A 56198-nucleotide genomic window follows, 5' to 3' on the forward strand; every position below is an offset into this window, starting at 1 on the left:
CACGTGCCGAGAAGTGGTCAAGATTCGCGTGCCGTTGACAGCGCCATTACTCAGCGGCGGAGCTGCTCACGGCAAGCTCGCGGACAAACCCGGGCGGACGGGTACCGCGCTGCCGAACAGATCGAGCCTCTGATGGTCGCCCCATACTCGCCTTCGCAGCGTGTGGCTAGGTGGGCACGCTTATGGCGAGGAGGGCGATGTCATCGGTCGGAGGAGGATCGAACTTGCCTATCAGCTCGGTGAGGTTGCTGATCAGCTGACCTGCGTTTTTACCGGGACGGCTGACCACGAACGCGTGAAGGCCGTCTTCGCCGAAGAAGGCGCCGTCCGGGCGGGCTTCGGTGAGGCCGTCGGTGTAGAGCAGTAGCGTGTGCCCGGGCTCAAGGCGCAGACTGCAGGTGCTGAAGCGCGCTTCGGGTAGCGCACCGACCAGCATCCCGCCGTCGGGTCCCAGCTCATCGACGGCGGCGCCATCCCGTTCTGGGCGGAGCCGCAAGGCAGGTGGGTGTCCGCCGCTCGCCAGGGTGACGTGGAATCCGCCGCCGGTTACACCGGTGAGGGTCCCGAACAGAACGGTGCAGAACTTCGAGTTGTGACTGTCCATCAGCAATGCGGTGTTGAGCTCGGCAAGTCCGGCGACAAGGTCGGATTCATGGAGCGCCGCGGCGCGCAACGTGTAACGGATCAGCGAGGTGACCGCGGCAGCGGAAGCGCCGTGTCCGGCGACATCGCCGAGGAAGAAACCCCAGCGGCCATCGCCGAGGGGGAACACGTCGTAGAAGTCGCCGATGACTTGCCGTGGGGAGGCGGCGTGGTAGTGACAGGCCAGCTCCAAGCCGGGGACGTGCGGCAAGGTAGGGGGTAGCAGGGTGCGCTGCAGGGTTGCCGCGAAGTGATCGATGAGCTCGGCGTCGCGCTGAATCTGCTCCCGCATCTGCCGTTCGCGCCGCAGCGTGGACAACGTGGACAGGCGCAGCTCCAGTTCGTCCATCACCACGGCGGCCAGGTCGCGCAGTGTGGCCACGTCGGCCTCGCTGAGCTGGCGGGGGCGGGTGTCTAGCACGTTGAGCGTGCCCAGTCGGTGACCATCAGCGGTTGTGAGGGGGACACCGGCGTAGGACCGGATGCCCAGCTCGCCGTGCACCAGTGGGTTGGCTGCGGTGCGTGGATCGGTGAGGGCGTCAGGTACCACATGCGGTCGGTCATGAAGGATCGCTGAGGCGCAGAGCCCCGGGTCTCGTCCGACCTGTGTCACACCTTCCAGCCCGTGGGTGGCTTTGAACCAGATCCGATCGGAATCGACGATGCTTACGGTGGCGATCGGCGCGTTCAGCATCCGCGCCGCTAGCGCCGCGATCCGGTCGAACGCCCCGTCCGGTGGCGTGTCCAGGATGTCGTAGCGGGCAAGCGCCCCCAACCGCGCCTGCTCGACCGCCTCAGAATCGGCAGGTGCGGGGTTGGAGAAGGGTCGAGTCGTCATCTTTCTCCGTATACCAGGAAGTACGTCCAGTTACTCAGTGCCCGGAGCGAGAACACACCTGTCACGGTCGGGCATATGTCCACCGGCAACCAGGCGCAGATTGGTCCGGCTCGTCGTCAAGGTCGTCATCCCCAGAGGCTGCGTACTCGACCTTCCTCCACGGTAGCCGACATCCATCGACCGGCAGGCCTCACGGACCGCACGAGTAGGGGCCTCGCGCCGTTGCGCAATAGGGCATCATCGCGCTCATGGAGTCGTCCGAGCCGTCTGAGAGTCATTCCGTCACCGTGGCAGTGGAAGAACACGGTTCCGCGATCGTGTTGGGGGTAGCGGGCGAGCTCGACCTACTGACCGCACCGAAATTGCAGGACGAGCTGACCCGGGCGTTGGATCAGCGGCCCCAGACGCTGGTGATCGACCTCTCCAAGGTCGAATTCATGGGCTCGGCGGGCCTGTCCGTCCTGGTCGTTGCCCACAGGACCGCTGGTGAACACACCAAGCTACGGCTGGTCGCCCATGGAAACGCCACGTTCCGGCCTCTGCGGTTGACTGGCCTGGATCAGGCGATCCCCGTCTACCGATCGAGTGACGAAGCGCTCAACGCCGAGTGACCGGACGACATCAGCGGCCAACGAATTGATTGCGCATGCGGAGGGTAATCGAAAGGTATGGAGGAAGCTCACCGCGCGACTAAGAGCGGACAGGGGGACCGCAATCATGGTGGCTCCGCTGGCAGCGCTCAGAGTGACACCGACCTGCACTTCTCGTCTGTCCCCGCCGACGCTGCGCACTTGCCTGCCCTACGGCACGCTCTGGCGGATTGGGCGCATCGCTGCGGCATGAGCGGGGACCAGGTCGGCGCGCTGACCCTAGCCACCTACGAAGCCCTGGCCAATGCCGCCATCCATGCCTATCTGGACGACACGGGCACCTTCGACTTGCTTGCGCGCTACCTACCCGATCGAGATCGGGTCGAGGTCACAGTGACCGACTACGGTCGGTGGCGACCGCCGCCCGATGATCCCGGCCCATTCTCTGGCCGCGGAATACCCTTGATCCAGGCCCTGGCCGAGCACGTCGACATCACACGTAGCACACAAGGCACTACCGTGCGCATGCACTGGAACCTTGGTCTACAAACCGGTACGGCCAAGAACAGCGTTGACGGCGAAGAAGACCCGGCCATCGACCGTAGGGGGCTGTCCCGGGCAGCCGCATTCTCGTCCTACTGAGTCCTGTTTCGACCACCGTCCTCTCAGACAGGCGACCTTCGCGGAACGGTCGGCAGCCGTGACCGCTCGTGTGTCTACCCGCCGAACTCGCACGGCAGCGTCTTGGCACACCGTTCGAAGTTCTTCGCAGCTCCGTGTCGTCGATCGCGGGGTCTGCGCGCGTCATGGTCGCCCGCCGAAGTCCTCCCTCTAGGTGCGCACCACCGCTCCGTCTCCGGACGCCCCCACCGGAGGTGCGCGGTCGTCGGCTCCCGGCCGCACCCCCCTCGGCCGGGAGCCGGCGGCCACAAGCTCAGGCATCAGCCGCGCCGCACCGGACGTTTCCGGCGTCGCGTACTCCCGAGAGCTGCACGTAGGCCGCTGTACGGCTAGCGATACGCTGCGGACCGACATCGCGCGCTACCGCCCTGTGCTACCAGAAGAGGACTGTCTCGGTGAAAATCGCTGTCATCGCCCTCGGGAAGATCGGCCTTCCGCTCGCCGTCCAGTTCGCCTCGAAGGGCCACGAGGTCGTCGGTGTCGACGTGAACGCCGAGCTCGTCGGCCAGATCAACCGCGCGATCGAGCCGTTCCCCGGTGAGGCCCACCTGCAGGAGAAGCTCAGCGAGCTCGTCCCCGCCGGTGCGCTGCGCGCGACCACCGACTACGCGGACGCGGTCCCCGGAGCCGACGCGGTGGTGCTGGTCGTGCCGCTGTTCGTGGACGACGAGGCCCGGCCCGACTTCGGCTGGATGGACGCCGCCACCGAGGAGCTGGGCCGCCACCTGACCGCGGGCACCCTGGTCTCCTACGAGACCACGCTCCCGGTCGGCACCACGCGCAACCGGTGGAAGCCGATGCTGGAGAAGGGCTCCGGACTGGTCGAGGGCACCGAATTCCACCTGGTGTTCTCCCCGGAGCGGGTGCTCACCGGCCGGGTTTTCGAGGACCTGCGCAAGTACCCCAAGCTCATCGGGGGGCTCTCCGCCGCGGGCGCCGCACGCGCCACCGAGTTCTACGAGTCCGTGCTCGACTTCGACGAGCGGCCCGATCTGGTCCGCCCGAACGGCGTCTGGGACCTCGGCTCGGCCGAGGCCAGCGAGCTGGCCAAGCTCGCCGAGACGACCTACCGCGACGTCAACATCGGCCTGGCCAACCAGTTCGCGCGCTACGCCGCGACCGCGGGAATCGACGTCTACCAGGTCATCGAGGCGTCCAACTCGCAGCCCTACAGCCACATCCACCAGCCGGGCATCGCCGTCGGCGGCCACTGCATCCCGGTCTACCCGCGGCTCTACCTCTGGAACGATCCCGAGGCGAGCGTCGTGCGCGCGGCCAGGGATGCCAACGCGGCCATGCCCGACTACACCATCGGGCTGCTCGAAGGCGCGCACGGCGACCTGACCGGCGCCAGCGTGGTCGTGCTCGGCGCCGCCTACCGCGGCGGCGTGAAGGAGACCGCGTTCTCCGGGGTGTTCGCCGCGGTGGCCGCCCTGCGCGCCCGTGGCGCGACGGCGCTGGTGCACGACCCGATGTTCACCGACGAGGAACTGCGGGCGCTCGGCTTCGAGCCGTACCACCTCGGCGACAAGGTGGACGCCGCCGTGGTGCAGGCCAACCACGGTGAGTACGCCGCGCTGGGGCCAGACGACCTGCCGGGCATCAGCACGTTCGTCGACGGCAGGCGGGTCAGCTCCCCCGAGAACTGGCCCGGTGTCACCTACCGGGTCATCGGCAAGGCCTGAACGAGACGGAGCGGACGAGAGACATGTCGTTCATCGCTGACGGAGCCGAGGTCGCACCGACCGCGAAGCTCGGTGCGGGCACCAAGGTCTGGCAGCTCGCGCAGGTGCGCGAGAACGCCACGCTCGGCGCGAGCTGCATCGTCGGCCGCGGCGCCTACATCGGGACCGGCGTGCATGTCGGGGACAACTGCAAGATCCAGAACGACGCGCTCGTCTACGAGCCGGCCGAGCTCGCCGCGGGCGTGTTCATCGGGCCCGCGGTGGTGCTGACGAACGACACCTACCCCAGGGCGGTCAACCCGGACGGAACGCTGAAGAACGCGTCGGACTGGGAGCCCGTCGGCGTGACCATCGCGGAGGGGGCCGCGATCGGGGCCCGCGCGGTGTGTGTCGCGCCGGTCCGGATCGGCGCCTGGGCGACCGTGGCCGCCGGAGCCGTGGTGACCAAGGACGTGCCCGATTTCGCCCTGGTGGCGGGGGTTCCCGCGCGCCGGGTCGGCTGGGTCGGCAAGGCCGGGGCACCGCTGCGCGAGGAGGAAGGGCGCTGGGTGTGCCCCATCTCCGGGGCCATCTACACCGAAGTCGACGGAAGGCTCACCGAGTCCGCCGCGGCGAGCTGAGCGGCCTCAGCCCGGCAGCAGGTCGCCCACCACGGTCCGGGTCACCGCGCGGTCCTCGGCCGAGTTCAGCACCTTGGCCGCCTTGTCGGAGTTCTGCTTGAGGGCGCGCACCTGGTCCTCGTCCAGTGCGGCGAGGGTGTCCCGCATGGCCGCGGCAGACGCGTCCGCCGCGATCGCGCCGAGCTCGTGCTCCGAGATCAGCCGGTCGGTCTCCGGGGCCGAGCTGAACACCACCGCCAGCCTTGCCTGCACGAAGTCGAAGATCTTGTTGGGCAGCATGAGCCGGTGGTTCGGGGTGAGCGGCGGCAGGCTGAAGATTCCCACGTCGTACCGGTTCAGCGTGGGCACCAGCTCGTCCGGGGTGACCGGCGGATGCAGCGTGATCCGCGGGTCGTCGCCGATCAGCGCGCGGACCCCGGCGAGGTACCTGCCGCCGTCCCGGCCCGGCACCAGGTACAGGTCGAGGGTGAACTTCGGGTCCAGGCCGTGTACCGCCTCGATCAGTGCCTCGATGTTGCGGCCGGGTACCGCGCCCCCGCTGTGCACCAGCCGGATGCGGCCATCCGTGACCTCGCCCGGCTCCAGCTCGCGGAACGGGCCCGCGTTGCGCACGGTGTGCGTGCGCACGCCGAACCGCTGCTGGTAGAGCTCGCCGATCGAGTCGTTCACCACGGTGGCACCTGCCATCTTCGGCAGGTACTTGCGGCACTGGTGGGTCATGAACGGCTTCACCAGCAATCGCCACGACCGCACGTGGGCACGTTCCTCCGGCGCCCACTCGTGCAGGTCCGCGACCACCGGCGCGCCGTGGGCGACCCGGTGGCCGAGCGCCATCGCGCGCGCCTCGTTCGCCACCACGACGTCGAACCTCCGGTCCCCGATCAGGTCCTGCGCCGCGCGTACTGCGGGTCCCATGAACTCGACCCGGTCGAAGCGGCGGAGTGCGAGGAGCGCGACCCCGGCGGGGGTCTGCGGCAGCGAGGGCAGGTCGGCGTCGATCTCCAGGTGCTCGGTAGCGGCCTTCGGCTTGTCGCCGTAGCCGACGGTGGTCACCTCGCCGAGTTCGGCTAGCACGTCCAGCTGGCGAAGCACTCGCGAGTCGCCGTTGATATCCGAGAAGGATATGCAGAGAATCCGTGCACCACGCTCACCACCGGCCATGGCGGCGCAGTCTAGCGGCGCCCGGCCGATCAGTAGGATCGCCCGTGTGATGCCCCTCGACCCCGGCCACGCCCGACCGCTCGCGAGGGCGTCGTGAGCGGAGCGCCCACCGTCGGTGCCGGCCCGGCGCAGCCCTCGGTCCTGCATGTCAACGACGCGGCGTTCACCGCCCGGCGAATGATTGCCGAGGCCGGTCGCCGTGGCTACACGTGGCGCTATCTGCCGAAGGCCGCTCCGGATCAGGAGTGGCGCGGCCTGACCGGCCGCGCTCGCCGCGCCGTCATCGGCGCCGCCTGGGTGGCCCGGTTGTGGCTGCAGGCCCGCCGCCACGACATCGTGCACGTCCACTCGGCATCGACGCTCGCGCATTCCCGCTTCGGCGCGCCCCGCTTCGTCGTGCACTGCCACGGCACCGACGTGCGCACCGCGCAGTACGACCCGCCCCGGTCGGCCGGTATCCGTGCCGGTCTCCGCGACGCGGAGGCTGTCTTCTACTCCACACCCGATCTCGCCGAGCACGTCCTGCCGCACCGCGCGGACGCGGTGTACCTCCCGGTCCCCATCGATGTCGACGACGTCGAGAAATGGTCCCCGGCACCGGGGCGGCCGCAGGTCGTCTTCGCCTCCCGGTGGAGCCCGGACAAGGACAGCGCCACGCAACTCGCGCTCGCCCGCGACCTCGTGGCCGCGGTCGGCGACCGGGCCGACGTCGTCGGCCTGGCATGGGGCCCGCAGGCGGACGAGGCCGCCGAGCTGGGAGTCCGCCTGGTGCCGCGCGGCGACCACGCGGCATACCTGAGGCTGCTGGCCGGAGCCCATGTCGTCGTCGGCCAGGCCGCGGGGATCCTCGCCGCGAGCGAGCTGGAGGCGCTCGCCGCCGGTAGCCCGCTCGTCGTTCCCGTCCCGCTCCCGCTGTACTCCGCTTCGCCGCCGCCGGTGCTCGGTGGCAGCGTCACCGAAGCGGCGGACGCCGTCACGGCGTTGCTCGACGGTTCACAGCCGCACGACCCGGACGTCGCCCGGAGGTGGGCCCGCGAGGAGCACGGGGTCGAGCGGGCCGTCGACACTGTCGCCCGGGTGCACCGGGACGTCATGGCGGCACGTCGGTGAGTTCACCCGAGACCAGGGGCGCACTCGCGCGGATGCTCAACCCGGTCCGGCTCGACGACCCTGCCCGGACCTCGCTGGCCCGTGGCGGGGTCCTCAGCACGGTGGGCCTGCTCGCGCAGGGAATCCTGCGCTTCGCCACGGCCTTCCTCGTCGGTCACATCGCGGGCAGGTCCGAGCTCGGCATCGTGGCCTCGGCCATCGCCACCGCCACGATCCTCGCCCTGCTCTGGCCGACGACGACGGGCAGCGCGGCGTCGAAGTTCCTGGCCAGGGCGCGGGGGACCGGCGACTCCGAGCAGATCCGGGCGACCGCCGCGCACCTGCGGCTGCGCACCATCGAGACCGCCGTCGTCCTCGCACTGGTGAGCATGCCGGTCTGGGTGCTCATCGACCGCGGCTCGTGGCCGGGTGCGGTGAGCGTGGCCGCCCTGACCCTCGCCTACTCCGGCTACAGCTTCACCCGTGGCGTGCAGTTCGGTGCAGGTCAGGTGCCGCGCGCGATCGCGTGGGACATCACCAGCGTCGTTCTCGGTCTCGCCGGGCTGGTCGTCCTGCTGGTCACCGGTGTGCGCGGCCCCGCGCTCGTCCTGCCCCTCGTCCTCGCGTACGGCCTCTACACGCTGGCCGGCTGGCCCTACGCGGCGAAGGGGCGCCCCGACCGCGCGCGGCGCCGGGAGCTGGACGGCTTCGTGGCGCTCGGCGCGGTGGGCTCGCTCGCGAGCACCGGTTTCCTGCAGCTCTCCCAGATCTCGGCCAAGCTGGCGGAGGGCGATGCGGCCGCGGGCCAGTACGCCGCGGCCCTCAACCTGGCGACGCCGGCGTCGATGCTCGCGGCGTCCTTGAGCCTCGTCCTGCTGCCGTCGATGGCCGAGGCGTGGGGGCGCGCCGACCACGCCGCCTTCCACGCCCAGACCGACCGCGCCACACGGGCGCTCGCCGTCATCATGGTCGCGATATTCGGGTCGATCATCGTGTGCAGCCGACTGCTCGTCGATGTCATCTGGGGAGCCCCGTTCGCCGCGGCCCGGAACATCCTGCCGGTGCTCGTCGTGGCGGTGCTCGCGACGAATCTGGGTGTGGCGTGCGTCAACGCGCTGACGGCGCGTTCGCAGCGGGGCATGGTGGTGGCCACCGGATCCAGCCTCCTCGGAATGGCGATCGGAGCCACGATGTGGCTGTTCGTCGCCCCCCGGATGGGCATCGAGGGCGTCGCGCTCGGATACCTGTGCGGCACGGTGGTCATCGCCGCGATCCCCGTTGGCATCGTCTGGCGTAAGGACGGCCACGAGTGGGGCCTGCTGTTCGGCAAGGTCGCCCTCGGCCTGGCCGTGGTGGGCGGCACAGCACTGACCCAGCGCCTCACGGAGCTGCCGGTCCTGCTCGACCCGGCCCTCGCCCTGGCGTTTCTCGCGTTGTGGTGGCTGCTGAACCGCGGGGACATCGCGAGGCTCCCCGTTCCCGGTTTCTTGCGGCGTCGCTGATCGAGCCGACCCCCGCCGAGGTGCGCGGAGAGCTGCAATAAGGTTAGGCCGACATTTCCCCGAACGACATCGAGGATATCGCGTGAGCAAGGGGTTCATACCGGCGGCGAAACCGATCGTCGGTCAGGGGGAACGCGACGCCGTCGACGCCGTGCTGCGCTCCGGCATGCTGGCGCAGGGCGCCGAGGTGGCCGCGTTCGAGCAGGAGTTCACCCAGGTACTGCTGGACGGCAGGGCGGCCGTGGCGGTCAACTCGGGCACCGCGGGCCTGCATCTCGGGCTGCTCGCGGCCGGAGTCGGTCCCGGCGACGAGGTGATCGTGCCCTCGTTCACGTTCGCCGCCACGGCGAACGCGGTGGCGCTGACCGGAGCCACCCCGGTCTTCGCCGATATCGAGCCGCGGCACTACTGCCTCGATCCCGGTCATGTGTCGGGGCTGATCACCGAGCGCACCAAGGCAATCATGCCGGTACACCTCTACGGGCACCCGGCGAACATGCCGGCGCTGCGGGAGCTGGCCGAGCGCCACGGGCTGGCCCTGTACGAGGACGCCGCGCAGGCCCACGGCGCCGCCCTCGACGGCACGCCGGCCGGCGCCTTCGGCACCTTCGCCATGTTCAGCCTCTACCCGACCAAGAACATGACCTCCGGCGAGGGCGGCATCGTCGCCACCGCCGACGCCGAGGTGGAGCGGACCCTGCGCCTGCTGCGCAACCAGGGCATGCAGCGCCAGTACGAGAACGAGATCGTCGGCTTCAACGCGCGGATGACCGACCTGCACGCGGCGATCGGCCGGGTGCAGCTGGCCAGGCTCGGCGAGTGGACGAGGATCCGCCAGGCCAACGCCCGCTTCTTCGACCGCAACCTCGACGGCGTCGGGGTGCCCGCGGTGGCCGACGGAGCCGTGCACGTCTACCACCAGTACACGATCACGGTGGCCGACGACCGGGACCGGTTCGTCGCCGCGTTGAAGGAGGAGCACCAGATCGGCGCCGGCGTGTACTACCCGATCCCGAACCACCGGCTGCCCTCGTTCGCCCGTACCGACGATCTGCCGAACACCGAGCAGGCGGCCCGCACGGTGCTGTCGCTGCCGGTGCATCCATCATTGGACGACGAGGACCGCGAGCGCATCGTGACCGCGGTCAACACCTTGGCGAAGGCGGGTGCGTGAGCGTGGCGGAGCTGCGAGTGGGCCTGATCGGCCTCGGCATGATGGGCCGCCACCACGCACGGGTGATCCGCGAGGTCGACGGGTTGATGCTGGCCGCGGTCGCCGACGCCGCCGGTGACCCGCACGGGATCGCCGACGGCATGCCGGTGCTCGGCGGCGTGCGGGAGCTGATCGACGAGGGCATCGACATGGCGGTCTGCGCGGTGCCGACCGGCATGCACGAGGAGGTCGGTCTCGCGCTCGCCGAGGCGGGGGTGCACACGCTGATCGAGAAGCCCATCGCGCACAGCGTCGAGGCAGGCACCAGGCTCGTCGAGGCATTCGCGGTGAACGGCGTGGTCGGCGCTGTCGGCCACATCGAACGGTACAACCCGGCGTTGCAGTCGCTGCGCGAACGGATGGCCGCGGGTGAGCTCGGCGAGATCTACCAGATCGCCACCCGCAGGCAGGGTCCGTTCCCGGCGCGGATCGCCGACGTCGGCGTGGTCAAGGACCTGGCGACCCACGACATCGACCTGACCGCCTGGCTGGCGCAGTCCGAGTACGCCAGAGTGAGCGCGCAGGTCACCACCCGCTCGGGGCGGCCGCACGAGGACATGGTCGCCGCGACCGGCAGGCTCGCCAACGGCATAATCACCAACCACCTGGTGAACTGGCTGTCCCCGATGAAGGAACGGGTCACCGTCGTGACCGGCGAGAAGGGTGCGTTCGTCGCGGACACGCTCGCCGCGGACCTCACGTTCTACGCGAACGGCGTGATCACCACCGAGTGGGACTCGGTGGCGAACTTCCGCGGCGTTTCCGAGGGCAACGTGACCCGGTTCGCGTTGCAGAAGCGGGAGCCGCTGCGCGTCGAGCACGAGCGGTTCCGCGACGCGGTGCTGGGTTCCGCGAACGACGTCGTGACGATGCAGGAGGGGTTGAACACGCTGCGTACGGCGGAGCAGTTGCTCTCTTCGTCGACGGCAGGGGCCGCCGTATGAAAGTCGTGCTCGTCACCAGGTTGTTCGCGCCCGAGGTGGCGGCCGCGGCCTTCCGGCTCAAGGCACTCGCCGACGGACTGGCCGCGGCGGGGCACCAGGTCACCGTACTGACCACCACACCACCGAAGACCGCGCAGCCGCAGGAGTTCGGCGACTACTCGGTGCACCGCTGGCCGGTGCTGCGGGACAAGGGCGGCAACGTGCGGGGCTACGTGCAGTACGCCAGCTTCGACGCGCCCCTGGTGGCGCGACTGCTGCTGCGGTCGGCGGACGTGGTGGTCTCCGAACCGCCGCCGAGCACCGGTGTGGTCACCGCCATGGTGTGCCTGCTCAAGCGCACCCCGTTCTACTACTACGCCGCCGACATCTGGTCCGACGCGCTGGCCGCCATCGACGCGCCCAAGGTCGTCACCGGGATCATGCGGGCGCTGGAGCGGTTCGCGCTGCGCCGGGCCCGCGGGGTGATCGCGGTCTCCGAGGGGGTCGCCGAGCGGGTTCGCGCGCTCGGGGTTGCCCCGGAGCGGGTCGAGGTCGTGGCGAACGGCGTGGACACCGGCACGTTCCGGCCGGTCTCCGGCCCTCCGGTGCCGGAGGACGTGCCCTACTTCGCCTACACCGGAACGATGTCGGAGTGGCAGGGCTCGGACATCTTCGTCCGGGCGCTGCCGATCGTGCTGCGGAAGCATCCGAAGGTGCGGTTGCGGTTCTTCGGCCAGGGAGCGGCCGAGTCGTCGCTACGGGAGCTCGCCGCCGAGCTCGCCCCGGACAACGTGGAGTTCGGCGGCGTCGTGCCACCGCCGGAGGCCGCACGCTGGCTCAGCGGGGCGACCGGCGCGCTGGTGAGCATCGTGCCGGGGCAGGGGTACGACTTCGCGAAGCCCACGAAGATCTACGCCGCCGCCGCGTGTGGCACCCCGGTGCTGTTCGCGGGTGTCGGTGCCAGCTCGGAGCTCATTCGGGAGAAATCGCTCGGCCTCGTCGCCGAGTACACGCCGGAGTCGGTCGCGGAACGGATGATCGAGCTGCTGGACGGCTACGCCCGCGACGACGCGCACCTGGTGAACTGGGTGCAGGACAACGCGTCGCTGGCGACCACCGGCAGGCTCGCGGCTCGGTGGATCACCGCGGATCTGCGCCGGTAGCCGGTCAGCCGCGCTCGGCCAGTGCCCGCACGGCGGTCTCCGCGGCCCTGCCCTCGCCGTAGGGACTCGTGTCGGTCGCCGCGGGCCGGGGCCGTTCCACGATGCCCGGTAGCGCGGTGAAGTCCTTGTCCAGCAACACGTTCCAGCCAAGGTCGACCGTCTCCACCCACTCGGTCTCCGGTCGCAGCGTGGTGCACGGGACGCGCAGCAGGAACGCTTCCTTCTGCAGCCCACCGGAGTCGGTGATGACACCCGCGCTCTGCGCCACCGCGTTGACCAGTTGCGGGTAGCCGACAGGTTCGGACACGACGATCGAGCCCGTGCCTAGTTCGATGCCGTGCCGCTCCGCCACGTTCCGCAGCCGGGGATGGGCCAGCAGCACGACGGGCTTGCCGACCTTGGCGATGCTCTCGACGATGGCGCGCAACCGCGCCGGGTCGTCGGTGTTGTCCGGCCGGTGCAGGGTGGCGACGTAGAACTCGCCCGGCTCGACCGGCGCGCTCAGCGCGAGCGGGTTACCGGCCACCTCGTCGCGCACCCGGTACAGCACGTCGGTCATCACGTCACCGACCAGCACGGCGCGCTCGGCGAGCCCTTCGCAGGCGAGATGGTCCATCGCCACCTGGGTCGGCGCGAGCAGCAGGTCGGCGGCGTGGTCGGTGAGCACCCGATTGTGTTCCTCGGGCATCCGCCGGTTGAACGAGCGCAGCCCGGCCTCGAGGTGCGCGATCGGGAAGTGCAGCTTCACCGCGGCGAGCGCGGCGGCGAGTGTGGAGTTGGTGTCGCCGTACACCAGCACCCAGTCCGGGACCGTCTCGGTGATGATCCGCTCCAGGCCGGCCAGCATGGCGCCGGTCTGCTCGCCGTGCGTGCCTGAGCCGACCCCGAGGTTGAAGTCCGGTTGCGGGATGCCGAGATCGGCGAAGAACGCGTCGCTCATGTTGTGGTCGTAGTGCTGACCGGTGTGCGCGATCAGATGCTCCGCGTCGCCGGGCATCGCCTTCGCGATGGGCGCGAGCTTGACGAACTGCGGACGCGCGCCGACCACACTGAGGATTCGCATGGGCCCGGAGTCTATCGGCGGGGCCGGCAGGCGTTGATGCGGTACAGCGACCCGGCCGTGCCCTCCCGGTCGACCAGTTCCAGGGCGGGGTTGCTCGCCAGCGTGGCGAGGCCGCGGTGGTACTCGTCCCGGTCCATGTAGTAGCCGCCGCCGAAGTCGAGCACGTAGTAGCTGTCGAACTCGCGGATGAGTGAGCAGATCCGCGGGTCGGTACCGATCCTGTGCAGGTCGTCCATCAGCTTCTGCACCTCGGGCGGGTACGTCTTGCGCAACCGCGGCGTCAGGGTGAGGCGGTCGCCGACGGCGTAGGCGAACGCGGTACCCGTCCACGGGTTCGCGATGATGGTCTCGCCCGGCAGCACGTGCTCGTCGAGGCGGCTCAGCAGGGCACGCTCCGCGGGCGAAAGCAGCGGCGCCTCGCTGTCCGCCCGGTAGTTGTCCGTCCCGCGATCCACCGCGAAGTGGACCGAGCTGTACTGCCCGGCCACTCCCAGCACGATGGCCCCGGCCAGGGCGACCGCGGCGACCGCGGGGGTCGTCCGCGACGCGGGCCGGAGCCAGGACAGTGCCCGGAACCGCCTGCTGAGCGCGCCCCGCCATGAGGTGAACAGCCAGGTCGCCGCGATCGCCGCGACCACGACGATGATCGGCGGGAGCTGCGCGGCCAGGCGGAACGAGTCGTTGTACCAGACACCGGCGACGAAGGTCCGGAACGGGCTGTCGGGCAGCGCGGACACGATGACGAACATGCTCGCGGCGAGCAGGTAGATGCCGACCACCCAGAGCCTGATCTGCCTGCGGGCGACCAGGACGATCGCGACGAGGGTCAGCACGAGCACCACCCAGGTCGGACCCTGCTTGATGAACCCGGCGGCCAGCACCTGTCCCATCGCCTGCGGCATGGTCTGGAACGGCAGCCACGCCGACGCCTCGGCGCTCGGGCGGATCCGGGACCACACCACCAGCGCCACGGCCAGGTAGACGATCAGTAGCCCGACCAGGAGCCAGTAGCGGGCGGCAACCGCGCGCCGGGACACCAGGACGCGCCGGTACCGGACGAGCGCGACGACGAAGATGGGCACCGCGAACACCAGCAGGGCCAGGAACGTGCTCGGATGGGCGAGGGCCAGTCCCGGGATCGTCGCCGCCAGCACGACGGCCGCGATCCAGCCCGGGGTGCCGTCGCGTGCCCCGACGCCTGCCAGCATCGCGAGCAGGCCGATCGCGGCGGGCAGCAGCGCGAGCGCCAGGAAGTACGGGTACAGCACCCCGAAGTCGAGGATCAGGTACGGGAAAGCTCCGAAGGCCGCGGAAAGGGCGCCCGCGAACAGCACCGGCACCAGCCGGGTGCCGGTGACCCTCGTCGTCAGGAAGATCGCCGAAATGGGCCAGACCAGTGCGCCGACGACCAGGGTGACCGCGTTGACCGCCGCGGGGATCGACGTGTCGGTCAGCTGCACGACAAGGCTGACCAGGTCGTGCCAGGCCGCGGGATAGGGCGATGTCTGGGTCTCGGTGCCGGACAGTCCGCCCACGGTGAGCGAGGAGCCGGATCCGGTGTCGAGGATGCGGCGGACCGTGTTGAGGTGAAAGACGTTGTCCCACGTCTGGGAGATGTTCTCCGGGTGGCCGATCATCCGGGTCAGCCCGCGGGTCAGCAGCACCGCGGGAACCAGCACCGCACCGAGATAGGCGAGCAGGGTCCACCGCGACCGCAGCGGCCTGGACACCCGCTCGCGGATGCCGAGCGCCGCGGGAGCGAGCTTGCGCAGCAGCAGGCCGGGCAGTGCGAGCAGGACCGCCGCGGCCAGCACGGGCCACACGCTCCACTGGACGCCGAGCGGCGGCGCGAACACCGCCGTCACCGCGAGCAGGCCGATCGATACCGGGGCGGCCGTGCCGACGGCGACGAGTCCCCGCACAGCCCAGCACCGGAGCACCAGGTAGCCGGGCAGGAAGACGATCGCGGCCGCGCACAGCAGGGCAGGCGAGAGCTGCCACCAACTCATCGTGCTCCTCGGGGTACGCGCGTCCTCGGCCGGCTTGAGCCAGTGGCTCGGAAACCGCAGGAAGATTAGCGAACCACCCGCGGACCCGACCGGGTGCGTCGCTCAGGCCGGGCGTTCCGCGCCGATCCTCGGGAACGGGCGAGTCGAGAAAAGTACCTCCACCGGCACCTCGAAGTACTCCGCCATCCGCAGGGCGAGGTGCAGGCTCGGGCTGTACTCGCCGCGCTCGAGGTAGCCGACCGTCTGGTAGTGCACGCCCAGCGCCTCGGCGAGCTGCCTGCGGGAGACCCCACGTTCCGCCCGCAGCACGGCGATGCGGTTGTAGATCGTCTCGCCCATCAGCTGATCCTCCGCAGCGCCTTCTCGCGGCGCGCGGCCACGCTCGATCCGGCCTCCCTGCGTGCCATCCGGCGCAGCACGATCGGCGCGACGATCAGTCCGAGCGCGGCCCACACACCGAGCACGCCCACGGTCTCCAGATGCCGCCAGGACTCGCCGATCTCGGCGGCGGCCAGCCCTCCGGGCAGCAACGCCGAACGCATCCCCAGGCCGAGCCAGTAGATCGGGAACACCTGCGCGAGCCCCTGCAGCCATTCCGGGAAGTTCGTGACCGGGTAGAAGATCCCGGAGATCGCGATGAGCCCCATGATCGGCAGCACGACCAACCCCAGGTTGCGCGGGTTGGCGGACAGCGAACCGAAGACCGCACCGATCGGCATGGTCGCCGCCAGCCCGAGCAGGAGCACCCAACCCAGGGTGAGCCAGCCTCCCACGCTCGTGGTCACCAGGCCGTCGAAGAGGAACAGTCCCGGTACCAGCACGAGCAGGACGCTGGCCAGCACCATTCCGGAGACGCCGACGACCTTGCCCACGAGGTAGCCGAGCATGCCGCCCGGCACCGCCTTCGCCCGCAGCAGGGTCCCGTCCTCCCGCTCCACCGTCAGTTGCTGGGCGGCGTTCACCAGCCCGCCGAACGCGACGTTCATGCCGAGCACACTCGGCAGCACCATCGCGCCGAGGGAGAAGTCCGTGCCGGGGACCGAGGCGCCGCGTAGGAACGTCATGACGACCAGCAGTAGCACGGCCGGGAACAGGTAGGCCCACAGGTCCTGCGCATTGGTGAAGGTCTGGCGCAGCTCGATGCCGCCGCGAGTCAGGCCGCGGCGCGCGGCGAGGACGTTCGTGTTCATCGGGACACCACCTCGAAGGAGCGGGCCGCCGCGTCACCGCGGCCGGACTCGAACTCACGTACCAGTGCCATGTAGGTGTCCTCCAGCGACGCACGCCGCACCTCCAGATCGGAGATCGCCGCACCGTGCTGGGCGAACAGCTCGCGCACGAACGTCGTGGCGTCGGAGGTCGAGTGGACGAACCGCTCGCCGTCGCGCGTCCACCGCACCTCGGCCTCGGTGGACATCCGCCGCGACAGCGCGTCGGCGGAACCGTCGGCGATGATCGATCCACCGGCGAGGATCAGGATGCGGTCGGCCAGCTTCTCCGCCTCGTCCAGGTCGTGCGTGGTGAGCAGGATCGTCGTCTCGTCGAGGTCGGAGAGCCGGTGCACGAGGTCGTGGAACTCGCGGCGCGCGTGCGGGTCGAAACCGGCCGTCGGTTCGTCGAGGAACAGCAGCTCGGGCCTGCCGACGATGCCGATCGCGACGTCGAGCCTGCGCCGCTGGCCGCCCGAGAGCCTGCTGAGCTTCTTGTCCGCGTGCTCGGTCAGTCCGACCGCGGCGATGAGCTCGTCGACGTCCCACGGCCTCGGTGTGCTCTCCGTCGAGTACGGCGTGTAGTAGGAGCCGAGGTGCCGCAACAGCTCCCGTACGCGCCACTTCCCGTGGTCGCGCCAGGACTGCAACACCACGCCCAGCCGGGCGCGCCATGCCTCCGCGCCCCTCGCCGGGTCGACGCCGAGCACCTCGACCGCACCCGCCGATCGCATGCGGAAGCCCTCGAGGATCTCGATGGTCGTCGTCTTTCCGGCCCCGTTGGGCCCGAGCAACGCCAGCACCTCACCGCGGTACGCCTGGAAGTCGACCCTGTCGAGCACGTCCACCTGCCCGTACCGCATCCGCAGGCCACGAACGTCGAGCACGACGTCCGGGCCCGGGCGGGCCCCGCGCGCGGGAACGCTCAGTTCGCTCACCGACATGAAATCCCTGCTATCCGATATGTTCATCAATCGATAGCAGACATACTACATAGAAAAGCAGGCTTGCGCGCACTGGTCTCAGGGCCAGAGGCGTTCGGTACGCCAGCGGTCGGTACGGGAGTAGCGCAGCCGGACGTGCCTGCGGTCGTGGGCGGCCTGCCAGAACTCCACCGAGTCCGCCGCCAGCCGGTAGCGCGTCCAGCCGTCCGGCACCAGGGCCGGGTCCGCGGCGAGCCGCTGTTCGGCCCGGCGCGCGGCGTCCTCCAGTTCACGCTCGTCCGCCAGCACGGCCGACTGGCCGCCGATGAACGCCTCCACCTTCGACGCGGGCGGGCGCTCGCGGAAGTCCGCGGCCGAGGCCTCGGCACCGAGCGGGGTCACGGCCCCGCGCACTCGAACCTGCCTGCCGCGGTGCGGCCAGAAGAACGTCAGCGCTGCGCGGGCAACCCTGGCCAGCTCGACGCCTTTCGGGCTGTGTGCGCTGCTCGCGAAGTACCAGCCTGCGGCGTCGACCGCCTTCAGGATCAGCACACGCGCGTCCGGGAAGCCAGACTCGTCCACTGTGGACAGCGTCATGGCGTGCGGGGCGAGGCCCTGCTCGCCCGCGTCGTGCAGCCACTCCAGGAAGAGCTCGTGGGGTTGCCGCGGCGCCGCGGCCGGGTCGAAGCGGGGGAGTTCGCCGGGAAAGGACGGCCAGCCACGAAGGGAGTTCACGCCGGAACCGTACTGCCGCGGGCCACGGCGCGGGCCCTGCGCGAGGTCTGGTTCACTCTCCGACTTATGCGACGACTCGTTCTGCTCGGCGCGGTCGCCACCGCGCTGCTGGCCGGCTGCTCGGGAACCGGCGCCGGCGAATCCACCGAATCCACGCCGCCCCCGGCGCCCGGAAGCAGCGCTGCGGCGCCGTTGCCCGCCGCTCCCGAGCCGACCGAGGACGGGCCCTGTCCCTATCTCGACGATGCGTTCGTCTCGCGGTCGAACGGTCAGCAGGTGTCGGAGGTGCGGACGTCGGCCGACGAACCGCATCCGGCCTGCTTCTTCTACCGGCCGGACGGCGAGGTCCAGCTCACCGTCCGTGTCTACACCGGTGACCCGGCCGTGGCGACCGGACTCGTCGACGAGGCCGCGCCGGTCGACTCGTCGAACCCGACCGAGCAACCCCCTGGCTGGCGGGGCGGCTACGAGTCGTCCGACGACGGTGCGGTGTACGCCGTGGCCAAGGACGGCAACGCGGTGATCGTGACGACGAACCAGCAACAGAGCGTGAAGGCTCGCACGGTCGCCACGCAGGCGATCTCCACGCTCGGGATCTGAGTGTGACGACAAGATGCCACTGCGTGCAGGCAAAGTTGATCTTGTATTACCCTGACCGGCACGCGCAGGCACGAAGGAACCGGCGCGCCTTCCGGTGTAACCCGATCAGTGGTGTGCCGGAGTTGCGAACGACCCCCTGCGAACCAGCACCGTTGATCTCGAAGTGACGAAGGATTGGAATCCGTGGCTGACACCCTGAAGGAAATCCTGCTCGACTCCAGCCGGCGCCCGGCGGTCGTGACAGACCTGCAGACCCTGGTGGACGAGGAGGTCGCAGAGAAGAGCGGCGTCTCCGGCACCGTCATCAAGACCGGCTACGCAGCCGTCAAGAAGATCAAGCCGGGCATCATCGGTTCCGCCGTGGACAGCCTGCTCGACGACTTCTCCGCCGCCCTTGAGCCCATCTACGCGGACTTCAAGGCCAGCGGGGCGGCCGACTTCGGCTCGTACCTGCCGACGCGCGCCGATGAGGCGTCGGACGCGCTGCTCGGTGTCACCGACGCTCGTGCCGAGAAGAGCAGCCGCGACAGCATCAAGAAGGTCTACAACAAGCTTCGCCCGTACGGGAAGAAGAACGTCGAGGAGGCACTGCCCCGCCTCGGCAAGCTGATCGACAAGCACGCCGCCGCCTGAGCGGAGTCGAATTAGGCGAGGGCCACCTTCGGTGCGGACACGCACCGAAGGTGGCCCTCGCCGTCGCGGCGGGAAGAGCTAGCTCTTCTTCTCCGTGCCGGACTTGCTGGTGGACTGCTGCCCGTTGCCGGTGCTGCTCTGCTTCGCACCCGACTGCTTCGCCTGACCGGACTGCTTCGACTCCGACCCCGCCTGGGACGAGCTCGCCGCCTCGGCGGGCTTGCTCTGCGTGGACTGGGCCGGTCCGGGCTTCTGAGCATCCGTGCTACGGGGCGGTGCCGGCGCGATCGGCGGCTCCGCCTTCGGCCGCGTGGCATAGGCGATACCGGCGAGCAGCGCGCCGAAGCCGAGCAGCCACGGCCACTTCCGGCGCTTGGTCTTCTCACCCTTGGCGGCGACCTTTGCCTCGGCCATCGCGGCCTTGAACTCCTTCTTGGCGTGCTTGAAGTCGCGCTTGGCCTTCCGCTTGGACTGCCCGGCGGACTTCGCCGCCTTGATGGCGGCCTTGCGGGCCTTGCGGCCCGGTGCTCGCAGCTCCTCCCTGCGCTCTTCGGCGAGCTTGCGAGCGTGTGTAGTGCCCTTGGCGAGTTCCTTGCGCCGCTGCGCCGCCTGGCGGGCCAGTTGCTTGCGGGTCCGGCGCGAGTTCTTCGCGAACTCCTTCCGTGCGCCCTCGGTGCTCTCGGCGAATCGGTGCTGGCTGACCTGAGCGGCCTGCGCGGCCGCATCGGCGCCCGCCCTGCCTACTTCGAGAGCGCGTTTACGCAGGTCACGCGAGCCGGTCTGGTTCGACTCCCCCGCTTTGTTGGCGGCCCGAGTCATGGCCTTCACCTCGTCAATCGTCTGTTCTTCCACTTGTAACCCCCTCCCTATCCTGCCCCTTTCCGGCCGATCTCGCTGCAGATGGCACGATGAGTCGCGTGACTGAGAGCAGCGGAACCCCCACCGGAACCAGTGTGAAGGCCACCCTGCACACGAATCGGGGGAATATTCATCTCAATCTCTTCCCTGATCACGCGCCGAAAACGGTGGCGAATTTCGTGGGCCTCGCCGAGGGCGCGAAGGAGTACACGCAGCCGAACGCCAAGGGCGAGAAGTCGGGTCCGTTCTACGACGGTTCGATCTTCCATCGCGTGATCGACGGGTTCATGATCCAGGGCGGCGACCCGACCGGTACGGGCCGCGGTGGCCCGGGTTACCGGTTCGGCGACGAGTTCCACCCGGAGCTGCAGTTCAACCGGCCGTACCTGCTCGCGATGGCGAACGCCGGTCCGGGCACCAACGGTTCGCAGTTCTTCATCTCGGTCGCGCCGACCACGCACCTCAACTTCAAGCACACGATCTTCGGCGAGGTCGCCGACGAGGAGTCGCGCAACGTGGTCGACACGATCGCGCGGACCGCGACGGGGCCTGCCGACAAGCCGCTCGAGGACGTGGTGGTCGAGCACGTCAGCATCGAGCGGGACTGAGCCACCGGGAAGCCGGTAGGTTGGAAGCATCGTGAGCCAACCGCCCTATCCCCCTCAGTACGGGCAGTCGCACCAGCAGGAGGCGTTGCCCGGCTGCTGGTGGCATCCGGATCGGCAGACCGGTCTGCGCTGCACGCGCTGCGAACGGCCTGCCTGCCCGGACTGCCTTCGGGAGGCGTCGGTCGGGCACCAGTGCATCGACTGTGTGCAGTCCGCACGGCAGCAGCAGCAGGCCGCCGCGACGCAGTACCGGCGGGCCGGCTACGGCGCACGGACCGTGGCAGGCGCGCGGATGTCGCAGCGCCCGATCGTGGTGCCCGCGCTGATCGCGATCAACGTCCTGGTGTACCTGTTCACCGCCGCGCAGGCACAGGACCCGATGCGCAACGACGACTCGGCGGTGTTCACCGAAGGGGTGCTCTGGCCGGTCGGGATCGTGGTGCAGGACGAGTGGTGGCGCCTGCTCACCTCCGGCTTCCTGCACTACGGCCTGCTCCACCTCGCGATGAACATGTTCGCGCTCTGGATCCTCGGCCGGGATCTGGAGGCCCTGCTCGGCAAGGTCAGGTTCCTGGGCCTCTACCTGGTGTCCCTGCTGGGCGGCTCGACCGCCGTCTTCGCGTTCGGCGACATCCAGACGGGCACCGCGGGCGCGTCCGGTGCCGTCTACGGGCTGCTCGGTGCACTCCTCGTCGCCGTGCTGCGGCTGCGGCTCAACCCCACCGGCGCCATCGGCATCATCGTGCTGAACCTCATCATCACGGTGACCATCCCGAACATCTCGCTGCTGGGCCATCTCGGCGGGCTGGTGATCGGCGCGCTGGTGATGGTGGCGATGGTCTACGCCCCGGAGAAGCGGCGCACCGCCTACCAGGCGGGCACGCTCGCGCTGCTGGCGGTCGCACTGCTCGGCCTCGTCCTCTACCGGGACGCACAGCTCGCCGAGCTGATCTGCGGCTCGCAGGGAGTGGCCTGCTAGTCGTGAGTGCCCACCCGAGTTGGAACTCGACTCCGCACTCACGAGGTGCGCAGCGCGGTGAGGGCGTCGTGCACGTCCCGCGGGTCGGCGCCGAGCTCGATCCAGCCGAGGACGACCAGCTCGTCCGACTCCACCTCGAGCACGGTGACGTCCCGGCCGAACCGGCGCGTCGTCGCCAGCCGTAGCCGCACCTCGGACCAGTCCAGCCGCCGCGTGCCGCCGAGCGTGCGAACGCGGACGCCCCACGCGTCGGCGGCGAGCCTGGGCCGCACCAGGGTGCCGTGCGCGGCCACGACGGTCGCCGCGAGCGCGGCCACGCCGAACAGCACGGCGCCCGGGCGGTCGCCGGAGAGTCCGGTTGTGACGGCGCTGGTGGCGGCGATCGCCGCGATCAGCCAGCCGATCGTCACCAAACCGATATGCGGCGCCCACCGCGCGCCTGAGCTATCCACAGGTGTTATCCACAGTGGGGATTAGTCACACCGTTGTAGTTCGATTCCGCCGTTCGGCCCATCACCGCCAGCGCATCGTCATCAGCAGGCCGGAGATCATCAGGGCGAACCCGATCGCGAAGTTCCAGTTGCCGAGTTCGAGCATGAACGGGATCTTGTCGCCCGCGAGATAGTTCACGACGAGCCAGAGCAGGCCGAGTAGCATCAGCCCGAACATCACACCCTTGTAGATCGGATGCGACGGGCCCGCCGCACGTACCTTCACCGGGGTGCGGCGATCGGTCGGCGGGGTGTAGGCCGTCTTCTTACGGACCTTGGACTTGGGCATGAGAGTCCTCGCGTGCTGTCGGGCATATCCGCGGCGGTGCGCAACCGCCGCCTACTGAACACGTTAACGTAATCGAGCGGCCGCTAGAACCGGGGAGCGAGCGCCGCGCCAAAGCTTGGATCGGGAAACGAGCACGGCAGGTGCTCGAGAGGAGCTCGCTTGTCGAGGTACGAGGAGCCGGAGACCCGGGAGATTCCCGTCCCCGGCTTCGCCCGCAGACCGGGCGGCCCGCAGCGGCGGCCCCAGGCACAGCCACCGCGAGACGCGTCCGGCCGGCCTCGCCGGCCGCAGGGCCCGCCACGGCAGCCACCGGCCAAACCGCCGGTGAGACCGCCCGAGCCGCCGCGCTCCGGCGGTGGCGCGGGACGGGCGGCCGTGCGCACGTTCGGCGAAGTTCTCATCACCCTCGGGGTGGTCGTGCTGCTGTTCGTGGTCTACGAGCTGTATGTGACGAACCTGATGTCGGCGCAGCTGCAACGGGAGGCCAGCGCGGCCCTCGACGAGCGGTGGTCGCAGGAACGCGAGCTGCACGCCGACCTCGCCGACGGCACGGCGTTCGCCCGGATCTACATCCCGTCGTTCGGCGCGGACTGGGGATTCACCGTTCAGCAGGGGGTGGACGGCGCGGCACTGGAGGTTGGCCCAGGGCACTACAAGGAGACGGCGATGCCCGGGGAACCGGGCAACTTCGGGGTCGCCGGGCACCGGGTCGGCAAGGGTGCGCCGTTCAACGACCTCGACCTGCTGAACTCCTGTGACGCCATCGTCATCGAGACGGTGGACAGCTTCTTCGTGTACCGGGTGCTGCCGATGTCCGGCGAGGTGGCCGGCTGGGCGCAAGGCAAGGCCCGCGACCCGCGCTGCGCCAACGTCGCCCCGCTGCAGGACGAGCAGGGCGCCTACGACGAGACGTTCGGCCGGGTCATCGTCACGCCCGACCGGGGCGACGCGGTGGCTCCGGTGCCGTACAAGCCGGAGAGCACCCTGCCCCCGGCGTCGCAGGCGGCCCTGCTCACGCTGACCACCTGCCACCCGCAGTTCTCCGACCGCGAGCGGCTGATCATCCACTCGGTGCTGACCAACCAGTTCCGGAAGCAGCCGGGCGCGGGATACGAGGAGCTGCTGCGCGAGATCGGGGAGGCCTGATGTACGGCTGGATCTGGCGGCACCTGCCCGGCCCGGTGGCGGTGCGGGCCGCGCTCGCGGTCGTGCTGCTGCTCGGCGCGGTGGCGCTGCTGATGTTCGTGGTGTTCCCGTGGGCCGAGCCGCTGCTGCCGTTCAACGACGTCGCGGTGGACCCCTCCTGAGCGGCTAGGCTGTCCGGTATGCGCGTACTCGTCGTCGACAACTACGACAGCTTCGTCTACAACCTCGTGCAGTACCTCGCCCAGCTCGGCGCGGACTGCACGGTGCGCCGGAACGACGTCGTGGAGCTCGACGAGATCGCCTCGTTCGACGGTGTGCTCGTCTCGCCAGGACCGGGCACCCCTGAGCGCGCCGGGCAGAGCGTCGATGTTGTCCGCCGTTGCGCGAGCGAGCGGGTGCCCATGCTCGGCGTCTGCCTCGGTCACCAGGCCATCGGGGCCGCCTGGGGTGCCACCGTCGACCGGGCGCACGAGCTGTTGCACGGCAAGACCAGCCAGGTCCGGCACAACGGGCAGGGTGTGCTCGCGGGGCTGCCCGACCCGTTCACGGCCACCCGGTATCACTCGCTCACCGTGCTCGCCGACACGATCCCGGACGAGTTCGCGGTGACCGCCCGCACCGACGCGGGTGTGGTCATGGGAATGCGGCACCGGAAGCTGCCGGTGGAGGGCGTCCAGTTCCACCCCGAGTCGGTGCTCACCGAGGGTGGGCACCGGATGCTGGCGAACTGGATGGCCGGGGCGGGTCACCCGGTGGACGCGAGCGTCGTGGACGAGCTCGAACACACCACGAGGTCACTGCAGAAGGCCGCCGCCACCGCGTGACCTTGCGCGAGGTAAGGCTCGTGAGTGCCGGCACGAGCCAGAACTCGCGCCGGCACTCACCAGCCGGCCTCAGCCGTTGTTGTTGCCGGGCAGGCCCGGAATGCCCGGCTCCGACTCCGAGGTCTCCGTCGCACCGTCGTCGTCCGCCCCGATGAAGAGCGTGATCGCCTGGCTCTTCGTGATCGTGCTGCCCCGCGACGGGTCGGTGTTGGTCACCTTGCCGATGTCGCTGTCGTCGCTGACCTCTTCGGTCTGCCGGTTCACGTTGCCTTCCCAGCCGGCCTCGCGCAGGGTGGCCAGCGCCTGATCCTCCGTCATCCCGGTCAGGTCCGGCATCTCGATCGTCTGCTGTGAACCGTTGGAGACCTCGAGCTGCACCTGCGAGCCCACCGGTACGTTGCCCCCGTTGGGCGTCTGGCTGACCACCTGACCGGCCGGTGCGTCGGAGTCGACGTCGGTACGGGACACCGTCAGCCCGTCGGCCTCCAGCCCGGCCTTGGCCTCCTCGAAACTCTTGCCGGTGTAGTTGGTGACCTCCACCATGTCCGGTTCCGTGCCGATGGTGATCTGGACCGACCGGCCCTTCTCGATCTCCGTCTGCGCCGCGGGGTTCTGCTCGATGACCTTGTCGTAGGTGTTCGGATCCTCCACCGCGACCTCGTTGACGTTTCCGAGGGCGAGACCCGCCTCCTTCAGCGCCGCCTCCGCCTCGCTCCGGCTCATGCCGGTCAGATCGGGCACCTTCACCTTCGCGGGTGCCACCCCGACCTGGATCGTGATCTGCTCGCTGGTGGGGACCCGCTCGGTGGCCTGAGGATCGGTGTTGATGACCCTGTCGATCTGGTCGGCCGTGCAGGACGGCTCGCCGTCGGTCTCCTCGCCGCCGCAGGGCACGTTCTGCCGGTTGAAGTTGTTGAAGCCGTCGTCACGCAGTTCGGCCACGGCCTGCTCATAGGCCATGCCGCGCACGTCGGTGACCGGCACCAGGTCGGGCTCGCTCTTGAACGCGCCGAGGAGCCACAGCGTCAGCAGCACCGCCGCGATGGCCAGCACCGCGAGCAACGCCGCGATGAGGCCCCGCCGCTTGCGCCTGCGCCGCGCCTCGTCCTCGTCGTCGTAGCCGTAACCGTCCGGGCCACCCGCGTACGTGTCCTCGTTGTTGGTCCCGGCGCCGAGCACCTGGGTGCGCTCGTCGTCGGACATCACCATCGGCGCCGACGGGCGCTGGCCGGACAGCGTGCGCACCAGGTCGGAGCGCATCTCGGCCGCCGACTGGTACCGGTTGGCCGCGCCCTTGGCGAGCGCCTTCAGCACCACGGCGTCCAGTTCGGGCGAGACGGCCGGGTTGACCGCCGACGGCGGCAGCGGGTCCTCCCGCACGTGCTGGTAGGCGACCGCGACGGGGGAGTCCCCGGTGAACGGGGGTTCACCGGTGATCAGCTCGTACAGCACACAGCCCGCGGCGTAGACGTCACTGCGGGCGTCGACCTGCTCACCACGGGCCTGCTCCGGCGAGAGGTACTGCGCGGTCCCTATTACGGCGGCGGTCTGGGTCATCGCGGCCTGGCCGTCGTGCACCGCGCGCGCGATACCGAAGTCCATCACCTTCACCGCGCCGTTGCGGGTGATCATCACGTTGGCCGGCTTCACGTCCCGGTGCACGATGCCGTGCCGGTGGGAGAAGTCGAGTGCCGCGGAGACATCGGCCATGACCTCCATGGCCCGCTTCTGCGACATCGGACCCTCGGTCTTGACGATGTCCCGCAGCGTGCGCCCCTCGACGAACTCCATGACGATGTAGGGCAGCGGGCCGTAGTCGGTGTTCGCCTCACCGGTGTCGTACACCGCGACGATCGCCGGATGGTTCAGCGCGGCCGCGTTCTGCGCCTCCCGGCGGAAGCGCTCCTGGAACTGAGGATCACGCGCGAGGTCGGCACGCAGGATCTTCACGGCGACCTCGCGGCCGAGCCGAACGTCATGACCGTGGTGGACCTCGGACATGCCGCCGTAGCCGAGCGTGTCGCCCAGCTCGTAGCGGTTCGAGAGCAGTCGGGGTGCGCTCATTGCCTGGTGCCGTTCCATTCCGTCAGTGTCATCTCCAACGCGCCGGGCTTTCGGCGAGCGCGTTCCGGGTCTCCGCCTGCGGCGTGCCCATCTTGCCCTGTACGCCGTCTTCCTCAGTTGAACGTTCGCGGGTGTTCCACCAGTTGTCCGCGATACCGGCGGAATCCTCGTCGCTGTGTGCCGGGCGTACGTCGATCGGACCCGGTGATCCCTCGCTCTCCGGGCGCAGCAGCCGCGGCACCAGCACCGCTGCCGCAACGACGAGCAGGACGAGGGCCAGCGTGAGAAGTATCCACAACCCGGCGTGGCTGCGGCGCCGGGGCGGTACCGGATGTGGCATACCACCGGTGTGCGGTGGCGTCACCGGCTGCATGGTGGGGTGGGAGCCGGGGCCGACCGGAGCCATCGGGCCCGCCGCGACGGCCGGGTTGCCCACGTAACCGGCACCGACCATGCCCGCCGGGGCGGGCAGCGGATGCCCGGCCCTGATCGCGGCCACCGCGTTGGCGAACTCGCCGCCACCCGCGTAACGCTGCCGCGGGTCCTTGACCAGTGTCGCCTCGATCACCGCTCGCGCGCCCGGCGGAACGTCCGGCGGCAGCGGCGGCGGCAGGTCCCTGATGTGCATCATGGCGACGGTCACCGCGTTCTCCGAAAGGAACGGCCGGTGTCCGGCCAGGCACTCGTAGCCGCACACGGCGAGCGAGTAGACGTCGCTCGCGGGCTCCGCGTCCTGTCCGAGGGCCTGCTCGGGAGCGATGTAGTGCGCGGTGCCCATCACCATCCCGGAGCGCGTGACCGGCGCGGCGTCGGCGGCCTTGGCGATCCCGAAGTCGGTGAGCTTCACGACACCGGTGGCGCTGACCAGGATGTTTCCCGGCTTCACGTCACGGTGCACCAGCCCGCGCTCGTGCGCGGCCTGGAGCGCGCGCCCGGCCTGTTCGAGGATGTCGAGCGTGCGCTCGGCCGAGATCCGCCGCTCGCGGGCGAGGATGGCCGCCAGCGGCTCGCCCTCCACGAGCTCCATCACCAGGTACGCGATGTGGTGTGCGCCGGATGCCCCGGTCCCCGGCTCAGCCGTCTCGCCGTAGTCGTGCACCGCCGCGATCCCGTGATGGTTCAGTGAGGCGGTGGTGCGTGCCTCGGTGCGGAAGCGGTGCAGGAACTCCGCGTCACCGGACAACTCCGCCTTGAGGATCTTCACCGCCACCGTCCGGTCGAGGCGAGTGTCGTTGGCCTCCCAGACCTCACCCATCCCACCGACGGCGATCCGGCCGGTGAGGCGGTAACGCTCCGCGAGCAGTTGCCCCGACGCCAGCATCCGCTACCCACCTCCGAGAGCGGCGGCGATGGTCGTCCGGCCGATCTCGGCGGCGACGGAGCCACCGGTCGCGGCGAGGCCGCGGTCGCCACCGGACTGGACGATCACCGCGACGGCGATCCGCGGGTCGTCATGGGGTGCGAACGCGGTGTACCACGCGTGCGGCGGGGTCGCCTTCGGGTCGCTGCCGTGCTCGGCGGTCCCGGTCTTGGAGGCGATGTTGAGCGAGGGGTCCTTGCCGCCCCCGCTGGTGTTCTCCTCCGAGGCGATCATCATGTCTTTGAGCGCCTCGGCGTTGGCCGCGGACATCGCCGCCTCACCGGTGAGCTCCTCGGGAGCGAACTCCTCGATCGTGGAGAGGTCCGGCGCCAGCAGTGCCCGCACCAGCTGCGGCTTCATCGCGACACCGCCGTTGGCCACCGTCGCCGACAGCAGCGCGTCCTGCATCGGTGTGAGCCTGACGTCACGCTGTCCGATGCCGCTCTGGTAGAGCGCGGCCTCGCTCTCCAGGTCGCCGAGCGAGGAGGGCACCACGCTCATCGGGATCTCCAGGTCGCTCATCCCGATCCCGAAGTCCGCCGCGGTCTCCCGCAGCTTCTCCGCGCCGAGGTTCCCGGCGAGCTCGGCGTAGGCGGTGTTGCACGAGTAGGCGAGTGCGTCCTTCAGCGTGCTGCCCGGGCACGTCTGGCCGCCGAAGTTCTCCAGCGTCGTGCTGGTGCCGGGCAGGGTCACGTTGGCCGCGCTGGTGACCTTGGTGTCCGGCGTCGCGCCGTTCTCCAGCGCCGCGGCCGTGGTGACGATCTTGAACGTCGAACCGGGCGGGTAGGTCTCCCGGATCGCGCGGTTGAGCATCGGGTTGGCTTCGTTCTCGGTGTACTGCTCCCACGCCGCCTGCTGCTCCTCGCTGCTGTGCGAGGCCAGCCGGTTCGGGTCGTAGGAGGGGGTCGAGACCATCGCCAGGATGTCGCCGGTCTTCGGGTCGAGCGCCACGACCGAGCCCGTGTAGCCCCGGTCGGTCATCGCCCGGTACGCGGCCTCCTGCACCGAGGGGCGCACGGTGAGCCGGACATTGCCGCCGCGCGGGTCCCGGCCGGTGATCATGTCGGAGAGCCTGCGCACGAACAGGCGCGGATCCGAGCCGTTGAGGAACTCGTCCATGTTGCCTTCGAGGCCGTCCGCGCCGTAGCGCACCGAGTAGTACCCGGTGACCGGGGCGTACATCGGTCCGTTCGAGTACGTGCGCTGGTACTGGAGCCGGTCGTCGGTCGGCTCGACGCCCGCGAGTACCTGCCCGGCCTCCTCGGCCACGATCTTGCCGCGTTCCCGGGAGTACTCGTCGAGCAGCACGCGGCTGTTGCGGCCGTCGGTGCGGTAGTCGTCGGCCTTGACGACCTGGATGTAGGTCGCGTTGACGAGCAACAGGGTCACCATGACGAGCATGGCGACCCCGACCTTGCGCAGCGGTGTGTTCATTCGGTCCTCCCCCCTTCCGCGGGCTGCGGCCGTTGGACCATCACCGTGTGCGCCTCGGCCAGCGGGGCCTGCGCCTGTGGCCGTGGCTTCGCCGCGGGCTGCGGCCGGCGCGCGGCGTCGGAGATGCGCAGCAGCAGCGCGACGAGGATGTAGTTGGCGAGCAGCGAGGAGCCGCCGTAGGAGAGGAACGGCGTCGTGATGCCGGTCATCGGGATCAGCTTGGTGACCCCGCCGACGATCACGAAGACCTGCATGATGATCGTGAACGACAGCCCGCCGCCGAGCAGCTTGCCGAACGTGTCCCGCACCGCCAGTGCACCGCGCATGCCGCGCATCGCGAGCAGCAGGTAGATCATCAGCAGCGCGGCGAGCCCGACGAAGCCGAGCTCCTCACCGAGTGCCGCGGTGATGAAGTCGGTGTTGGCCTCCGGCACCGTCTCCGGCCTGCCCGCGCCGAGGCCGGTGCCGAAGACGCCGCCCGTGCCGAGGCCGAACAGACCCTGCGCGATCTGGTAACCGCCGCCGGGATCGTCGTAGGTGGCCAGTGGGTCGATCCAGTTCGCGACGCGCTGCTGCACGTGCGTGAACAGCTGGTAGGCGATCAGCGCCCCGCCGAGGAACAGGCCGAGCCCGACGACCACCCAGATGATCCGCTCGGTGGCGACGTAGAGCATCACCAGGACGATGCCGAAGAACAGCAGCGCGGTGCCGAGGTCCTTCTCGAACACCAGGATGCCGAGGCACGCGACGGCGGCGATGAGGATCGGCCCGAGATCGCGGGCCCGGGGCAGCTCGACGCCGAGGACCCGCTTGCCCGCCGCCATGAACAGGTCGCGCTTCGCGACGAGGAACGACGCGAAGAAGATCATCAGCAGGATCTTGGCGAACTCACCGGGCTGGATCGAGAACCCGGGCAGCTTCAGCCAGACCTTCGCGCCGTTGACCTCCGAGAGCGAACTGGGCAGCAACGCGGGCAGGGCGAGCGCGACGATGCCGACCAGCCCGAACGTGTAGGCGTACCTGGTGAGCGTGCGGTGATCGGGCACCACGATGAGCACGGCGAGGAACAGTGCGAGCGCCAGCACCGTGAACAGCACCTGCCGCGGCGCGTTCTCGGTGACCTCCTGGCTGAGCGAGATCGCCCGCTCGGCCTGTGCCATGTCGATCCGGTAGATCATCACCAGGCCGATGCCGTTGAGCAACGCCACGCACGGCAGGATCAGTGGATCGGCGTACGGTGCCCAGCGTCGCACGGCAAGGTGCGCGACGGCGAAGATCGCCAGGTAGGCCAGGCCGTACCAGACGACGTCCCAGGACAGTTCCTGTTCCTGGTTCGCCTGCACGAGCACGAACGCCGACGTGACGATGAACGCGGCGAACGCGAGCAGGGCCAGTTCGGTGCCGCTGCGCTTCGGCATTTCGCGGGGCGGGTTGGTGGCGTACTGCGCTGCCCGCGAGCCGGCTCCCGGCTGACTCATCAGCCACCGCCTGGGCTGGGCGCCGGGCGGCAGTCCACCCCCGGCTGCCCACCCTGCTGTCGCTGTCCCGGTGCGGTCGTCTCGGTCTGCTGCCCGGCGGAGTCCTCGCGCTCGATACCGCCGACGACGCCGCCGCCCTGCGGCTGCTCCTCGTCGCAGATCTCCAGCACGTTGTTGCGCCGCAGGGTGTCGATGTAGTCGCGGGACTCGGCGAGCCCATCCCGCTTCACGCCGTTGCGCACGGCGTCCCGCGCGTCCTGCTGCAGGTCGCTGACCCGCAGCGGCTCGCAGAGCGTCGCCTCGGGCGCGCACGAGCCCTCGGCCCGCTTGTGCAGGTCGAAGCCCAGGATGCTCCCGGGCACGCCCTGGTAGATCACGACCTCCTGGTCGGTGCCCACGCCGACGTAGTACTGCCGCAGGACGAAGTAGCGCGTCGCGATCGCCGCGGCCGCGAGCAGCACGAGTGCCAGCCCGAACGCGACGAGCAACCGGAAGCGCCTACGGCGTTTCGCTTTTGGGTCCGGCGGGGGCTCCGCAGGCTCCACCCGCTGCGGCTGCGGCTGCGCGGTGAGCGCTCGTGCCCGCGCGGCGGGCGAGTCGCCCTGGTGGCCCTCGTCGCTGCCGTCCCCGGCGGCGCCGCCGACGATCGGGGCGTCCTCACCGAAGTCGACGTCCACCACGTCGGCCACGATCACGGTGACGTTGTCCGTGCCACCGCCCTTGAGGGCGAGCTCGATCATCCGGTCGGCGCATTCCTGCGGATCCGGGATCTGCATGGCCTCGGACATCGTCTCGTTGCTGACCATGCCGGAAAGCCCGTCCGAGCACAGCAGGTAACGATCGCCCGCGCGCGCCTCGCGCACGGTGAAGTTCGGCTCGACCTCGTGCCCGGTCAGCGCCTTCAGCAGCAGCGAGCGCTGCGGGTGGGTCGCGGCCTCGTCCTCGGTGATCCGGCCCTGTTCGAGAAGTTCGTTGACGAAGCTGTCGTCGCGGGTGATCTGCGTGAACTGGCCGTCGCGCTGGAGGTAGGCACGCGAGTCGCCGACGTGCACGAGCCCGAGCCGCGAACCGGAGAACAGCACAGCGGTGAGCGTCGTGCCCATGCCGTCGAGATCCGGGTCGCCCGCCACGAGTTCGGAGATCGCGGCGTTGCCCTGGGTCACGGCCTCGCGAAGCTGTGTGAGCAGGTCGTCGCCGGGTTCGTCGTCGTCAAGGGGGGCCAGCGAGGCGATGACCACCTTGCTGGCCACCTCACCGGCGGCGTGGCCGCCCATGCCGTCGGCGAGTGCGAGCAGGCGCGGGCCGGCGTACACCGAGTCCTGGTTGCTGGAACGGACCAGGCCACGGTCACTGCGGGCCGCGTAGCGAAGGACGAGTGTCATGGGCGAAGCTCGATCACCGTCTTGCCAATCCGGATGGGGACGCCGAGCGGGACTCGGAGTGGTGCAGTGACCTTAGCCCGGTCCAGGTAGGTCCCGTTCGTCGAGCCCAGATCTTCCACATACCACTCGTCACCACGCAGGGACAGCCGGGCGTGCCGGGTCGAGGCGTAGTCGTCGTCGAGCACCAGCGTGGAGTCGTCCGCGCGGCCGATCAGGATCGGCCTGCCGTCCAGGGCGATCCGCGTGCCCGCGAGCGCTCCGTGCGTGACCACGAGTTGCCGCGGGGTCTTGCTGCCCCGCGGCTTCTTCCGCTCCTTGCCGCGCCGGAAGCTCGGCACGTTGACCCGCAGGCCCGACGCGGCGTAGAGGTCCGAACGCACCACGCGCAGCGCGGTGAGCACGAACAACCAGAGCAGGAGGAGAAATCCTGCTCTGGTGAGTTGAACGACCAGCTCTGGCACCTGTTGTGTCAGCTCCCGCCCTCGTCGCGCCCAGCCCGCGGCGCTGTCTGTCTGGATCTCTGCGCCTTCTGCCAGGGCCCCCGGTACCCCGATGCGGGGACGCCACGGGTCCCCGCACGGCCGCCATTATGCGGGACACCCGGATACGGGCCGTGCGGGAGGAGCTGAATACGACGAACAGCGTGGCCGGGCCTAGCCGATCCGAAGGTTGTCAGCCCTGCGTACGGAACACCAGTGACGAGTGCCCGACCCGGATGACGTCGCCGTCGGCGAGCTGCCAGGTCTGCACCGGTGTGCCGTTGACAGTGGTGCCGTTGGTCGAACCGATGTCGGCGAGCGTGGCGCTCTGACCGTCCCAGGTGATCTCCAGATGCCTGCGGGACACGCCGGTGTCCGGCAGCCGGAAGTCCGCGTCCTGGCCACGGCCCACCACGTTGCCGCCCTGCTTCAGCGCGTAGGAGCGGTTCGAGCCGTCGTCGAGCTGCAAGCTGGCCTGCAACTGGCGGCCACCGCCCGGCATCGGCGGCGCGGCGTAGCCCTGCTGGCCGTAAGGATCCGGCGGCGGCGCCTGCGCGGGGTAACCACCGGGCGGGCTCGGCGGCGCCGCGTAGCCCTGGTCGTAGCCGGGAGGGGGTGGTGGTGGCTGGCCGTAGCCCTGGTCGTATCCGGGTGGCGGGGCGCCGTAGCCCTGCTCGTATCCCGGAGGTGGTGGCTGGCCGTAGCCCTGGTCGTATCCGGGAGCCGGGGGCGGCGCGCCGTAACCCTGGTCGTATCCGGGTGGCGGGGCGCCGTAGCCCTGGTCGTAGCCGGGAGGGGGTGGTGGTGGCTGGCCGTAGCCCTGGTCGTATCCGGGTGGCGGGGCGCCGTAGCCCTGCTCGTATCCCGGAGGTGGTGGCTGGCCGTAGCCCTGGTCGTATCCGGGAGCCGGGGGCGGCGCGCCGTAACCCTGGTCGTATCCGGGTGGCGGGGCGCCGTAGCCCTGGTCGTAGCCGGGAGGGGGTGGTGGTGGCTGGCCGTAGCCCTGGTCGTATCCGGGTGGCGGGGCGCCGTAGCCCTGCTCGTATCCCGGAGGTGGTGGCTGGCCGTAGCCCTGGTCGTATCCGGGAGCCGGGGGCGGCGCGCCGTAACCCTGGTCGTATCCGGGTGGCGGGGCGCCGTAGCCCTGGTCGTAGCCGGGAGGGGGTGGTGGTGGCTGGCCGTAGCCCTGGTCGTATCCGGGTGGCGGGGCGCCGTAGCCCTGCTCGTATCCCGGAGGTGGTGGCTGGCCGTAGCCCTGGTCGTATCCGGGAGCCGGGGGCGGCGCGCCGTAACCCTGGTCGTATCCGGGTGGCGGGGCGCCGTAGCCCTGGTCGTAGCCGGGAGGGGGTGGTGGTGGCTGGCCGTAGCCCTGGTCGTATCCGGGTGGCGGGGCGCCGTAGCCCTGCTCGTATCCCGGAGGTGGTGGCTGGCCGTACCCCTGGTCGTAGCCGCCGGGCTGGCCGTACCCCTGGTCGTAACCGGGTTGCCCCTGTCCGTAGCCGTACTGACCCTGCTGGCCGTACGGGTCACCCTGGTCGTATTGGCCGTAGCCGCCGGGCTGGCTCATTGGTCGGTCTCCTGCGTCGCTGGTTCGTGCTGACCGTGCCGCGGCCCTGGCGTCGTGTGGCTTGACGTCGGGATCGACGGTCGAGCGGGTCCTGAACTGTCCAGTATGCAGCGCCTCGTTGCGCTCGAGCGAAACTACGACGTCACCATAGGTGTCCCAGCCGTGCTCGGCGAGGTGCTGTGCCACCGCATCCGCGAGTACCTGTGTGACGGGACGCTCCGCGCCCGCCATCCGATCGTGATCGGCAGGCCCAAGGGAGACGATGTAGTGGTTGGGGGCGAGCAGCCGGCCACCGGCGAGCTCACGGACGTTGCCCTCGCATTCACGCTCCAGATCCTGCGCCACCTCCTGGGTAACGACGTTGCCCCCGAACATCCGGGCGAAGGTGTTGCCCACGAGGTTCTCGAGACGCCGGTCGAAGCGCTGAACGCGACCCACCTGGCCAACCCCTCCTTCCCTCGCGTACTTCCCACCCTGAATCGTATCTGGGTTCAGGGTGTTGAACACCGGGGCCGGTGAAACCCGTCTGGGCGGCCTGCTACGCTGATCTCGCTGTCGCAGTTGCTCGGGCGAGTGGCGGAATGGCAGACGCGCACGGTTCAGGTCCGTGTGTCCGGAAGGACGTGAGGGTTCAACTCCCTCCTCGCCCACTTCGAACTCCAGGGAAGCCCTGTTCGCGCAGGTCGCTCACCAGCACCGTCCCTCGTGAGTGCCTACGCGAGTTCTAACTCGTGTGCGCACTCACGAGCGTTCAGTTGACGTCCACCAGGTCGACCACGAAGACCAGGGTCTCGTTCGGCTTGATGACGCTGCCCGCACCGTGTTCGCCATAAGCGAGATGGGGCGGAATCACCAGGCGCCGCCGGCCGCCGACGCGCATTCCCACGACACCGCTGTCCCAGCCGGGGATGACGTGCCCGGCGCCGAGCGGGAAGCTCAGCGGAGCGCCCCGGTTCCACGACGCGTCGAACTCCTCGCCGGTGGAGAACGAGACGCCGACGTAGTGCACGTGCACGGTCGTGCCCGGCCGCGCCTCGGCGCCGTCGCCCACCGTGATGTCGGATACCTCGAGTCCTGCGGGTGGCTCGCCCTCGGGAACGTCGACGCGGGGCCTCTGCGGAGTCATGGTCGGTCACCGTACCGGTCACCCTGCGCCAACGCTCGATGCTCCTACGGAGCGAAAGAACGCGAAAACTCTTCACAATGTTAAATCCGAGTTAGTAGCGTGCCGTTCGTCACGTTCGGAAGGGGCATACGGGCATGCGGACACGTCTGGGCACTTTCATCGCGATCGGAACTCTCGCCGCCGGCCTCGTGGTCGCTCCCCAGGCGCAGTCCGCGCCCGCTCCGCAACCCCGGTCCGCCCCGCAGGCCGAGGACTACGAGGACCACTGCGTCGGGCAGTGCTCCGACATCCTGCCTCCGGGTCAGAACGGAAACGCCACACTCGCGGACATCCTCGCGCACCAGCTCTTCGGCACCAGGCCGCCGCACGCGGCGGACCAGCTGGGCAAGTACGCGGCGCTGGCGTCCGGTTACCGGGGGCTGACCACCGACACGATCAACGACTTCTTCAACGATGCCTCGTTCGGTGTCCCGGACGGCCAAGTGGAGAGCGTCCGCAAGCCGCGCGCGGACGTCACGATCGTCCGCGACAAGCTCGGGATCCCGCACATCTACGGCAGCACCCGATCGGGTACCGAGTTCGGCGCCGGGTACGCCGCCGCGCAGGACAGGTTGTGGCTGATGGACGTCATGCGGCACGTCGGCCGCGGCCGGCTCACGCCGTTCGCCGGGGGCGCGGAGGGCAACCGCGAGCTCGAACAGCAGTTCTTCGCCGCGGCGCCCTACACCGAGGAGGAGCTGGAGCAGCAGATCAACCGCATCGCGAACTCCGGCCCCCGGGGCGAGCAGGGGCTCGCCGACGCGCAGTCGTATGTGGAAGGCATCAACGCCTACATCCGCGCCGCGCACCGGGGCCGCTACTTCCCCGGCGAGTACGTGCTGACCGGGCAGGTCGACGCGATCACGAACGCGGGCACGATCGAGCCCTTCAAGCTGACCGACCTTGTGGTCCTCGCCTCCGTGGTCGGTGCCCAGTTCGGCGCCGGTGGCGGCGGCGAGGTGGAGGCGGCGATCGCGAAGCTCGCCATCCAGGAGCGCTACGGGCTGGAACAGGGCGAGCAGGTGTGGCGGAGCCTGCGCGCCGAGGACGATCCGGAGGCGGTGCGCACGCTGCACGACGGCCAGCGCTTCCCGTACGGCAAGGCGCCCGCCGATCCGCAGGGCGTGGCGATGCCCGAGCCCGGGACGGTCGAGAGGCAGCAGCTCGTCTTCGATCCGCAGGGCTCGGCCGAAAGCGCCCAGGTGACCCAGCCGGTGCGCCACGGCATGTCCAATGCGCTCGTCGTCTCCGGCAGGCACACCGAGAGCGGGCACCCGGTCGCCGTGTTCGGCCCGCAGACCGGCTACTTCGCGCCGCAACTGCTGATGCTGCAGGAGTTGCAGGGACCGGGGATCAGCGCGCGCGGCGCGTCCTTCGCCGGTCTGAGCATGTACGTGCTGCTCGGCCGTGGCCAGGACTACTCGTGGAGCGCCACCACGTCCGCGCAGGACGTGATCGACACCTATGCCGTCGAGTTGTGCGAACCGGGCGGGGGAGCGGTCACCAAGGAGTCCGACTCCTACCTCTTCCGCGGTGAGTGCCTGCCGATGGAGACCGTGGAGCGCCGCAACTCCTGGCGGCCCACGGTCGCCGACGGCACGGCCGCGGGCTCCTACACGCTGCGCAGCTACCGCACGCGCTACGGCCCGGTGACCCACCGGGCGATCGTGGACGGCAAGCCGGTCGCCTACACCACGCTGCGGTCGAGCTTCCTGCACGAGGTCGACTCGCTGCTCGGCTTCCAGGAGTTCAACGACCCCGGGGCGATCCGCTCGGCGCGGGACTTCCAGCGGGCGGCCGACAGGGTCAACTTCACGTTCAACTGGTTCTACGCCGACGCCGACGACGCCGCGTACTACAACTCGGGCGCCAACCCGGTTCGGCTGTCCACAGTGGATCCGAGTATGCCGGTGCACGAGGGCTTCGACTGGCAGGGCTGGAACCCGGAGGGCAACACGGCCGAGTACACGCCGTTCGAGGAGCATCCCAACTCGATCGGCCAGGACTACTACATCAGCTGGAACAACGCGCAGGCGCTGGACTACGCGGCGGCGGGCTACGAGAAGTCCGCGGTGCACCGCGGCGACCTGCTGGACCGCAGGGTGCGGGACCTGATCGACAGCGGTACGCCGGTGACGCGGGCCGACCTCACGCGGGTGATGGCCGAGGCCGGCCTGGCCGACCTGCGGACGGAGCGGGTGCTGCCCCAACTGTTGCGGGTACTCGACAGCGGGCCGCTCGACGCCGCCGCCGCGGCCGCCGTCGAGAAGCTGCGCGGCTGGCTGGCCGACGGCGGCCTGCGCGCGGAGACCGCGCCAGGCAGCAGGACCTACGCGCACGCCGAGGCGATCCGGATCATGGACGCGTGGTGGCCGCTGCTGGTGCGCGCACAGTTCGAGCCGGGTATGGGTGCGCCGGCGTTCGACGCGATGCGTGCGGTGCTGAAGGTCGACGAGGCACCGTCCGGAGTGGACCATCGCGGATCGGCCTACCAGGCGGGCTGGTGGGGCTACGTGCACAAGGACATCCGCTCGGTCCTCGGTGACGAGGTGGCGGGTCCGCTCGGCGCGCCTTTCTGCGGCGGCGGTGACCTTGCTGCCTGCCGCCAGGTGCTCGCCGAGACCGTGCGGCAGGCGGCCGCGCAGCCGGGCGAGGAGGTCTACCCGGGTGACGAGCACTGTGCGGCCGGCGCGCAGTGGTGCGCGGACTCGATCGTCCACCAGCCGCTCGGCGGGATCACCCAGGACAAGATCAGCACGCAGAACCGGCCGACCTACCAGCAGGTGGTGGAGTTCTCCTCACGGCGTCCCCGCTAGGTCGCGGGCGGGACGACGACGCCGGCGAAGTCGACCGCGGTCGCGCCGGGGTTGCCGTAGCCGTGCGGTTCGTCGGCGGTCATCCGCGCCGACGAACCCGCCGGCACGCGCACGTCCTGGCCACCGATGGTCAGCACCAGCTCGCCGGAGTACACGTGGATGAGCTCGCGGGTGCCCGGCGCGTGTGCCTCGCTGTCGTGCCGCTCGCCGGGTTCCAGCCGCCAGTGCCACAGCTCCACCGGCGACGGCGAGTCGGTGCCGTCGAGCAGGCGGCCGGTGCCGCCCGCGGGACCCTCCCAGAGCAGGGCGGGCCGGTCGCTCACCCGGACCGCGGGATGCTCCCCGCCTTCCAGCAACGCGGTGAGCGAGACGCCGAGCGCGTCGCTGAGCCGGATCAGCGTCGCCAGGTTGGGATTGCCCCGCCCCTGCTCCAGCGCCACGACCACACCCTTGCTCAGCCCGGAGCGCGCCGCGAGAGTGTCCAGCGTCCATTGCCGTCGCGCGCGCTGGGCGCGGACGTTGCGAGCGAGGCTCGCCAGCGTCGCCAGCGACTCGGTGTCCGGCAACCGCACTCCCTTGGTCGGTATAGTGACCCGCATGGTTCAGCAGAATGACCACGCGTCCTTCCTCGACGGTATACGGGTCGACCCGGCCGTGGCCGCACTGCGGCCCGATTTCGCCGTACTCGCCATCGTCGCGGAGGGGCTACCCGCCGGACCGGCCGACACGACCGCCTGGCGGATGCTGGAGCGGGCCCGGCGCGCCGGTGGCGCGGTGACCGAACCGCACGTCGAGGCGTGGCGGGAGGCGTACCGGGCGTTCGGCGCGAAACCCGGCCGCACCCGGAACTCGCTGGAGGCGTTGCTGCGCCGCGGGGCCGACCTGCCGGCGGTGAACCGGCTGGTCGACATCTACAACGCCGTGTCGGTCCTGCACCGGCTGCCCGTCGGCGGTGAGGACCTCGACGCCTACGTAGGCTTTCCGCGACTGGTGCGCGCGAACGGCGACGAGCCCTTCGATACCGTCTCCGCCGGCGTGCCGGTGACCGAGTACGCCGAGCCGGGCGAGGTCGTGTGGCGCGACGACGCGGGGGTGACCTGCCGCCGGTGGAACCACCGGCAGTGCGTGCGCACCCGGCTCAGGGAGGACAGCCGCCGTGGCCTGTTCCTGCTTGAGCGGCTCGAACCGATGTCGATCGCCGCGCTGCGGGCGGCGGGCGACGAACTGATCAGCGCGCTCGATCCGGCGGCCGTGGCCGTACGGCTCGTCGGTGCGCGCCGAGGTGTGGAGGTTTCGTGAACGACAACTGGGCGCCGCGCACGCGGGCCATCGTCGCCGGGCGGCCGCCAGCCGAAGCGGGGCCGGCCAACACCCCGATCGTGCCGGCGAGTGCGCTCGGGCTGGAGTACTCGCGCGAGGACGGCACCGCGACGTGGGCCGCGCTGGAGGAGGCGATCGGCGAACTGGAGGGCGGCACCGCCACCGCGTTCGCCTCCGGCATGGGCGCGGTGTCCGCCGTGCTCGACCTGCTGCCCGTCGGCGCCGTCGTCGCGGTTCCTGCGGACAGCTACGCGGGCACGCGCGGGCAGTTCGAGCACGCCGAGCGCGCGGGCCGCCTCAGCCTGCGCAAGCTCGCGCCGGAGGACACCGCCGCCTGGACCGCGGCGGCGGAGGAGACCGGGCTGCTCTGGCTGGAGTCGCCGACGAATCCGAGCCTGGAGTCGATGGACATCGCCGCGATCGCGCGAGCCGCGGCGGCGCAGGAGCAGCGGCCACTTGTGGCCGTGGACAACACGTTCGCCACGCCGCTCGGCCGGCAGCCGCTTTCGCAGGGCGCCGACATCGTCGTGCACAGCGCCACGAAGCTCATCGGCGGGCACAGCGACCTGCTGCTCGGGCTGACCGTGACCGCCGACGCGGCGCTGGCGGGCCGGTTGCGCGACGCCCGTGTCCGGGGTGGAGCGACACCCGGTGCGCTGGAGGCATGGCTCGCGCTGCGCGGGCTGCGCACCCTGCCGGTGCGGTACGCGGAGGCATCGCGCACGGCGGCGCTGCTCGCCGAGCGCCTCGCCGGGCATCCGGCCGTGACGCGGGTGCGGTACCCGGACGCGGGCGTCATGATCGCTTTCGACCTCGCCGACGCGAACGCCGCCGACCGGGTGTGCGCGAACCTGCACCTGGTCCGGCACGCGACGAGCCTCGGCGGCGTGGAGAGCTCGATCGAGCGGCGTGCCGCGCGGCCGTCGGACGCGCACGTGCCGGGCGGCCGGCTCCGCTTCAGCGTCGGGCTGGAGGATCCGGACGACCTCTGGCGGGACCTGGCTCAAGCATTGGACGTGACCTGAGGGTGTGCACGATCTACCCATTCGTTTAACGATCACCCCCGAATGGCGTAACAAACTCAATAGCCCCAGCCGGTTCAGGCCAATTTTCTGCGCTGTGTATGCTCCGCCCTCACTGGAAAGTGTGATCTTCACTCGAATTGGTTCCAGAGTCCTGGGGTAAGGAGACTCATGCGCAAGAGATCGGTACTCGTCCGCGCCGGTGCCGTCGTGGCCGGTGCCTCCCTCGCCGTCCTGTCGGCCGCACTGCCCGCGTCCGCCGACGAAGCGAGCGGGCGGCTCATCCAGAGTCACGACACCGGGGGTCACCGGGTCAACATCGAGGGCAAGGACAAGAGCCTGAGCACCGCGCTGCTCGGCCTCAAGCTCGACGGCGGCAGCATGCTGCACATGTACTGCGTCGAGATCAACGTGCGCATCGACCGCGGGCAGGACATGGTGGAGACGCCGTGGGACGAGTATCCGAACGAGGACTCGCCTTTCCACGACAACCGCGAAAAGATCAACTGGGTGCTGCAGCACGGTTACCCGGCCGTCGACGTGGACGCGCTCGAACAGCAGCTGACCGAAAATGGTTCAAACCTCAACAATGGTCTCGACAAGCGTGAGGCGATCGCCGGAACGCAGGCGGCCGTCTGGCACTTCAGCGACGCCAAGGAACTGAACAAGAAGTCGCCGGTGCCGCACGACAAGGAGGCCGGCGAGGACGTCGCCGCCCTCTACGACTTCCTGACCGACGGCAAGCTCGAGGTGGAGGGGGAGCCCGCTCCGACGCTGGACCTCAGCCCCGCGGAGGCCACCGGTGACGCGGGCGAGCGCATCGGCCCGTTCACCGTCTCGACGACGGGTGAGATCACCGAGCTCAACAGTGACCTGCCCGACGGTGCCAAGCTCACCGATGTGGACGGCAACGAGCTGGCCATGTCGGACGTCGCGGACGGCACCGACATCTACGTCGACGTGCCGGAGGACGCCGCCGACGGCAACGGCGAGTTCTCGATCAAGGCGAACGGCCACGTCAACACCGGCCGGCTCTTCGTCGGAGCGAAGTACGACGACAAGAAGGCGCAGTCGCTCATCGTGGCGCAGTCGGAGAAGACCGACCTGACCGCGGCCGCGACGGCGAGCTGGAAGGGTGCCCCGGCGACCACCGCGCCGCCGGAGGAGACCACCACCACCGCTCCGCCGACCAGCACGACCACGTCCAACGCGGTCGCTCCGCCTGCCACCGAGACCCCGGTGAACCCGCAGGCGGACTCGGGTCCGCTCGCGCAGACCGGTGTCTCCGCGCTGACGCCGATCCTGATCGGTGCCGGCCTCGTGATCGCCGGTGCCGCGGCACTGCTGTTGCAGCGTCGCCGGAAGAACACCGCCTGATCCGCTGACCCCGCCGGGTCGTGAGTGCCTACGCGAGTTCTACTGAGTCGATGGTTACCAACCCGAAGCGAAAGTAGCCGAACTCGCAGGTCTGAAGGCTGTATCTGTCGGGCTACTTCCGCTCCGATTGGTAACGCCGCCAGGCACTCACGACCCGAGCAGGGGGTGCAGCATGGCGCGCTCGGCTTCCGGCACGTACTCGGCGTAGTAGTCGTACAGTGCGTGCCGGGCCAGCCGGCACGCGCGCTCGCCCTCGCCGTCCCGGACCGCCCGCAGCACCTCGATGTGGTGGGCGACGGACTTGCGCATCAGCGCACGCCGGTCGGCCGCGTGCGCGAGCTTGTCCTCGATCAGCTCCAGCACCACCCCGCGCACCACCTCCCCGCACACCACCAGCAGCGGGTTCTGCGTGGCGCGCGCGACCGCGTCGTGGAACGCGACGTCCGCCCGGCTGAACTCACTGTCGCCGCGTCCCAGCTGCGCCCGCATCTCCGCAAGTGCCGCGTCCATCTGCGCGAGCTGCTCCTCGGTGCGCAACCGCGCCGCGAGCAGGTACGCAGAGCCCTCCAGCAGCATCCGGAACTGCAACAACTGCGCCAGCCCGAGTTCCTCGGCGCGCGCCAGCCGGTGCATCGACTTCTGCAGCACCGCCGTCGAGGCGGGCAGCACCTCCGGTCCTCGCGGGTCACCTGCCCGCGACCGGATCACCTCGCCGGCCTGCAGCACCCGCAGTGCCTCGCGCACCGTCGACCGGCTCACGCCGAACTGCGCCATCAGCTCGCGCTCGCTCGGCAGCCGCTCACCCGGTGACAGCCGGCCGCTGAGCACCGCCTGCTCGATCTGCTCCACCACCCGCTCGTACGCGCGCACGGTGGTGACGGGTTCGAACCTCACGGGCTCCGGATCCACTGGGACACCTCTTGACTGGCGTGACATCGAGTGCAAGCCTAGGCCACTGGTCCGACCAGCATACTAGGTTGGAGAGCGCATGCGGGTCCGTGCGACGGCAGCGGTACTACCGGTACTGCTTCTCGCGGTTTCCGGCTGCTTCGCGGGCTCCACCGCGACGGTCGGCGGCGACGAGTCCACGCTGGCGGTGGGCTTCACCGCCGAACCGCAGAACTTCGACTTCACCACCACCGACGGTTCCGCGATCCCGCAGGCGCTGCTCTACAACGTGTACGAGGGGCTGGTGAAGCTCGACGCGCGCGGCGAGATCGTCCCGCTGCTGGCCGAGTCGTGGACGGTCAGCGAGGACCGCACGGTGTACGACTTCCGGCTGCGTTCCGGCGTCGAGTTCAGCAACGGCGAGCCGTTCACCGCCGAGGACGTGAAGTTCTCCATCGAGCGGGTCAAGACCGAATGGACCATCTCGCTGAAGTCCAAGATGGACGTCGTCGAGCGCGTCGACGTGGTGGGACCACAGCACGCGCGGGTGGTGCTCGGCGAGCCGAGCAACGCGTGGCTGTTCGACATGACCAGCAGGGTCGGCGCGATGTTCGACCCCAGCGGCGTCGCCGACCTCGCCACCCGGCCCATCGGCACCGGCCCGTACCGGGTGGCCGAACGCCGCCGGGGCGACTCGATCGTGCTGCGCCAGGAACCTGGCTACTGGGGCGAGCGGCCGGAGTACGAAACCGTGGTGCTGAAGTACTACCAGGACGCCACGGCACTGAACAACGCGCTGCTCAGCAATGGCATCGACGTGATCTCGCAGATCACCGTGCCGGACTCCGTGCCGCAGTTCGAGGCGGACAACCGGTTCAACGTCCTGCAGGGCACCACGAACGGCGAGGTCGTGCTGGCCTACAACAACGCGAGGCCCCCGCTCGACGACGTGCGCGTACGCCGCGCGCTGACGCTGGGCGTGAACCGCGAGGCGCTGCTCGCGGCGGCGTGGGGTGGCCGCGGCACGTTGATCGGCAGCATGGTGCCGCCAACGGACCCCTGGTACGAGGACCTCTCCGGCTACTACCCGTACGACCCCGGCCGTGCACGGAAACTGCTCGCCGAGGCCGGTAACCCGGAGCTGAACCTGCGCCTGCGGATCGCGAACCTGCCCTACGCGATGTCGGCGGCCCAGGTCGTCGCCTCCGACCTCGGCAAGATCGGCGTGGACGTGCGCATCGAGCCGCTGGACTTCCCCGCCGTCTGGCTCCAGCAGGTGTTCACCGACCAGGACTACGACCTTTCGATCGTGCAGCACGTCGAGGCCCGCGACATCACGACGTTCGGCGATCCGGACTACTACTGGGGCTACGACGAGCCGCGCGTGCGTGAGCTGCTCGCCGAGGCCGACAGCGGCACGCCGGACGAGCAGGTCGTGAAGATGCGGGAGGTGGCCCGCACCATCACCGAGGACGCGGCGGCGAACTGGCTGTTCCTGTTCCCCAACATCGTGGTGGCGAAGAAGGAGGTCACCGGCCTGGTGCGCAACCAGGTCAGCGAGTCCTTCGACCTCACGAACCTGGGGAGGGCCCGGTGACCCTCGCGATAGCCCGCCGCACGGCGATCCTCCTGCTCAGCGTGCTCGCCGCATCCGTGGTGGTGTTCGCCTTCATGGCCGTGCTGCCCGGTGACCCGGCGCAGGTGGCGCTCGGCGTGAACGCCACGCCCGAACTGGTCGAACGGACGCGGCAGGAGTTCGGCCTCGACCGGCCACTGCTCACCCAGTACCTGGACTGGATGGGCGGTGTCGCGAGCGGCGACTTCGGCACGTCCTACGTCACGCGGGAGACGATCGGGCCGCAGCTGCTCGACCGGCTCGGCGTCACCCTCTGGCTGGTCGGCAGCGGAATGCTGGTGGCGCTGCTGATCGCGATGCCGCTCGGCACGATCGCGGCCGTGCGGCACCGCAGGCCCAGCGGCGCCGCCGTGTCCGGCTTCTCGCAGCTCGGCATGGCGGTGCCCGCGTTCCTCGCCGGGATCATCCTCGTGCAGGCCTTCGCCGTGCAGCTCGGCTGGCTTCCGTCGGGCGGATGGACACCGCCCGCGCACGACCCGGCCGCGTGGCTGCGGGGGCTCGTCCTGCCCGCGGTCTCGCTCGGGCTCGTGCAGGGCGCCGTCCTCACCCGCTACGTGCGTACGTCGGTGCTCGACGTCATGCGCGAGGACTACCTGCGCACCGCGCGGGCCAAGGGGCTGCGGCCGTACCCGGCGCTGCTGCGGCACGGGCTGCGCAACGCGGCGGTGCCGGTGGTCACCGTGCTCGGCCTCCAGCTCGCGACCCTGCTGGTCGGCGCGGTGGTGATCGAGCGGGTGTTCGTGCTGCCCGGGCTGGGCAGCATGCTGCTCGACGCGGTGGCCGCGCGCGACCTGCTGACCGTGCAGAGCATCGTGCTCGTCCTGGTGGCCGGCGTGCTGCTCGTCAACTTCGCCGTCGACCTGCTCTACACGGTCCTCGACCCGCGCCTGCGGAGGTCCTGATGACGACAGCCGTGCGCACGCGCAACACCAGCCTGGTCGTCGGCGCGGTCCTCGTCGGGCTGGTGGTGGTGACCGCGCTGGTCTCGTTCGCCTGGACACCGCACGACCCCCTGCTCGTGGACGCGGCCGTGCGGCTGCGCGGACCCGGCGGGGACTACCTGCTCGGCACGGACAAGTTCGGCCGCGACATCGCGAGCCAGCTCATGGTCGGCGCGCGGACCACCCTGTACGTCGGTGTGGTGGCGGTCGGCATCGCCGCGGTGGTCGGGACACCGCTTGGCATCCTCGCCGGGATGTCGCGCAACTGGCTGGGTGAGCTGGTCATGCGCGTGAACGACCTCGTGCTCGCCTTCCCCGCGCTGCTGCTGGCGATCATGTTCGGCGCGGTGTACGGGGCGAGCACGCTCACCGCGATGATCGCGATCGGCATCGCCACGGTGCCTTCGTTCGCCCGCATCGCCCGCTCGGGGACGTTGCAGGTGATGGGCACCGAGTACGTGCTCGCGGCCAGGGCGGCCGGGCGGTCGCGGCGGTGGATCGCGGGGCGGCACGTGCTGCCCAACATCTCCGGCCTGCTTCTCGTGCAGTCCTCGGTGTCGTTCGCGATCGCGGTGCTGGCCGAGGCGGCACTGTCCTTCCTCGGCTTCGGCACCCGGCCGCCGACGCCGTCGTGGGGCCGGATGTTGCAGGAGTCGCAGGAACTGCTGGCCGTGGAGCCACGCCTGGCGCTCGTGCCGGGCGCCGCCATCGCGATCGCCGTGCTGGGCTTCAACCTGCTCGGCGACGGCCTGCGGGACCGCTTCGACCCACGGCTGGAGGCCCGCCGATGAGCCTGCTCGAGGTGGCCGGGCTCGGTGTCGGCGGCGCAGGCACGCCGCTGGTCGAGGACGTCTCGTTCGAGATCGAACGCGGCGAGCGGGTGGGCCTGATCGGCGCGTCCGGTTCGGGCAAGTCGCTCACCGCCTCGGCGCTGATGGGCCTGCTCCCCGAGGAGCTCGACGCGCGCGGGTCGGCCCGGTTCGACGGTGCCGAGCTCATCGGCGCCTCCGAGCGCAGCCTGTCGCGGCGGCGCGGCAAGGACCTCGCGATGGTTTTCCAGGAGCCGATGTCCGCGCTGAACCCGGCGATGCGCGTCGGCAGGCAGGTCGCCGAGGCGATGCTGCTGCACGGCACCCGCGACCGGCGCGCGGCGCGTACCGCCTCGGTCGAGCTGCTGGACCGGGTGCGGCTGCCGGAGCCGGAGCGGATCGCGCGGGCCTACCCGCACCAGCTCTCCGGCGGGCAGCGGCAACGGGTCGTGCTCGCCATCGCGCTCGCCAACGAGCCCGCGCTGCTCATCTGCGACGAGCCGACCACCGCGCTCGACGTGACCGTGCAGGCACAGGTGCTCGAACTGATCCTCGCCGGGGTCCGCGACCGCGGCACGGCGCTGCTGTTCATCACGCACGACCTGGCCGTGGTCGCCTCGGTGTGCGAGCGCGTGCTGGTGCTGAACGAGGGCCGGATCGTCGAGGCGGGCCCGGTGCGCCGGGTGCTCACCGCGCCCGAGCACGAGTACACGCGCAGGCTGCTCGCCGCATCCGAACCGGAGGCGACTCGATGATCTCGGTGGAGGGGCTGACGCGCACGTACCGAAGGCCGCGCACGTCGCTGTTCGGTGCCCGGCCCGAGGTGCGGGCGCTGCGCGGGGTCTCCTTCGACATCCAGGCGGGCGGGCGTTTCGGCATCGTCGGCGAGTCGGGGTCCGGCAAGTCCACGCTGGTGCACCTGCTCGCCGCGCTCGACCGGCCGACGTCCGGTTCGATCTCCTTCCGCGGCAGGCGGATCGACACGCTGCCCGAACGGAGGCTGGGTTTCCTGCGCTCGGAGTTGCAGATCGTGTTCCAGGATCCGCTCGGTTCACTCGACCCGCGTATGCGCGTGCGCGACATCATCCGCGAACCGCTCGGCCGTGCGCCCGGTGGCCGCGAGCGGGTGGCGGAACTGCTCGATGCGGTCGGGCTGCCCGCCGACTCGGGCGAGCGCTACCCGCACCAGTTCTCCGGCGGCCAGCGGCAGCGCATCTCGATCGCCCGCGCGCTGGCACCACGGCCGAGCGTGCTGATCGCCGACGAGGCCGTCAGCGCACTCGACGTGCTCGTGCGGGCGCAGATCCTCGACCTCCTCGCGGACCTCGTCGAGCGCTTCGACCTCACGCTCGTGTTCGTCTCGCACGACCTCGCGGTGGTGCGCAGGCTGTGCGACACGGTGGCCGTGATGCGGCAGGGCGAGATCGTCGAGCTCGGCGCGGTGGACGAGGTCTACGACGATCCGCGGCATCCCTACACCCGCGAGCTGATCGCGGCGGCACCGAGCCTGCGCGGCGCGCTCGCCCGGCTGGAGGAAGGGTGAACATGTTCGATCCGCCTTACCCGGCGGGACTACCGATCGGCGCCGAGTGGGTGTCCACACCGGACACCGCACCGGTGGTCTTCCCGTACGACGGCAGCCTGGTGGCGGAGGCCCCGGTGGGCGATGTGCGGCTCGCCCGGCGGGCCGTCGACGCGGCGGTGGCCGTTCGCCACCGGGTCGCCGCACTGCCCTCGCACGTGCGGCGGGCGGTGCTCACCGGCGTCGGCGAGGCGATCGCCGAGCACCGGGCCGAGTTCGAGCGCCTGCTCGTCGCCGAGACCGGCAAGCCGCTCGCCGACTGCCGGGTCGAGGTCGCGCGCACGCTGGTGACCTGGCAGGCCGCCGCCGAGGAGGTCGCGCGGCTGCACGGTGAGACGGTGCCGCTGGACCTGCTGCCCTCGGGCGAGGGGCTGCTGGGCTTCTGGACCCGCCGCCCGGTCGGCGTCGTGGTCGGCATCGCCGGGTTCAACTACCCGCTGCTGCTCGCCTCGCACAAGATCGCCCCGGCGATCGCGGCAGGCTGCCCGGTGGTGACCAAGTCCGCGCCCGCGACGCCGCTCGCCACGCTGTGGCTGGTGCATCTCGTGCGGACGGCCGCCGAACGTGCCGGGGCACCGGTGGAGCTGGCACAGCTGGTGACGGGCGACGCCGACGTCGGCTCGGCGCTGGTGACCGACGCCCGGGTCGGTGCCGTGTCGTTCACCGGCTCCGCGGCGGTCGGGCACCGGATCGCGCGTGCCGCCGCGCCTCGCAAGACGCTGCTGGAACTGGGGTCCAACACCGCGCTGGTCGTGGCCGCCGACGCCGACCTCGACGCGGCGGCCGACGCCGTGCTGCGGGGTGGTTTTTACGCCTCCGGCCAGGCCTGCATCTCGGTGCAGCGCGTGCTCGTGGTCGACGAGGTGGCCGACGAGCTCGTCGGCAGGGTGCTCGACCGGCTGCCCGAGGTCGCTCCCGGCGACCCTCGTGAGGAGTCGACGCGCGTGTCGGCGCTGATCGACGAGCGGTCCACACAGCGGGTGCTGCGCTGGATCGATGCCGCGGTCGAGGCGGGCGCGCGGATCGCGGGCGGTGGTGGCCGCACCGGCCGCGTGCTGAACCCGACCGTGCTGACCGGCGTGCCCGGCGGCACCGAATGCTGGGACGAGGAGATCTTCGGCCCGGTGGTGTGCGTGCGCCGGGTGGCCGATGTGGACGCCGCGCTCGACGAGGTCAACGCCTCGCGGTACGGGCTGCACGCGAGCGTCTACACGGGATCGCTGGCGACGGCGTTCGCGGCCATCGAGACGCTGGACGTTGGCGGTGTGGTGATCAACGAGGTGCCGGGGTTCCGGTCCGACACGATGCCCTACGGCGGGGTGAAGGACTCCGGCATCGGCCGGGAGGGACCCCGGTTCGCCGTTGAGGAGCTGACCGTGACGCGGATGGCGGTGATCCGGCCGTGAACTACGCCGACCTCTTCCGGCTGGACGGCCGGCGCGCCGTCGTGCTCGGGGCGGGCAGTGGCATCGGGCGGGAGTCGGCACGGGCGCTCGGCGCGCACGGTGCCACGGTGGTGTGCGCCGACCGGGACCGCGCGAGCGCGACGGAGACCGCCGCACTCGCCGGTCAGGGCGCCGAGGGCTACGAGATCGACCTGCTGGACACCGCCGCCGTCGAACGTGCGGCCGGTGAGCTGGGCGAGCCGGACATCGTCGTGCTGACCGCGGCGACCAACGTGCGCAAGCGGCTGCTCGACTACACCCGCGCCGAGTTCGACCGCGTGGTCGCGCTCAACCTCGGCGCCACGTTCGACGCCGTGCGGTTCTTCGGCGCAGGCATGGTGCGCCGCGGCAGGGGTAGCATCGTCGCCTTCTCGTCCATCCGCGGCAGCACCGTGGAGCCGGGACAGAGTGCGTACGCGGCGACCAAGGCCGGGGTGGTGCAGCTCGTCCGAACGGCGGCGGCCGAGTTCGGCCCGGCCGGGGTGCGGGTCAACGCGGTCGCGCCCGGCGTCGTGGAGACCCCGCTGACCGCACAGATCAAGAACGATCCCGACTGGTACCGGGCGTACGCGGAGAAGAGCGCGCTCGGCCGCTGGGCGAGCCCGGGGGAGGTCGCGGGTGCCGTGGTGTACCTCGCCTCGGACGCCGCCGCGTTCGTCACCGGAGCCGTGCTCGCCGTCGACGGCGGCTGGACCGCGATCGACGGCCGCTACACCCCACCCGACTCGTGAGTGCCCACACGAGTTCTAACTCGTGTACGCACTCACGACCACCTCGAAAGGCCGCGCATGAGAGACCTGACCTCGCCGATTTCGCTGACCTCGTTCTCCGCCACCGAACTGGTCGCCGAGTACCGGGCGGGCACCGTGTCACCGGTAGAGGTCATCGACGCGGTACTCACCAGGATCGAGGCGCTCGAACCGACGTTGCACGCCCTCTACGCCGCCGACCCGGACGCGGCGCGCGCCGCCGCGCGGGCGTCCGAGAGGCGTTGGCGGGCCGGGGAGCCGCTCGGCCCCGTCGACGGCGTACCGCTCACGCTCAAGGACAACATCGCCACCCGGGGCACGCCTTCGCCGCTCGGCACGGCCGCCACCGAGCTCACCCCGGCGGCTGAGGACGCCCCGGCCGCCGCGCGTGTGCGGGAGTGCGGCGGCGTACTGCTGGCCAAGACGACGATGCCCGACTACGGCATGCTCACGTCCGGCCTTTCGAGCTTTCACGTCGCCACCCGCAACCCGTGGGACACCGCGCGCACGCCGGGCGGGTCCAGTGCCGGTGCCGCGGCGGCCGCGGCCGCCGGGTACGGGCCGCTGCACGTGGGAACCGACATCGGCGGGTCGATCCGGCTGCCCGCCGCGTGGTGCGGGCTGGTCGGGCTCAAGCCGAGCTTCGGGCGGGTGCCTGTCGCGCCGCCCTATCCGGGACGGGTCGTGGGGCCGCTGACCCGGACGGTGGCCGACACGGCGCTGCTGATGGACGTGCTCTCCCGGCCCGACCCACGGGACCATCTGTGCCTGCCGCCCGCCGAGATCGCGTGGCACAGCCTGGAGACGGACATCGCCGGGCTGCGCGTCGGCCTGCACCTGGACGCGGGCATCGGGCTGGCCGTCGAGCCGGACGTGCGCGCCGCGATCGAGGACGCCGGGCGCCTGTTCGAGGCGGCGGGAGCGAGCGTCGAGCCGGTGGAGCCGTTTCTCACCAGGGAGATGCTCGACGGGCTGGACCGCTTCTGGCGCACCAGGTTCGTCGTCGACACCGGCCGGCTGCCCGCCGAGCGGCGCGAGCGGATCCTGCCCTACATCGCGGAATGGGTCGCCGGTGGCGCGGGGCTCTCCGGCGAGGAGGTCTACCGCGGCTACGCGCAGATCGACGCGATGACGGTCGCGGCCATGCGGGCAACCGGCCCGTTCGACATCGTGCTCTCACCGACGTGCCCGGTGTCGGCGTCGCCGTTCGACTGGGCCTCGCCGGTGAACGACCCGGCGCGGCCGTTCGAGCACATCGCGTTCACGGTGCCCTACAACATGTCCGGTCAGCCCGCGGTGTCGGTCAACTGTGGCTACACGGGCGAGGACCAGCCCATCGGCCTGCAGATCTCCGGCCGCCGCTTCGACGACCTCGGCGTGCTGCGAGCAGCCGCCGCCTTCGAGGAACTGCGACCCGCCCGGCGTGTCCACGCGTCATGCGCAGGTGTCCGCCTTCCGTGACACCGATCCGGCGGTCCGCCCCGGCTGTCCGAGCGCCAGGTCCGCGAGCCGGGCGTAGGAGTCGAGCATCTCCGCCCGGTCGTAGGTGCTCATCGTGATCAGCAGCTCGTCGGCCCCGGTGCGCGCCACCAGCCGCGCGAGCGCGGGCCCGACCTCGGCGGGCGTGCCGTGGATCTGCCCGCGCAGCGTGTCGCCGAGCAGCCGGGCCTCGCGGGCACCGGGCTCGGGCAGGTCCGCGGGCGGACGCAGGGGCGGGAACACCCCGCGCGTGCGGGACTCGACCATCGCCCACGCCTCCGGCAGCAGCAGCTCGCGCGCCCGCTCGGTGGTGTCGGCCACCGCGACGGCGGTCGAGACCACAACATACGGGCACGGCCACAGCGCCGAAGGGCGGAAGTTCCGGCGGTAGCGACCGATGTGCTCGGCAGCGGCCTCCGTACCGCCGACGGGCGCGATCACCAGTGCCAGCCCCAGTTCGGCCGCGAGATCGGCGCCGGCTCCGGTGGCCAGCACGAAGGCGGGCACCCGCAACCCCTCGGCGGGAAAGCCGTGCACGCCCGGGTGGACCCGCTGTTCGCCGGTGAAGTAGCCGAGCAGCTCCCGCACCCGCTCACCGAACCGTTCGGCGTCCTCCTTGCCGTGGCCGAGGGCGCCGCGCACGCCGCCGGTGAAGCCGACCGAGCGCCCCAGCCCCATGTCGATCCGGCCGGGATGAAGTGCTTCGAGGGTGCCGAACTGCTCGGCGACCACCAGCGGCTGGTGGTTCGGCAGCATCACGCCGCCGGTCCCGACCCGGATTCGCGACGTCTCCGCCGCGATCGCCGCTGTCAGTACGGTCGGCGCCGAACCGGCGACGCCGGGCACGCTGTGGTGCTCGGACACCCAGAACCGGTGATAGCCCAGCTCCTCGGCCTGCCGCGCGAAGCGGACCGTGTCCCGCACGGCGGCGGCGGGCTCCTGCCCCAGCCGCGTGCTGGAGCGGTCCAGCACCGAAAGCGGAAGTCCGAGCCTGCCTGCGCCCACACCGGGTACAACGCGTGCGAGACCCCGGAATTCCACCACCCGCGAGTCCCCCGCCCAGACCCCCGAGTGCCGCGTTCAGGCCCGCGAGTTGCGCGTTGACGGTGCCGCGAGTGCAGAACTCGCGGGCTCCGGTGGGGGACTCGCGGGCTAGGGCTGTGCGCCGATGGCCTCCGCCAGCGAGAGGATGCGGCGTGCGTTGTCGACGTGCAGGTTCTCGATCATCCGGCCGTCGACGGTCACCACGCCCTGCCCGGCCCGCTGCGCCTTCTCGAACGCGTCGATGATCTTGCGGGCCTGCGCGATCTCCTCGTCCGACGGCGCGAACACCCGGTTGCACGGTTCGATCTGGCCGGGGTGGACGAGCGTCTTGCCGTCGAACCCGTACTGCCTGCCCTGCCTGCACTCCGCCTCGAAGCCCTCGAGGTCCCGCACGTCGTTGTAGACGCCGTCCAGGATGACCTTCCCGGTCGCCCTGGCGGCGAGCAGACAGAGCGAGAGCCCGCCGAGCAGCGGTCCCCGGTCCGGCACGAACTCGGCGTGCAACTCCTTGGCGAGATCGTTGGTGCCCATGACGAGCACGGTCAGCCGGTCGCTCGCCGCGGCGATCTCCTCGGCGCGCAGCATCGCCACCGGCGTCTCGACCATGGCCCAGATCTTGGTGTGCTCCGGTGCGCCGCCGAGCTCAAGCGCCCGCTCGATGTTGTGGACGTCGCGCGCGGAGTTCACCTTCGGCACGACCACGGCCGCAGGCCCGGCCTGGGCGGCCGCCCGCAGGTCGGCGTCGTGCCACTCGGTGTCCAGGCCGTTGACGCGGATGGTCACCTCGCGCGAGCCGTAGTCGCCGGACGCCGCGGCGGCGCACACCCGCTCGCGGGCGTCCTCCTTGGCGCCGGGGGCGACCGCGTCCTCCAGGTCGAGGATCAGCGCGTCGGCAGGCAGCGTCTTCGCCTTCTCCAGCGCGCGCTCGTTGGCGCCGGGCATGTAGAGCACGGAACGGCGGGGTCTCACGCCAGCGCCTCCTTCGTGGCCTTGTCGTAGGCGTCGGCCAGCTCGGGGTCGCGGGCGGCCAGCGCGTCGGCCAGTTCGGCGACGACCCGGCACTGCTTCACCGACGCGTCGTCCTGCATCTTCCCGTCGATCATCACCGCGCCCGTGCCGTCGCCCATGGCGCTGATCACCTTGCGAGCCCACGCGACGTCGGACGGCTCGGGGGAGAACACCTTCTTCGCGATGTCGATCTGCGCCGGGTGCAGGCTCCACGCGCCGACACAGCCGAGCAGGAAGGCGTTGCGGAACTGGTCCTCGCAGGCCACCACGTCACGGATGTCCCCGAACGGGCCGTAGTAGGGGAGGATGCCGTGCATCGCACAGGCGTCGACCATGCGCGCGACCGTGTAGTGCCAGAGGTCCTGCTGGTAGGTGGTGCGTCCCTCGGTCAGGTCGTCCCCGGCCGGGTCGGTACGCACCAGGTAGCCCGGGTGCCCGCCGCCGACGCGCGTGGTCTTCATCCGGCGGCTCGCGGCGAGGTCCGCCGGCCCGAGCGAGATGCCCTGCATCCGGGGGCTCGCCCCGGCGATCTCCTCGACGTTGGCCACCCCGCTCGCGGTCTCCAGGATCGCGTGCACCAGCAGTGGTTCGGTGAGCCCGGCACGCGCCTCCAGCTGGGCGAGCAGGCGGTCGACGTAGTGGATGTCCGGCGCGCCCTCGACCTTCGGCACCATGATCACGTCGAGCTTGTCGCCGATCTCGGTGACCAGCGTGATGAGGTCGTCGAGCACCCACGGCGAGTCGAGGCTGTTGACGCGCGTCCAGAGCTGCGTCCGGCCGAAGTCGTTCTCCCTCGCGATGTGCACGAGTCCCGTGCGGGCGGCCTCCTTGCGGTCCGCCTTGACGGCGTCCTCCAGGTTGCCGAGCAGCACGTCGACCTTCTTCGCGAGCTCCGGAGCCTTGGCGGCCATCTTCTCGTTGCTCGGATCGAAGAAGTGGATCATCCTCGACGGCAACGCGGGGATCTGCCTGACCGGCTCCGGCGCACCCACGGCGAGGGGCGCGAAGAAGTCCTTCGGCGAGCGCATCGGTCCTCCAACACTGGCGGTTACTCGCTCGTGACCCTAACCCGGGGACCAGCGTGGCCGCTGCGGTGAACGTCACCTCCGCGGGCGGGAGGATTCGCCTGGGCGTGGCGGGAACTCCGCGGAGCCGGGCGGCGTTTCCTCCAGAGCAGGGGGACGGACGTGCCGATACCGTTCGGCCCGCCGTCACCCGTCCGGCGGCACGGTCGGGCCGAAGTCCGTCGACCGCCTACCGACCGGTCACCGACCGTTCGGCGCCGCCGATCGCAGGTAATGCCGCTAACCGCAGACCTTCTCTGTTTGCGCTGGTAACCAGTTCATGTACCGCTTTCGAGCGGTGCCGCAGGACTGTGACTCGCAATCGATTCGCAGACACAGCAGAAGGAGGCGGACTTCGTGGCGGTAACACCTGGGCAGGCCGCGGTGACGAGCGGTTCGAACGACACCCGGTCGCTTCCCAGTCGCGTCGTCCCGCCCGTCGAGCTACCCGCGAGCGCCGAGGAGCTGGCGAAGGAGGGCGCGGCGCAGCTCGGCTGGGACGGTGTGCTGCTGCCCGAGCTGACCCTCTTCGGGCGGCGCGTGTTCGTGGTGGCTCGTCTGCGTACCGAGGCACACGCCGAGCGGATCGCGATGGGCGTCGGACCGGTCACCGACCGCGCGACCGTGTCGACCTGGACCTGGCCGGAGCTGGCTCCGACCGCTCCGGCACAGGCGGCGGAGATCGTCGGTGTGCTCGCCGTCGCGAGGCACTGGCGTACCGGAATGGCCGCTACGGTGCCGTTCGCGCGTTACGGCGACGCGGCGATGGTGCTGCCCGCAACGGCGACGCTGAGCCACGACTATGTGGACAACTGCCTGCCCCGCGCCCGCATCTACGGCCTCGCGGTGGTCGCCGCCGACACCGACGCCGTCGTGGACCTCGACCTCGCCGGGCGCAGCGAGCGGATGCTCTTCGCCGAGGACGCGGTGTCCCGCTGGGTGAACGAGATGGTCTACGAGCAGCTGCTGGCCACGGAGCTCCCGGCCGAGGTCGAGTGAGTTCGTTAGGCTCGGCTCCATGCGAGTCGTGATTGCGGGCGGGCACGGAAAGATCGCGCTGAAGCTGGAACAGCAGCTCGCGGCCAACGGCGACACCGCGGTGGGCATCATCCGGAATGTCGAGCACGCCGCCGACCTGCGCGAGCTCAGTGCCGAACCCGTGGTACTCGATCTGGAGAACGCGCGCGTCGACGAGGTGGCGGCCACGCTGGACGGTGCCGACGCCGCGGTGTTCGCCGCCGGCGCCGGCCCCGGCAGCGGCGCACCGCGTAAGGACACAGTGGACCGTGCGGCCGCGGTTCTCTTCGCCGAGGCCGCCGAGCGAGCTGGCGTGCGGCGCTTCGTGCAGATCAGCTCGATGGGCGCGGGCCGGACCATCCCGCCGTCCGTCGAGGAGGTCTTCGCCGTCTACCTGCGGGCCAAGGCGGCGGCCGAGGAGGATCTGCGCACCCGCGATCTGGATTGGACGATCCTGCGCCCTGGCCGCCTCACCGACGAGCCGGGCACCGGCCTCGTCCACCTGGCGGAGAGCGTGCCCAGGGCCGATGTGCCAAGGGAGGACGTCGCCGCGGTCGTCGTCGAACTGGTCGCCGACGCGGTGACGGCGGGCCGCACCC

At 70.6% G+C, this 56198-nt stretch carries 53 protein-coding genes, 1 tRNA gene and 2 pseudogenes (1 of these 56 running past the window's edge); 31 read left to right on the forward strand and 25 right to left on the reverse strand.

The window, feature by feature from the left end; translation table 11 throughout:
* Positions 1 to 166 precede the first annotated feature (166 nt).
* The gene (locus JAP66_RS06235) at positions 167 to 1480 is read right to left on the reverse strand and encodes a PP2C family protein-serine/threonine phosphatase (protein ID WP_199430644.1); all 1314 of its coding nucleotides are present in this window, start codon (positions 1478 to 1480) and stop codon (positions 167 to 169) included.
* A 248-nt stretch (positions 1481 to 1728) separates the two neighbouring features.
* Between JAP66_RS06235 and JAP66_RS06240 the strand changes: the two genes are divergently transcribed.
* From JAP66_RS06240 to JAP66_RS06255, 4 genes are all read left to right on the forward strand, one after another.
* A complete protein-coding gene (locus JAP66_RS06240; protein WP_199430645.1) occupies positions 1729 to 2091 on the forward strand; it encodes an STAS domain-containing protein in 363 nt (120 codons plus the stop codon).
* A gap of 57 nt (positions 2092 to 2148) precedes the next feature.
* Complete coding sequence (locus tag JAP66_RS06245) at positions 2149 to 2712, forward strand: ATP-binding protein (RefSeq protein WP_199430646.1); 564 nt, start codon at positions 2149 to 2151, stop codon at positions 2710 to 2712.
* Positions 2713 to 3146: 434 nt separating this feature from the next.
* A complete protein-coding gene (locus JAP66_RS06250; RefSeq protein ID WP_199430647.1) occupies positions 3147 to 4436 on the forward strand; it encodes a nucleotide sugar dehydrogenase in 1290 nt (429 codons plus the stop codon).
* 23 nt (positions 4437 to 4459) lie between these two features.
* Positions 4460 to 5056: an acyltransferase gene (locus tag JAP66_RS06255; protein WP_199430648.1), complete on the forward strand. Its 597-nt coding sequence runs from the start codon at positions 4460 to 4462 to the stop codon at positions 5054 to 5056.
* 6 nt (positions 5057 to 5062) lie between these two features.
* Here JAP66_RS06255 and JAP66_RS06260 read toward each other — a convergent pair whose 3' ends face one another.
* The gene (locus tag JAP66_RS06260; protein ID WP_307849459.1) at positions 5063 to 6148 is read right to left on the reverse strand and encodes a glycosyltransferase; all 1086 of its coding nucleotides are present in this window, start codon (positions 6146 to 6148) and stop codon (positions 5063 to 5065) included.
* Between the two features lie 162 nt (positions 6149 to 6310).
* Between JAP66_RS06260 and JAP66_RS06265 the strand changes: the two genes are divergently transcribed.
* From JAP66_RS06265 to JAP66_RS06285, 5 genes are all read left to right on the forward strand, one after another.
* Complete coding sequence (locus tag JAP66_RS06265; protein WP_199430650.1) at positions 6311 to 7327, forward strand: glycosyltransferase; 1017 nt, start codon at positions 6311 to 6313, stop codon at positions 7325 to 7327.
* The gene (locus tag JAP66_RS06270; RefSeq protein WP_199430651.1) at positions 7324 to 8808 is read left to right on the forward strand and encodes a lipopolysaccharide biosynthesis protein; all 1485 of its coding nucleotides are present in this window, start codon (positions 7324 to 7326) and stop codon (positions 8806 to 8808) included. Before JAP66_RS06265 ends, JAP66_RS06270 begins: the two co-directional genes overlap by 4 nt.
* 82 nt (positions 8809 to 8890) lie before the next feature.
* On the forward strand, positions 8891 to 9982 hold the full coding sequence (locus tag JAP66_RS06275; protein ID WP_199430652.1) for a DegT/DnrJ/EryC1/StrS family aminotransferase: 1092 nt from the start codon (positions 8891 to 8893) through the stop codon (positions 9980 to 9982).
* A 2-nt stretch (positions 9983 to 9984) separates the two neighbouring features.
* Complete coding sequence (locus JAP66_RS06280) at positions 9985 to 10965, forward strand: Gfo/Idh/MocA family protein (RefSeq protein WP_307849460.1); 981 nt, start codon at positions 9985 to 9987, stop codon at positions 10963 to 10965.
* On the forward strand, positions 10962 to 12107 hold the full coding sequence (locus JAP66_RS06285; RefSeq protein ID WP_199430654.1) for a glycosyltransferase family 4 protein: 1146 nt from the start codon (positions 10962 to 10964) through the stop codon (positions 12105 to 12107). The genes JAP66_RS06280 and JAP66_RS06285 overlap by 4 nt, the downstream gene beginning before the upstream one ends.
* Positions 12108 to 12111: 4 nt before the next feature.
* Here the strand turns inward: JAP66_RS06285 and wecB are convergent, their stop codons facing one another.
* The 6 genes from wecB to JAP66_RS06315 all read right to left on the reverse strand — a co-directional run bounded on the left by wecB (position 12112) and on the right by JAP66_RS06315 (position 18045).
* On the reverse strand, positions 12112 to 13170 hold the full coding sequence (gene wecB, locus JAP66_RS06290) for a non-hydrolyzing UDP-N-acetylglucosamine 2-epimerase (protein ID WP_199430655.1): 1059 nt from the start codon (positions 13168 to 13170) through the stop codon (positions 12112 to 12114).
* Positions 13171 to 13181: 11 nt separating this feature from the next.
* Positions 13182 to 15179 (reverse strand): DUF6541 family protein, encoded by a 1998-nt coding sequence (locus tag JAP66_RS06295; protein WP_199430656.1) that lies wholly within the window; start codon positions 15177 to 15179, stop codon positions 13182 to 13184.
* A gap of 102 nt (positions 15180 to 15281) precedes the next feature.
* Positions 15282 to 15518 (reverse strand): helix-turn-helix transcriptional regulator, encoded by a 237-nt coding sequence (locus JAP66_RS06300; protein ID WP_199430657.1) that lies wholly within the window; start codon positions 15516 to 15518, stop codon positions 15282 to 15284.
* A complete protein-coding gene (locus tag JAP66_RS06305) occupies positions 15518 to 16369 on the reverse strand; it encodes an ABC transporter permease (RefSeq protein ID WP_199430658.1) in 852 nt (283 codons plus the stop codon). The genes JAP66_RS06300 and JAP66_RS06305 overlap by 1 nt, the downstream gene beginning before the upstream one ends.
* Positions 16366 to 17250, reverse strand: a complete 885-nt coding sequence (locus JAP66_RS06310; protein WP_235998844.1) for an ABC transporter ATP-binding protein — start codon at positions 17248 to 17250, stop codon at positions 16366 to 16368. Before JAP66_RS06310 ends, JAP66_RS06305 begins: the two co-directional genes overlap by 4 nt.
* A 159-nt stretch (positions 17251 to 17409) precedes the next feature.
* On the reverse strand, positions 17410 to 18045 hold the full coding sequence (locus JAP66_RS06315; RefSeq protein ID WP_199430659.1) for a pyridoxine/pyridoxamine 5'-phosphate oxidase: 636 nt from the start codon (positions 18043 to 18045) through the stop codon (positions 17410 to 17412).
* A 66-nt stretch (positions 18046 to 18111) separates the two neighbouring features.
* On the opposite strand from JAP66_RS06315, the gene JAP66_RS06320 reads away from it, so the two are divergent.
* Both JAP66_RS06320 and JAP66_RS06325 read left to right on the forward strand, forming a co-directional pair.
* Positions 18112 to 18645, forward strand: a complete 534-nt coding sequence (locus tag JAP66_RS06320) for a DUF2020 domain-containing protein (protein WP_199430660.1) — start codon at positions 18112 to 18114, stop codon at positions 18643 to 18645.
* A gap of 183 nt (positions 18646 to 18828) precedes the next feature.
* A complete protein-coding gene (locus JAP66_RS06325; RefSeq protein WP_199430661.1) occupies positions 18829 to 19278 on the forward strand; it encodes a DUF6918 family protein in 450 nt (149 codons plus the stop codon).
* 78 nt (positions 19279 to 19356) lie between these two features.
* Here the strand turns inward: JAP66_RS06325 and JAP66_RS06330 are convergent, their stop codons facing one another.
* Entirely contained in the window at positions 19357 to 20097 is a 741-nt protein-coding gene (locus JAP66_RS06330; protein WP_199430662.1) for a hypothetical protein, read from the reverse strand.
* Between the two features lie 89 nt (positions 20098 to 20186).
* Here JAP66_RS06330 and JAP66_RS06335 point away from each other — a divergent pair, with 89 nt between their 5' ends.
* Together JAP66_RS06335 and JAP66_RS06340 are read left to right on the forward strand one after the other, a co-directional pair.
* The gene (locus JAP66_RS06335; RefSeq protein ID WP_199430663.1) at positions 20187 to 20744 is read left to right on the forward strand and encodes a peptidylprolyl isomerase; all 558 of its coding nucleotides are present in this window, start codon (positions 20187 to 20189) and stop codon (positions 20742 to 20744) included.
* A gap of 31 nt (positions 20745 to 20775) precedes the next feature.
* Positions 20776 to 21723, forward strand: coding sequence for a rhomboid family intramembrane serine protease (locus tag JAP66_RS06340; RefSeq protein WP_199430664.1), 948 nt, complete (start codon positions 20776 to 20778; stop codon positions 21721 to 21723).
* A 38-nt stretch (positions 21724 to 21761) separates the two neighbouring features.
* Here JAP66_RS06340 and JAP66_RS06345 read toward each other — a convergent pair whose 3' ends face one another.
* Both JAP66_RS06345 and crgA read right to left on the reverse strand, forming a co-directional pair.
* The gene (locus JAP66_RS06345; protein WP_307849492.1) at positions 21762 to 22127 is read right to left on the reverse strand and encodes a PH domain-containing protein; all 366 of its coding nucleotides are present in this window, start codon (positions 22125 to 22127) and stop codon (positions 21762 to 21764) included.
* Positions 22128 to 22236: 109 nt separating this feature from the next.
* Positions 22237 to 22503 (reverse strand): cell division protein CrgA, encoded by a 267-nt coding sequence (gene crgA, locus JAP66_RS06350; protein WP_199430666.1) that lies wholly within the window; start codon positions 22501 to 22503, stop codon positions 22237 to 22239.
* A 159-nt stretch (positions 22504 to 22662) separates the two neighbouring features.
* Between crgA and JAP66_RS06355 the strand changes: the two genes are divergently transcribed.
* From JAP66_RS06355 to JAP66_RS06365, 3 genes are read left to right on the forward strand one after another with little or no spacing between them, the layout of a single operon-like run.
* Positions 22663 to 23649: a class E sortase gene (locus JAP66_RS06355; RefSeq protein WP_210769807.1), complete on the forward strand. Its 987-nt coding sequence runs from the start codon at positions 22663 to 22665 to the stop codon at positions 23647 to 23649.
* Positions 23649 to 23810 (forward strand): hypothetical protein, encoded by a 162-nt coding sequence (locus tag JAP66_RS06360; protein ID WP_199430667.1) that lies wholly within the window; start codon positions 23649 to 23651, stop codon positions 23808 to 23810. The genes JAP66_RS06355 and JAP66_RS06360 overlap by 1 nt, the downstream gene beginning before the upstream one ends.
* Before the next feature lie 18 nt (positions 23811 to 23828).
* Positions 23829 to 24473: an aminodeoxychorismate/anthranilate synthase component II gene (locus JAP66_RS06365; RefSeq protein WP_199430668.1), complete on the forward strand. Its 645-nt coding sequence runs from the start codon at positions 23829 to 23831 to the stop codon at positions 24471 to 24473.
* A gap of 69 nt (positions 24474 to 24542) precedes the next feature.
* On the opposite strand, the gene pknB is transcribed toward JAP66_RS06365, so the two are convergent.
* The 8 genes and pseudogenes from pknB to JAP66_RS32885 form a co-directional block, all read right to left on the reverse strand.
* Positions 24543 to 26537, reverse strand: coding sequence for a Stk1 family PASTA domain-containing Ser/Thr kinase (gene pknB / locus JAP66_RS06370; RefSeq protein WP_199430669.1), 1995 nt, complete (start codon positions 26535 to 26537; stop codon positions 24543 to 24545).
* A gap of 28 nt (positions 26538 to 26565) precedes the next feature.
* Positions 26566 to 27858 carry a serine/threonine-protein kinase gene (locus JAP66_RS06375; protein ID WP_199430670.1) on the reverse strand — a complete coding sequence of 431 codons (1293 nt, stop codon included), beginning with the start codon at positions 27856 to 27858 and terminating at the stop codon, positions 26566 to 26568.
* Positions 27859 to 27861: 3 nt separating this feature from the next.
* Positions 27862 to 29331, reverse strand: a complete 1470-nt coding sequence (locus tag JAP66_RS06380; RefSeq protein WP_199430671.1) for a peptidoglycan D,D-transpeptidase FtsI family protein — start codon at positions 29329 to 29331, stop codon at positions 27862 to 27864.
* The gene (locus JAP66_RS06385; protein ID WP_199430672.1) at positions 29328 to 30809 is read right to left on the reverse strand and encodes an FtsW/RodA/SpoVE family cell cycle protein; all 1482 of its coding nucleotides are present in this window, start codon (positions 30807 to 30809) and stop codon (positions 29328 to 29330) included. The genes JAP66_RS06380 and JAP66_RS06385 overlap by 4 nt, the downstream gene beginning before the upstream one ends.
* Complete coding sequence (locus JAP66_RS06390; protein ID WP_199430673.1) at positions 30809 to 32191, reverse strand: PP2C family protein-serine/threonine phosphatase; 1383 nt, start codon at positions 32189 to 32191, stop codon at positions 30809 to 30811. Before JAP66_RS06390 ends, JAP66_RS06385 begins: the two co-directional genes overlap by 1 nt.
* A complete protein-coding gene (locus tag JAP66_RS06395; RefSeq protein WP_199430674.1) occupies positions 32188 to 32652 on the reverse strand; it encodes an FHA domain-containing protein FhaB/FipA in 465 nt (154 codons plus the stop codon). Before JAP66_RS06395 ends, JAP66_RS06390 begins: the two co-directional genes overlap by 4 nt.
* A gap of 211 nt (positions 32653 to 32863) precedes the next feature.
* Positions 32864 to 33691: pseudogene (locus tag JAP66_RS33480) on the reverse strand (FHA domain-containing protein); the annotation flags it as partial.
* Between the two features lie 30 nt (positions 33692 to 33721).
* A pseudogene (locus tag JAP66_RS32885) lies at positions 33722 to 34675 on the reverse strand (DUF3662 domain-containing protein); the annotation flags it as partial.
* Between the two features lie 129 nt (positions 34676 to 34804).
* Between JAP66_RS32885 and JAP66_RS06405 the strand changes: the two are divergent.
* A tRNA-Leu gene (locus JAP66_RS06405) sits at positions 34805 to 34887 on the forward strand.
* 101 nt (positions 34888 to 34988) lie between these two features.
* Here JAP66_RS06405 and JAP66_RS06410 read toward each other — a convergent pair.
* On the reverse strand, positions 34989 to 35363 hold the full coding sequence (locus JAP66_RS06410) for an FKBP-type peptidyl-prolyl cis-trans isomerase (RefSeq protein ID WP_199430676.1): 375 nt from the start codon (positions 35361 to 35363) through the stop codon (positions 34989 to 34991).
* A gap of 134 nt (positions 35364 to 35497) precedes the next feature.
* On the opposite strand from JAP66_RS06410, the gene JAP66_RS06415 reads away from it, so the two are divergent.
* The gene (locus JAP66_RS06415; protein ID WP_199430677.1) at positions 35498 to 38218 is read left to right on the forward strand and encodes a penicillin acylase family protein; all 2721 of its coding nucleotides are present in this window, start codon (positions 35498 to 35500) and stop codon (positions 38216 to 38218) included.
* Here the strand turns inward: JAP66_RS06415 and JAP66_RS06420 are convergent.
* Complete coding sequence (locus tag JAP66_RS06420) at positions 38215 to 38817, reverse strand: helix-turn-helix domain-containing protein (protein WP_199430678.1); 603 nt, start codon at positions 38815 to 38817, stop codon at positions 38215 to 38217. The genes JAP66_RS06415 and JAP66_RS06420 overlap by 4 nt on opposite strands.
* Between JAP66_RS06420 and JAP66_RS06425 the strand changes: the two genes are divergently transcribed.
* The 3 genes from JAP66_RS06425 (at position 38816) to JAP66_RS06435 (ending at position 41937) form a co-directional block, all read left to right on the forward strand.
* Complete coding sequence (locus tag JAP66_RS06425; protein ID WP_199430679.1) at positions 38816 to 39517, forward strand: B3/B4 domain-containing protein; 702 nt, start codon at positions 38816 to 38818, stop codon at positions 39515 to 39517. The two genes, JAP66_RS06420 and JAP66_RS06425, sit on opposite strands and share 2 nt — an antisense overlap.
* On the forward strand, positions 39514 to 40563 hold the full coding sequence (locus tag JAP66_RS06430; protein ID WP_199430680.1) for a trans-sulfuration enzyme family protein: 1050 nt from the start codon (positions 39514 to 39516) through the stop codon (positions 40561 to 40563). Before JAP66_RS06425 ends, JAP66_RS06430 begins: the two co-directional genes overlap by 4 nt.
* A 168-nt stretch (positions 40564 to 40731) precedes the next feature.
* Entirely contained in the window at positions 40732 to 41937 is a 1206-nt protein-coding gene (locus JAP66_RS06435; protein ID WP_199430681.1) for a Cys-Gln thioester bond-forming surface protein, read from the forward strand.
* 147 nt (positions 41938 to 42084) lie between these two features.
* On the opposite strand, the gene JAP66_RS06440 is transcribed toward JAP66_RS06435, so the two are convergent.
* Positions 42085 to 42831, reverse strand: coding sequence for a FadR/GntR family transcriptional regulator (locus tag JAP66_RS06440; RefSeq protein WP_199430682.1), 747 nt, complete (start codon positions 42829 to 42831; stop codon positions 42085 to 42087).
* Positions 42832 to 42925: 94 nt separating this feature from the next.
* Here JAP66_RS06440 and JAP66_RS06445 point away from each other — a divergent pair, with 94 nt between their 5' ends.
* Genes JAP66_RS06445 through JAP66_RS06480 form a run of 8 tightly spaced genes read left to right on the forward strand, consistent with a single transcriptional unit; the run spans position 42926 to position 51448 of the window.
* Positions 42926 to 44422, forward strand: a complete 1497-nt coding sequence (locus JAP66_RS06445; RefSeq protein WP_199430683.1) for an ABC transporter substrate-binding protein — start codon at positions 42926 to 42928, stop codon at positions 44420 to 44422.
* Complete coding sequence (locus tag JAP66_RS06450; RefSeq protein WP_199430684.1) at positions 44419 to 45363, forward strand: ABC transporter permease; 945 nt, start codon at positions 44419 to 44421, stop codon at positions 45361 to 45363. The genes JAP66_RS06445 and JAP66_RS06450 overlap by 4 nt, the downstream gene beginning before the upstream one ends.
* Complete coding sequence (locus JAP66_RS06455; protein ID WP_199430685.1) at positions 45363 to 46193, forward strand: ABC transporter permease; 831 nt, start codon at positions 45363 to 45365, stop codon at positions 46191 to 46193. The genes JAP66_RS06450 and JAP66_RS06455 overlap by 1 nt, the downstream gene beginning before the upstream one ends.
* On the forward strand, positions 46190 to 46966 hold the full coding sequence (locus tag JAP66_RS06460) for an ATP-binding cassette domain-containing protein (protein ID WP_199430686.1): 777 nt from the start codon (positions 46190 to 46192) through the stop codon (positions 46964 to 46966). The genes JAP66_RS06455 and JAP66_RS06460 overlap by 4 nt, the downstream gene beginning before the upstream one ends.
* Positions 46963 to 47754 (forward strand): ABC transporter ATP-binding protein, encoded by a 792-nt coding sequence (locus tag JAP66_RS06465; RefSeq protein WP_199430687.1) that lies wholly within the window; start codon positions 46963 to 46965, stop codon positions 47752 to 47754. The genes JAP66_RS06460 and JAP66_RS06465 overlap by 4 nt, the downstream gene beginning before the upstream one ends.
* Positions 47755 to 47756: 2 nt before the next feature.
* Complete coding sequence (locus JAP66_RS06470) at positions 47757 to 49199, forward strand: aldehyde dehydrogenase family protein (protein ID WP_199430688.1); 1443 nt, start codon at positions 47757 to 47759, stop codon at positions 49197 to 49199.
* Positions 49196 to 49969 carry an SDR family NAD(P)-dependent oxidoreductase gene (locus JAP66_RS06475; RefSeq protein WP_199430689.1) on the forward strand — a complete coding sequence of 258 codons (774 nt, stop codon included), beginning with the start codon at positions 49196 to 49198 and terminating at the stop codon, positions 49967 to 49969. The genes JAP66_RS06470 and JAP66_RS06475 overlap by 4 nt, the downstream gene beginning before the upstream one ends.
* Before the next feature lie 57 nt (positions 49970 to 50026).
* The gene (locus tag JAP66_RS06480) at positions 50027 to 51448 is read left to right on the forward strand and encodes an amidase (RefSeq protein ID WP_199430690.1); all 1422 of its coding nucleotides are present in this window, start codon (positions 50027 to 50029) and stop codon (positions 51446 to 51448) included.
* Here JAP66_RS06480 and JAP66_RS06485 read toward each other — a convergent pair.
* From JAP66_RS06485 to JAP66_RS06495, 3 genes are all read right to left on the reverse strand, one after another.
* Positions 51422 to 52471: an LLM class flavin-dependent oxidoreductase gene (locus JAP66_RS06485; protein WP_199430691.1), complete on the reverse strand. Its 1050-nt coding sequence runs from the start codon at positions 52469 to 52471 to the stop codon at positions 51422 to 51424. The genes JAP66_RS06480 and JAP66_RS06485 overlap by 27 nt on opposite strands.
* 147 nt (positions 52472 to 52618) lie before the next feature.
* Positions 52619 to 53479 carry an HpcH/HpaI aldolase/citrate lyase family protein gene (locus JAP66_RS06490; RefSeq protein WP_307849461.1) on the reverse strand — a complete coding sequence of 287 codons (861 nt, stop codon included), beginning with the start codon at positions 53477 to 53479 and terminating at the stop codon, positions 52619 to 52621.
* A complete protein-coding gene (locus JAP66_RS06495; protein WP_199430692.1) occupies positions 53476 to 54546 on the reverse strand; it encodes an HpcH/HpaI aldolase/citrate lyase family protein in 1071 nt (356 codons plus the stop codon). Before JAP66_RS06495 ends, JAP66_RS06490 begins: the two co-directional genes overlap by 4 nt.
* Before the next feature lie 393 nt (positions 54547 to 54939).
* Between JAP66_RS06495 and JAP66_RS06500 the strand changes: the two genes are divergently transcribed.
* Positions 54940 to 55581, forward strand: coding sequence for a hypothetical protein (locus JAP66_RS06500; protein WP_199430693.1), 642 nt, complete (start codon positions 54940 to 54942; stop codon positions 55579 to 55581).
* Between the two features lie 19 nt (positions 55582 to 55600).
* Positions 55601 to 56198, forward strand: the 5' portion of a protein-coding gene (locus JAP66_RS06505) for an NAD(P)H-binding protein (RefSeq protein ID WP_199430694.1). Its footprint extends 53 nt past the window's final position; 598 of the gene's 651 nt are visible here — the first part of the coding sequence; the start codon lies at positions 55601 to 55603; the stop codon falls past the right edge of the window.

Origin of the sequence: Qaidamihabitans albus, from assembly GCF_016464705.1 — a bacterium.
Classification (GTDB): domain Bacteria; phylum Actinomycetota; class Actinomycetes; order Mycobacteriales; family Pseudonocardiaceae; genus Qaidamihabitans; species Qaidamihabitans albus.

Excerpts from the sequence above, each read along its gene's own strand:
- JAP66_RS06235 (WP_199430644.1), bottom strand. The coding sequence starts at position 1,480 with ATGACGACTCGACCCTTCTCCAACCCCGCACCTGCCGATTCTGAGGCG.
- JAP66_RS06240 (WP_199430645.1), top strand. The coding sequence starts at position 1,729 with ATGGAGTCGTCCGAGCCGTCTGAGAGTCATTCCGTCACCGTGGCAGTG.
- JAP66_RS06245 (WP_199430646.1), top strand. The coding sequence starts at position 2,149 with ATGGAGGAAGCTCACCGCGCGACTAAGAGCGGACAGGGGGACCGCAAT.
- JAP66_RS06255 (WP_199430648.1), top strand. The coding sequence starts at position 4,460 with ATGTCGTTCATCGCTGACGGAGCCGAGGTCGCACCGACCGCGAAGCTC.
- JAP66_RS06285 (WP_199430654.1), top strand. The coding sequence starts at position 10,962 with ATGAAAGTCGTGCTCGTCACCAGGTTGTTCGCGCCCGAGGTGGCGGCC.
- wecB (WP_199430655.1), bottom strand. The coding sequence starts at position 13,170 with ATGCGAATCCTCAGTGTGGTCGGCGCGCGTCCGCAGTTCGTCAAGCTC.
- JAP66_RS06295 (WP_199430656.1), bottom strand. The coding sequence starts at position 15,179 with ATGAGTTGGTGGCAGCTCTCGCCTGCCCTGCTGTGCGCGGCCGCGATC.
- JAP66_RS06300 (WP_199430657.1), bottom strand. The coding sequence starts at position 15,518 with ATGGGCGAGACGATCTACAACCGCATCGCCGTGCTGCGGGCGGAACGT.
- JAP66_RS06305 (WP_199430658.1), bottom strand. The coding sequence starts at position 16,369 with ATGAACACGAACGTCCTCGCCGCGCGCCGCGGCCTGACTCGCGGCGGC.
- JAP66_RS06310 (WP_235998844.1), bottom strand. The coding sequence starts at position 17,250 with ATGCGGTACGGGCAGGTGGACGTGCTCGACAGGGTCGACTTCCAGGCG.
- JAP66_RS06320 (WP_199430660.1), top strand. The coding sequence starts at position 18,112 with ATGCGACGACTCGTTCTGCTCGGCGCGGTCGCCACCGCGCTGCTGGCC.
- JAP66_RS06330 (WP_199430662.1), bottom strand. The coding sequence starts at position 20,097 with ATGACTCGGGCCGCCAACAAAGCGGGGGAGTCGAACCAGACCGGCTCG.
- JAP66_RS06335 (WP_199430663.1), top strand. The coding sequence starts at position 20,187 with ATGAGTCGCGTGACTGAGAGCAGCGGAACCCCCACCGGAACCAGTGTG.
- crgA (WP_199430666.1), bottom strand. The coding sequence starts at position 22,503 with ATGCCCAAGTCCAAGGTCCGTAAGAAGACGGCCTACACCCCGCCGACC.
- JAP66_RS06360 (WP_199430667.1), top strand. The coding sequence starts at position 23,649 with ATGTACGGCTGGATCTGGCGGCACCTGCCCGGCCCGGTGGCGGTGCGG.
- JAP66_RS06365 (WP_199430668.1), top strand. The coding sequence starts at position 23,829 with ATGCGCGTACTCGTCGTCGACAACTACGACAGCTTCGTCTACAACCTC.
- pknB (WP_199430669.1), bottom strand. The coding sequence starts at position 26,537 with ATGAGCGCACCCCGACTGCTCTCGAACCGCTACGAGCTGGGCGACACG.
- JAP66_RS06375 (WP_199430670.1), bottom strand. The coding sequence starts at position 27,858 with ATGCTGGCGTCGGGGCAACTGCTCGCGGAGCGTTACCGCCTCACCGGC.
- JAP66_RS06380 (WP_199430671.1), bottom strand. The coding sequence starts at position 29,331 with ATGAACACACCGCTGCGCAAGGTCGGGGTCGCCATGCTCGTCATGGTG.
- JAP66_RS06385 (WP_199430672.1), bottom strand. The coding sequence starts at position 30,809 with ATGAGTCAGCCGGGAGCCGGCTCGCGGGCAGCGCAGTACGCCACCAAC.
- JAP66_RS06390 (WP_199430673.1), bottom strand. The coding sequence starts at position 32,191 with ATGACACTCGTCCTTCGCTACGCGGCCCGCAGTGACCGTGGCCTGGTC.
- JAP66_RS06410 (WP_199430676.1), bottom strand. The coding sequence starts at position 35,363 with ATGACTCCGCAGAGGCCCCGCGTCGACGTTCCCGAGGGCGAGCCACCC.
- JAP66_RS06415 (WP_199430677.1), top strand. The coding sequence starts at position 35,498 with ATGCGGACACGTCTGGGCACTTTCATCGCGATCGGAACTCTCGCCGCC.
- JAP66_RS06425 (WP_199430679.1), top strand. The coding sequence starts at position 38,816 with ATGGTTCAGCAGAATGACCACGCGTCCTTCCTCGACGGTATACGGGTC.
- JAP66_RS06420 (WP_199430678.1), bottom strand. The coding sequence starts at position 38,817 with ATGCGGGTCACTATACCGACCAAGGGAGTGCGGTTGCCGGACACCGAG.
- JAP66_RS06435 (WP_199430681.1), top strand. The coding sequence starts at position 40,732 with ATGCGCAAGAGATCGGTACTCGTCCGCGCCGGTGCCGTCGTGGCCGGT.
- JAP66_RS06445 (WP_199430683.1), top strand. The coding sequence starts at position 42,926 with ATGCGGGTCCGTGCGACGGCAGCGGTACTACCGGTACTGCTTCTCGCG.
- JAP66_RS06455 (WP_199430685.1), top strand. The coding sequence starts at position 45,363 with ATGACGACAGCCGTGCGCACGCGCAACACCAGCCTGGTCGTCGGCGCG.
- JAP66_RS06460 (WP_199430686.1), top strand. The coding sequence starts at position 46,190 with ATGAGCCTGCTCGAGGTGGCCGGGCTCGGTGTCGGCGGCGCAGGCACG.
- JAP66_RS06465 (WP_199430687.1), top strand. The coding sequence starts at position 46,963 with ATGATCTCGGTGGAGGGGCTGACGCGCACGTACCGAAGGCCGCGCACG.
- JAP66_RS06470 (WP_199430688.1), top strand. The coding sequence starts at position 47,757 with ATGTTCGATCCGCCTTACCCGGCGGGACTACCGATCGGCGCCGAGTGG.
- JAP66_RS06480 (WP_199430690.1), top strand. The coding sequence starts at position 50,027 with ATGAGAGACCTGACCTCGCCGATTTCGCTGACCTCGTTCTCCGCCACC.
- JAP66_RS06495 (WP_199430692.1), bottom strand. The coding sequence starts at position 54,546 with ATGCGCTCGCCGAAGGACTTCTTCGCGCCCCTCGCCGTGGGTGCGCCG.